This window comes from Flavobacterium bernardetii (genome assembly GCF_011305415.1).
Lineage (GTDB): Bacteria > Bacteroidota > Bacteroidia > Flavobacteriales > Flavobacteriaceae > Flavobacterium > Flavobacterium bernardetii.
Genome location: NZ_JAANOQ010000002.1, coordinates 181,186 through 238,856, shown reverse-complemented (window position 1 = coordinate 238,856; position 57,671 = coordinate 181,186). Strand labels below are relative to the sequence as shown.

52 protein-coding genes, 3 tRNA genes and 1 pseudogene (1 of these 56 running past the window's edge) are annotated in these 57,671 nt (G+C 31.6%); 29 read left to right on the top strand and 27 right to left on the bottom strand.

What is annotated here, in order from left to right; translation table 11 throughout:
• Window positions 1–396, top strand: the 3' end of a protein-coding gene (locus G6N05_RS05995; RefSeq protein WP_166125710.1) for a TolC family protein. The gene continues 990 nt to the left of window position 1, outside the view; 396 of the gene's 1,386 nt are visible here — the last part of the coding sequence; its start codon lies beyond the left edge, outside the window; it ends in the stop codon at window positions 394–396.
• A gap of 35 nt (window positions 397–431) precedes the next feature.
• On the opposite strand, the gene G6N05_RS05990 is transcribed toward G6N05_RS05995, so the two are convergent.
• Window positions 432–1,706, bottom strand: a complete 1,275-nt coding sequence (locus G6N05_RS05990; RefSeq protein ID WP_166125709.1) for an acetyl-CoA hydrolase/transferase family protein — start codon at window positions 1,704–1,706, stop codon at window positions 432–434.
• A 123-nt stretch (window positions 1,707–1,829) separates the two neighbouring features.
• Here G6N05_RS05990 and map point away from each other — a divergent pair, with 123 nt between their 5' ends.
• The 7 genes from map to pruA all read left to right on the top strand — a co-directional run bounded on the left by map (window position 1,830) and on the right by pruA (window position 7,847).
• Window positions 1,830–2,648, top strand: coding sequence for a type I methionyl aminopeptidase (gene map / locus G6N05_RS05985; RefSeq protein ID WP_166125708.1), 819 nt, complete (start codon window positions 1,830–1,832; stop codon window positions 2,646–2,648).
• 47 nt (window positions 2,649–2,695) lie between these two features.
• Window positions 2,696–3,085 (top strand): GxxExxY protein, encoded by a 390-nt coding sequence (locus tag G6N05_RS05980; RefSeq protein ID WP_166125707.1) that lies wholly within the window; start codon window positions 2,696–2,698, stop codon window positions 3,083–3,085.
• A gap of 59 nt (window positions 3,086–3,144) precedes the next feature.
• Complete coding sequence (locus G6N05_RS05975; protein ID WP_166125706.1) at window positions 3,145–3,915, top strand: class I SAM-dependent methyltransferase; 771 nt, start codon at window positions 3,145–3,147, stop codon at window positions 3,913–3,915.
• 49 nt (window positions 3,916–3,964) lie between these two features.
• Complete coding sequence (locus tag G6N05_RS05970; RefSeq protein WP_166125705.1) at window positions 3,965–5,206, top strand: type IX secretion system plug protein; 1,242 nt, start codon at window positions 3,965–3,967, stop codon at window positions 5,204–5,206.
• A 51-nt stretch (window positions 5,207–5,257) separates the two neighbouring features.
• On the top strand, window positions 5,258–5,644 hold the full coding sequence (apaG, locus tag G6N05_RS05965) for a Co2+/Mg2+ efflux protein ApaG (protein WP_166125704.1): 387 nt from the start codon (window positions 5,258–5,260) through the stop codon (window positions 5,642–5,644).
• Window position 5,645: 1 nt separating this feature from the next.
• Complete coding sequence (locus G6N05_RS05960) at window positions 5,646–6,077, top strand: FAM151 family protein (RefSeq protein ID WP_166125703.1); 432 nt, start codon at window positions 5,646–5,648, stop codon at window positions 6,075–6,077.
• A 144-nt stretch (window positions 6,078–6,221) separates the two neighbouring features.
• Entirely contained in the window at window positions 6,222–7,847 is a 1,626-nt protein-coding gene (gene pruA, locus G6N05_RS05955; protein WP_166125702.1) for an L-glutamate gamma-semialdehyde dehydrogenase, read from the top strand.
• Window positions 7,848–7,985: 138 nt separating this feature from the next.
• Here pruA and G6N05_RS05950 read toward each other — a convergent pair whose 3' ends face one another.
• The gene (locus tag G6N05_RS05950; protein ID WP_166125700.1) at window positions 7,986–10,565 is read right to left on the bottom strand and encodes an AsmA-like C-terminal region-containing protein; all 2,580 of its coding nucleotides are present in this window, start codon (window positions 10,563–10,565) and stop codon (window positions 7,986–7,988) included.
• 122 nt (window positions 10,566–10,687) lie between these two features.
• The gene (sppA, locus tag G6N05_RS05945; RefSeq protein WP_166125698.1) at window positions 10,688–12,460 is read right to left on the bottom strand and encodes a signal peptide peptidase SppA; all 1,773 of its coding nucleotides are present in this window, start codon (window positions 12,458–12,460) and stop codon (window positions 10,688–10,690) included.
• 113 nt (window positions 12,461–12,573) lie between these two features.
• Between sppA and folK the strand changes: the two genes are divergently transcribed.
• On the top strand, window positions 12,574–13,710 hold the full coding sequence (folK, locus tag G6N05_RS05940; protein WP_166125696.1) for a 2-amino-4-hydroxy-6-hydroxymethyldihydropteridine diphosphokinase: 1,137 nt from the start codon (window positions 12,574–12,576) through the stop codon (window positions 13,708–13,710).
• A gap of 98 nt (window positions 13,711–13,808) precedes the next feature.
• On the opposite strand, the gene G6N05_RS05935 is transcribed toward folK, so the two are convergent.
• Window positions 13,809–14,336, bottom strand: a complete 528-nt coding sequence (locus tag G6N05_RS05935; protein ID WP_166125694.1) for an RNA methyltransferase — start codon at window positions 14,334–14,336, stop codon at window positions 13,809–13,811.
• Window positions 14,337–14,571: 235 nt separating this feature from the next.
• Between G6N05_RS05935 and mutS the strand changes: the two genes are divergently transcribed.
• The 6 genes from mutS to G6N05_RS05905 all read left to right on the top strand — a co-directional run bounded on the left by mutS (window position 14,572) and on the right by G6N05_RS05905 (window position 19,009).
• Complete coding sequence (gene mutS / locus G6N05_RS05930) at window positions 14,572–17,139, top strand: DNA mismatch repair protein MutS (RefSeq protein WP_166126019.1); 2,568 nt, start codon at window positions 14,572–14,574, stop codon at window positions 17,137–17,139.
• A 154-nt stretch (window positions 17,140–17,293) separates the two neighbouring features.
• Window positions 17,294–17,366 (top strand) — tRNA-Gly (locus tag G6N05_RS05925).
• Window positions 17,367–17,382: 16 nt separating this feature from the next.
• Window positions 17,383–17,468: transfer RNA gene (locus G6N05_RS05920), tRNA-Leu, on the top strand.
• 54 nt (window positions 17,469–17,522) lie between these two features.
• A tRNA-Leu gene (locus G6N05_RS05915) sits at window positions 17,523–17,608 on the top strand.
• A gap of 126 nt (window positions 17,609–17,734) precedes the next feature.
• A complete protein-coding gene (locus tag G6N05_RS05910) occupies window positions 17,735–18,100 on the top strand; it encodes a DUF1508 domain-containing protein (RefSeq protein WP_166125692.1) in 366 nt (121 codons plus the stop codon).
• A 45-nt stretch (window positions 18,101–18,145) separates the two neighbouring features.
• Entirely contained in the window at window positions 18,146–19,009 is an 864-nt protein-coding gene (locus tag G6N05_RS05905) for an SdiA-regulated domain-containing protein (RefSeq protein ID WP_166125690.1), read from the top strand.
• Window positions 19,010–19,111: 102 nt separating this feature from the next.
• Here the strand turns inward: G6N05_RS05905 and G6N05_RS05900 are convergent, their stop codons facing one another.
• The 4 genes from G6N05_RS05900 to G6N05_RS05885 all read right to left on the bottom strand — a co-directional run bounded on the left by G6N05_RS05900 (window position 19,112) and on the right by G6N05_RS05885 (window position 23,825).
• Window positions 19,112–19,342 (bottom strand): hypothetical protein, encoded by a 231-nt coding sequence (locus tag G6N05_RS05900; RefSeq protein ID WP_166125687.1) that lies wholly within the window; start codon window positions 19,340–19,342, stop codon window positions 19,112–19,114.
• A gap of 138 nt (window positions 19,343–19,480) precedes the next feature.
• A complete protein-coding gene (locus tag G6N05_RS05895) occupies window positions 19,481–21,643 on the bottom strand; it encodes a S46 family peptidase (protein ID WP_166125685.1) in 2,163 nt (720 codons plus the stop codon).
• 30 nt (window positions 21,644–21,673) lie between these two features.
• A complete protein-coding gene (locus tag G6N05_RS05890) occupies window positions 21,674–22,501 on the bottom strand; it encodes a hypothetical protein (protein ID WP_166125683.1) in 828 nt (275 codons plus the stop codon).
• A gap of 64 nt (window positions 22,502–22,565) precedes the next feature.
• A complete protein-coding gene (locus G6N05_RS05885; RefSeq protein ID WP_166125681.1) occupies window positions 22,566–23,825 on the bottom strand; it encodes a 3-deoxy-D-manno-octulosonic acid transferase in 1,260 nt (419 codons plus the stop codon).
• A 97-nt stretch (window positions 23,826–23,922) separates the two neighbouring features.
• Between G6N05_RS05885 and G6N05_RS05880 the strand changes: the two genes are divergently transcribed.
• The 3 genes from G6N05_RS05880 to G6N05_RS05870 all read left to right on the top strand — a co-directional run bounded on the left by G6N05_RS05880 (window position 23,923) and on the right by G6N05_RS05870 (window position 27,064).
• On the top strand, window positions 23,923–25,053 hold the full coding sequence (locus G6N05_RS05880; RefSeq protein WP_166125679.1) for a DegT/DnrJ/EryC1/StrS family aminotransferase: 1,131 nt from the start codon (window positions 23,923–23,925) through the stop codon (window positions 25,051–25,053).
• 4 nt (window positions 25,054–25,057) lie between these two features.
• Window positions 25,058–26,071 (top strand): UDP-glucose 4-epimerase GalE, encoded by a 1,014-nt coding sequence (gene galE / locus G6N05_RS05875; protein WP_166125677.1) that lies wholly within the window; start codon window positions 25,058–25,060, stop codon window positions 26,069–26,071.
• A gap of 99 nt (window positions 26,072–26,170) precedes the next feature.
• Complete coding sequence (locus G6N05_RS05870; protein WP_166125675.1) at window positions 26,171–27,064, top strand: DMT family transporter; 894 nt, start codon at window positions 26,171–26,173, stop codon at window positions 27,062–27,064.
• Window positions 27,065–27,126: 62 nt separating this feature from the next.
• Here G6N05_RS05870 and G6N05_RS05865 read toward each other — a convergent pair whose 3' ends face one another.
• The 3 genes from G6N05_RS05865 to G6N05_RS05855 form a co-directional block, all read right to left on the bottom strand.
• Complete coding sequence (locus G6N05_RS05865) at window positions 27,127–27,378, bottom strand: hypothetical protein (RefSeq protein ID WP_166125673.1); 252 nt, start codon at window positions 27,376–27,378, stop codon at window positions 27,127–27,129.
• Window positions 27,379–27,449: 71 nt separating this feature from the next.
• The gene (locus G6N05_RS05860; RefSeq protein WP_166125670.1) at window positions 27,450–28,235 is read right to left on the bottom strand and encodes an anti-sigma factor; all 786 of its coding nucleotides are present in this window, start codon (window positions 28,233–28,235) and stop codon (window positions 27,450–27,452) included.
• Between the two features lie 2 nt (window positions 28,236–28,237).
• Complete coding sequence (locus tag G6N05_RS05855; RefSeq protein WP_166125668.1) at window positions 28,238–28,768, bottom strand: RNA polymerase sigma factor; 531 nt, start codon at window positions 28,766–28,768, stop codon at window positions 28,238–28,240.
• A gap of 205 nt (window positions 28,769–28,973) precedes the next feature.
• Here G6N05_RS05855 and G6N05_RS05850 point away from each other — a divergent pair, with 205 nt between their 5' ends.
• The 5 genes from G6N05_RS05850 (at window position 28,974) to G6N05_RS05830 (ending at window position 35,416) form a co-directional block, all read left to right on the top strand.
• Window positions 28,974–30,428 carry a hypothetical protein gene (locus G6N05_RS05850; RefSeq protein WP_166125665.1) on the top strand — a complete coding sequence of 485 codons (1,455 nt, stop codon included), beginning with the start codon at window positions 28,974–28,976 and terminating at the stop codon, window positions 30,426–30,428.
• Window positions 30,429–30,613: 185 nt separating this feature from the next.
• Window positions 30,614–31,264: a DUF4331 family protein gene (locus tag G6N05_RS05845; RefSeq protein ID WP_166125663.1), complete on the top strand. Its 651-nt coding sequence runs from the start codon at window positions 30,614–30,616 to the stop codon at window positions 31,262–31,264.
• Window positions 31,265–31,286: 22 nt separating this feature from the next.
• The gene (locus G6N05_RS05840) at window positions 31,287–31,835 is read left to right on the top strand and encodes a DUF4331 family protein (RefSeq protein WP_166125661.1); all 549 of its coding nucleotides are present in this window, start codon (window positions 31,287–31,289) and stop codon (window positions 31,833–31,835) included.
• An 81-nt stretch (window positions 31,836–31,916) separates the two neighbouring features.
• Entirely contained in the window at window positions 31,917–33,209 is a 1,293-nt protein-coding gene (locus tag G6N05_RS05835) for a tetratricopeptide repeat protein (RefSeq protein ID WP_166125659.1), read from the top strand.
• Window positions 33,209–35,416, top strand: a complete 2,208-nt coding sequence (locus G6N05_RS05830; RefSeq protein ID WP_166125657.1) for a TonB-dependent receptor — start codon at window positions 33,209–33,211, stop codon at window positions 35,414–35,416. Before G6N05_RS05835 ends, G6N05_RS05830 begins: the two co-directional genes overlap by 1 nt.
• Before the next feature lie 74 nt (window positions 35,417–35,490).
• Here the strand turns inward: G6N05_RS05830 and G6N05_RS05825 are convergent, their stop codons facing one another.
• The 5 genes from G6N05_RS05825 to fabD form a co-directional block, all read right to left on the bottom strand.
• Window positions 35,491–35,748 carry a hypothetical protein gene (locus tag G6N05_RS05825; RefSeq protein ID WP_166125655.1) on the bottom strand — a complete coding sequence of 86 codons (258 nt, stop codon included), beginning with the start codon at window positions 35,746–35,748 and terminating at the stop codon, window positions 35,491–35,493.
• A 49-nt stretch (window positions 35,749–35,797) separates the two neighbouring features.
• The gene (locus tag G6N05_RS05820; protein WP_166125653.1) at window positions 35,798–36,466 is read right to left on the bottom strand and encodes a peptidoglycan DD-metalloendopeptidase family protein; all 669 of its coding nucleotides are present in this window, start codon (window positions 36,464–36,466) and stop codon (window positions 35,798–35,800) included.
• Window positions 36,467–36,480: 14 nt separating this feature from the next.
• Complete coding sequence (locus tag G6N05_RS05815) at window positions 36,481–36,864, bottom strand: DUF3037 domain-containing protein (RefSeq protein ID WP_166125651.1); 384 nt, start codon at window positions 36,862–36,864, stop codon at window positions 36,481–36,483.
• Entirely contained in the window at window positions 36,842–37,630 is a 789-nt protein-coding gene (locus G6N05_RS05810; protein WP_166125649.1) for a HipA family kinase, read from the bottom strand. The genes G6N05_RS05815 and G6N05_RS05810 overlap by 23 nt, the downstream gene beginning before the upstream one ends.
• Before the next feature lie 183 nt (window positions 37,631–37,813).
• The gene (gene fabD, locus G6N05_RS05805; protein WP_166125647.1) at window positions 37,814–38,686 is read right to left on the bottom strand and encodes an ACP S-malonyltransferase; all 873 of its coding nucleotides are present in this window, start codon (window positions 38,684–38,686) and stop codon (window positions 37,814–37,816) included.
• A gap of 230 nt (window positions 38,687–38,916) precedes the next feature.
• Here fabD and G6N05_RS05800 point away from each other — a divergent pair, with 230 nt between their 5' ends.
• Window positions 38,917–40,545, top strand: coding sequence for a hypothetical protein (locus G6N05_RS05800; RefSeq protein WP_166125645.1), 1,629 nt, complete (start codon window positions 38,917–38,919; stop codon window positions 40,543–40,545).
• Between the two features lie 66 nt (window positions 40,546–40,611).
• Here the strand turns inward: G6N05_RS05800 and G6N05_RS05795 are convergent, their stop codons facing one another.
• The 11 genes from G6N05_RS05795 to G6N05_RS05745 all read right to left on the bottom strand — a co-directional run bounded on the left by G6N05_RS05795 (window position 40,612) and on the right by G6N05_RS05745 (window position 51,701).
• Entirely contained in the window at window positions 40,612–42,396 is a 1,785-nt protein-coding gene (locus tag G6N05_RS05795) for a T9SS type A sorting domain-containing protein (RefSeq protein ID WP_166125643.1), read from the bottom strand.
• Window positions 42,397–42,466: 70 nt separating this feature from the next.
• Window positions 42,467–43,015, bottom strand: a complete 549-nt coding sequence (locus tag G6N05_RS05790; RefSeq protein WP_166125641.1) for a hypothetical protein — start codon at window positions 43,013–43,015, stop codon at window positions 42,467–42,469.
• A gap of 6 nt (window positions 43,016–43,021) precedes the next feature.
• Window positions 43,022–43,387 carry a hypothetical protein gene (locus G6N05_RS05785; protein ID WP_166125639.1) on the bottom strand — a complete coding sequence of 122 codons (366 nt, stop codon included), beginning with the start codon at window positions 43,385–43,387 and terminating at the stop codon, window positions 43,022–43,024.
• 225 nt (window positions 43,388–43,612) lie between these two features.
• Window positions 43,613–44,134 carry an NADPH-dependent FMN reductase gene (locus G6N05_RS05780; RefSeq protein ID WP_166125637.1) on the bottom strand — a complete coding sequence of 174 codons (522 nt, stop codon included), beginning with the start codon at window positions 44,132–44,134 and terminating at the stop codon, window positions 43,613–43,615.
• A gap of 93 nt (window positions 44,135–44,227) precedes the next feature.
• Entirely contained in the window at window positions 44,228–44,635 is a 408-nt protein-coding gene (locus G6N05_RS05775) for an AtaL-like protein (RefSeq protein WP_166125635.1), read from the bottom strand.
• Window positions 44,635–44,862, bottom strand: a complete 228-nt coding sequence (locus G6N05_RS05770) for a (4Fe-4S)-binding protein (RefSeq protein WP_166125634.1) — start codon at window positions 44,860–44,862, stop codon at window positions 44,635–44,637. The genes G6N05_RS05775 and G6N05_RS05770 overlap by 1 nt, the downstream gene beginning before the upstream one ends.
• A 2-nt stretch (window positions 44,863–44,864) precedes the next feature.
• Window positions 44,865–45,272 carry an OsmC family protein gene (locus tag G6N05_RS05765; protein WP_166125632.1) on the bottom strand — a complete coding sequence of 136 codons (408 nt, stop codon included), beginning with the start codon at window positions 45,270–45,272 and terminating at the stop codon, window positions 44,865–44,867.
• A gap of 54 nt (window positions 45,273–45,326) precedes the next feature.
• Window positions 45,327–45,611, bottom strand: a complete 285-nt coding sequence (locus tag G6N05_RS05760) for a GNAT family N-acetyltransferase (protein ID WP_166125630.1) — start codon at window positions 45,609–45,611, stop codon at window positions 45,327–45,329.
• Between the two features lie 43 nt (window positions 45,612–45,654).
• Window positions 45,655–46,371 carry a pirin family protein gene (locus G6N05_RS05755; RefSeq protein ID WP_166125628.1) on the bottom strand — a complete coding sequence of 239 codons (717 nt, stop codon included), beginning with the start codon at window positions 46,369–46,371 and terminating at the stop codon, window positions 45,655–45,657.
• 139 nt (window positions 46,372–46,510) lie between these two features.
• On the bottom strand, window positions 46,511–49,528 hold the full coding sequence (locus G6N05_RS05750; protein WP_166125626.1) for an ELWxxDGT repeat protein: 3,018 nt from the start codon (window positions 49,526–49,528) through the stop codon (window positions 46,511–46,513).
• A gap of 301 nt (window positions 49,529–49,829) precedes the next feature.
• Window positions 49,830–51,701 (bottom strand): peptidase U32 family protein, encoded by a 1,872-nt coding sequence (locus G6N05_RS05745; protein WP_166125624.1) that lies wholly within the window; start codon window positions 51,699–51,701, stop codon window positions 49,830–49,832.
• A gap of 744 nt (window positions 51,702–52,445) precedes the next feature.
• On the opposite strand from G6N05_RS05745, the gene G6N05_RS05740 reads away from it, so the two are divergent.
• From G6N05_RS05740 to G6N05_RS05720, 5 genes and pseudogenes are all read left to right on the top strand, one after another.
• Complete coding sequence (locus tag G6N05_RS05740) at window positions 52,446–53,003, top strand: phage tail protein (protein WP_166125623.1); 558 nt, start codon at window positions 52,446–52,448, stop codon at window positions 53,001–53,003.
• Between the two features lie 21 nt (window positions 53,004–53,024).
• Entirely contained in the window at window positions 53,025–53,582 is a 558-nt protein-coding gene (locus G6N05_RS05735) for a phage tail protein (RefSeq protein WP_166125622.1), read from the top strand.
• Between the two features lie 115 nt (window positions 53,583–53,697).
• Complete coding sequence (locus G6N05_RS05730; protein ID WP_166125621.1) at window positions 53,698–54,846, top strand: ABC transporter substrate-binding protein; 1,149 nt, start codon at window positions 53,698–53,700, stop codon at window positions 54,844–54,846.
• A complete protein-coding gene (locus tag G6N05_RS05725; protein WP_166125620.1) occupies window positions 54,847–55,779 on the top strand; it encodes a methionyl-tRNA formyltransferase in 933 nt (310 codons plus the stop codon). It begins immediately after the preceding gene.
• A gap of 32 nt (window positions 55,780–55,811) precedes the next feature.
• Window positions 55,812–57,671, top strand: a pseudogene (locus G6N05_RS05720) (SprB repeat-containing protein); the annotation flags it as partial.

Sequence of the window (57,671 nt, the reverse complement as noted above, 5' to 3'; positions counted from 1 at the left end):
TTTCGATTTCAAGATTATAAATTCGGAGTCAACTTTGCTTTTCCTTTATTTTTACGAAAAGAAAGAGGAAGTTTGAAATTGACCAAACAAAAAATTGAAGCCGAACAATTTGCAGTAAGTTTCGAAAAAGAACAGTTAAACAACAAAATAGAATCTCAAAAAGCAGAAATCGTATCGCTAAAAAAACAAGAAGATATTATTTCTGAATTAGTTCAAGATAATTCAACCTTATTAAATTCGGAAGAACGTCTTTTTGAAATGGGAGAAGGTTCTTTGTTCTTAATCAATACGCGAGAAAACAACTTGGTTTTAGCGCAATTGTCAAAAATTTTGATAGAAAACAGGTTTTATATTTCCAATGCTGATTTATTCAAAACTATTGCTAATCCAAATTAAAAAAAAATCTCCCAACTCAATTGGGAGATTTTTTTTTATGAATTAATTACCATTTCAAAATAGGCTTTTTCCACTGCTTCTTGATGATTGGGATGGGCAATTTTCACCATTTCTTTCACACGCTGTTTTAGTGTTTTTCCATATAAATTGGCAATTCCGTATTCTGTAATAATATATTGAACGTGAGAACGTGTAGTCACAACTCCAGCGCCTTGTTTTAAATACGGAACTATTCTGCTTTCACCTCTTTTGGTAATAGATGGTAACGCAATAATCGCTTTTCCGCCATAACTTAAAGAAGCACCACGAATAAAATCCATTTGTCCGCCCACTCCAGAATACATTTTTCCACCTATTGAATCGGCACAAACTTGACCTGTAACATCCACTTCTATCGCAGAATTTATCGCAACCATTTTTGGGTTTTTTCTAATAATTGCGGTATCATTTACTAGAGAAGATTCTTTCATTTCAATAAACGGATTATCATTTACAAAATCGTACAATCTTTTCGAACCAATTAAAAAAGTAGCTAAAGCTCTACCTCTTAACGTACCTTTATAATTGCAATTAATTACATCGTTTTCAATTAAATCAATCACTCCGTCGGAAAACATTTCGGTATGTAAACCTAAATCTTTATGATTTTTCAACTTACTCAAAGCCGCATTTGGAATTGAACCAATTCCCATTTGCAACGTACTTTTATTCTCTATTAAAGAAGCGACATATTCCCCAATTTTTTCTTCTTCCGCTGAAAATAACGTTACTTCATGAGCAAAAATAGGCACATCGACTTCCACCAAATAATTTATTTCTGAAACGTGTAAAATACCATCACCAAAAGTTCTTGGCATATTTTTATTGACTTGTGCGATTACAATTTTAGCATTTTCAATCGCCGCAATACTCGCTTCAACAGAAACACCTAAAGAACAATAGCCATGACTATCAGGCGGCGAAACATGAATAAAAACCACATCTAACAACACCACTTTTTTTCGAAACAACAATGGCAATTCACTTAAGAAAACGGGTGTATAAGAACCATTTCCAGATTTTAATGTGTGGCGTACATTCGCACCAATAAAAAAAGAATTCACGTGAAAACTTGCCGCTAATTCTGGATTCGCATACGGAGCATCACCTTCTGTGTGCAAATGACAAATTTCTACATCTCTTAATTCGCTTGCTCTTTCCGCTAAAGCTTTGGTTAAAACAGTTGGCGTTGCAGCCGCTGCTTGAACATATACTCTATCACCCGACTTCACTACTTGTACAGCTTCTGCTGCAGTAACATATAAACTCATACCTAATTTTTATGCAAAATTACTAGCCAAATTACACCTAAAATATGACAAAACTCATACTTCTTCATAAAGATAAAAATTATTAAAAGAATATTGTATTTTTGCATTCTCAATTTCAAGAAGATGATTATAATAAAAACCGCAGAAGAAATAGAATTGATGCGCGAAAGTGCCTTAATCGTTTCTAAAACTTTAGGAATGATTGCGAAGGAAATTAAACCAGGAGTTACTACATTATATTTAGATAAATTAGCAGAAGAATTCATTCGTGATCATGGTGCTGAACCTGCATTTTTGGGCATGTATGGTTTTCCTAATTCGTTATGTATGAGTCCGAACACGCAAGTGGTTCACGGTATTCCTAACAACACACCTTTGCAAGATGGTGATATCATTTCTGTAGATTGTGGAACTTTAAAAAATGGTTTTTACGGAGATCACGCCTATACTTTTGAAGTGGGTGAAGTAGCAGAAGCGACTAAAAAATTACTTCAAATTACGAAAGAATCTTTATACGTTGGAATTCGAGAAACTAAAGTGGGTAATCGCGTGGAAGATATTGGATATGCGATTCAAACGTTTTGCGAAAGTCATGGTTATGGTGTTGTTCGTGAATTATGTGGACATGGTTTAGGAAGAAAAATGCATGAAGATCCAGAAGTTGCGAATTACGGAAAACGCGGTAGAGGAAAAAAATTGGTTAACGGAATGGTAATTGCCATTGAACCTATGATTAATTTAGGAACCAAAAACATCATTCAACATAAAGATGGCTGGACGATTACAACAGCCGACAACAAACCATCAGCTCACTTTGAACACGATGTAGCTATTGTAAACGGTAAACCAGAATTACTTTCAACTTTCGCTTATATTTATGAAGCTTTAGGAATTGTGAGTAACGAAGAAGATGGATTGAGAGAGAAACCTTTGGTTTTATAATTTCACAGAGATACACAAAGTTCCACAGAGATACACAAAGAAATAAAATGACTGAGTTAAGTGAAAATTTAAATGACTTATCTTATAAAATAATAGGTTGCGCAATTGAGGTTCACAAAATTCTTGGACCTGGCTTGTTAGAATCAGCTTATCAAAAATGCTTAATATTTGAGCATGAAAAAGCTGGGCTTTTTGTAAAAAAAGAAGTTTCTTTACCAATTCTTTATAAAGATATTGAATTAGATCACGGCTATAGAATTGACTTACTAATAAATAATAAAATTGTAATTGAATTAAAGACAGTCGAAGCATTTACAGATGTTCATACAGCTCAAGTTTTGACATATTTAAAATTAGGTAAATTTCCGTTAGGCCTTTTAATTAATTTTCATTCTAAAATTTTAAAAAATAATATAAAACGATTTATAAACACATAAAAAACAAAATTTCGCGAATCTCTGCGATTTCTCTGCGAAACTCTGTGTAACAAAATACTATGAAGAAAATTTTCAAATTTATACTAAATACAATCCCACGTCCTATCTTAATTAGATTGAGTATTGTGGCCCGACCAATTATTGCTTTTTTATTAAAAGGAAATAAATTCACGGATCCAATTGATGGAAATAGTTTCCGAATGTTTTTACCTTACGGATACGGAACGCAACGAAACAACGTGTTGTCACCAAGTACTTTATCTTTAGAAAGACACCGTTTATTATGGTTGTATCTTCAAGAAAAAACGAACTTTTTCACTTCAACAGAAAAAATAAAAGTCTTGCATTTTGCTCCAGAACAAGAGTTTTACAAACGTTTTAAAAAGCAAGCGAATTTAGAGTACACAACAACAGATTTATTGTCGCCTTTAGCTGATGTAAAAGCAGATATTTGTAATTTACCTTTTCAAGATAATTCGTACGATATGATTTTGTGTAATCACGTTTTAGAACACATTCCAGATGATACGAAAGCGATGCAAGAATTATATCGTGTCATGAAACCTGGCGGAATGGGGATTTTCCAAATTCCACAAGATTTAAAAAGAGACGTTACTTTTTCAGATGATTCTATCACAGATCAGAAAGAACGAGCTAAAATTTTCGGTCAATATGATCACGTTCGTGTATATGGAAGAGATTATTTTAATAAACTAAGAAGCATCGGTTTCCGAGTTGAAGAAGTAGACTATACGAATACCATTCCTGCAGATTTAGTAGAAAAATATTGTTTAGCTAAAGGAGAAATTATTCCAGTGGTTTATAAGTAGTTGTTTTTGGCATAGTTTTTATATCTTTATAAAATAGAAAACTTAATTTATGAAGAATTTATTTCGAATCTTTACACTATTATTTACCACACTTGTCTTTTCACAAGAAAAAGAAGTAATTCCACCATATAACATTAAAACGATTTCCTTTTCGCAAAATGTAAATAACACTATCCCTTTTTTTAGATTAGGTGAAAACTTCGATTTACAATTTGACGATCTATATGGAAACGAAGCCGATTATTATTATACGATAGAACAATACAATTACGATTGGACACCAAGTCAATTACTTAAAAATGAATATCTAAACGGTTTAGACAATCAACGTATTCAAAACTATCAGAACTCGTTAAATTGTTTACAAATTTATTCGCATTATACCTTAAGCTTCCCAAATAAGTTCAATCAAATTATAAAAAGCGGAAATTATATCGTGAAAATTTTCGATGAAGATCAGGAAATTGTTTTCTCTAAAAAACTCATTCTTTACGAAGACGATACCACGATTGGCATTACAATCAGACGTCCTCGCGATATGGAAACCATCAATAAAAAGCAAAACATTGAATTTTTTATTGATTATAAAGATAAACCATTACAAAATCCAAAGGAAAATATTAAAGTTTCTATTTATCAAAATGGTAAATTCAGCAATGCCATTCATAATATAAAACCACAGTATACCATTGGCACACAACTAATTTACAGATACAATAAAGAAACACAATTTTGGGCTGGAAATGAGTTTTTAAATTTCGAAAATAAAAACATTCGTGGTAGCTCCAATTCTGTTTTTAAAGTCACAACTGGTGACATTTACAATACTTTTTTATACACCAACGAAGCTCGTAAAAATAAAATTTACACTTATTTTCCAGACATTAATGGAAACTTCTTTGTCATCAATTTAAACACAACTCAAAATACCATTGAAGCAGATTATTCTTGGGTATATTTCAGCTTACTTTCCGATGTAAATCCACTTGAGAAATCGGTTTATGTTACTGGAATGTTTAATAATTATCAGATTTCAGACGAATTTAAAATGGAATACAATGTTGACACTAAAACATTTGAAAAACCAATATTATTAAAACAAGGATTTAACAATTACCAATATACTTTAGTTGATAAAAACGGTAAAATTGACGAACAAAATGCCGTTGACGGAAACTTTTATCAAACTGAAAACGAATACATTGTTTTAGTGTATTACAGAGGTGGCGCAGAACGTTACGACAGAATTATTGGAATTGGAAGAGCAAATAGCACGGAGATAAAAAATTAACATTTAGTTATATTTATTTTTCAGTAACTTTGATTTAACTAAAAACACAATATGGTTACTCAAATCACCAGCGGTATAAAAATTTCGGTCGCCACTCGTTTCGAAGGCAATTATTATAAAGAGCATACTGTTCTTTATGCTTTTTCATATGAAATTACCATTGAAAATTTAAGTTCTGATATTGTACAATTACAAGCGCGTCATTGGGAAATTTTCGATTCTCTAAATTTTACTGAAATGGTAGATGGTGAAGGCGTAGTTGGTCAAACTCCAATTATTATTCCTGGTGACAAATATGTGTATTCTTCTGGTTGTATGTTACATTCAACTATTGGTGCAATGAATGGTTTTTACACGATGCTAAATTTCACTACTTCTGAAAGCTTTGAAGTTCAAATTCCGACTTTTAAATTGAATGTTCCTTTTGCGATAAATTAAAATGACAAGAGATGAATTTATACTTCATTTAAGAGAATCAAGTTTAATTGCTCTTAAATTTGCAGAACATTTCGTAAAAGACAAACTCACTACAGATTTTAAATACAATGTAATTTTAAACGCTTCAAATGATGATTTAAATTTTAATCAATTTGATTTTTATCAAGAAGATAACGGAATTATAAAATTAAATTTAATCGACATTGAAGTAATCGATTTACTTTATCGAAAAAATAAAGTTCCAGTTTGGATTAATATTAATGTACTTAAATCAAGTAGAAAAAGCACAACATTTAATCTATTGTGCGCTGGAAGATTTACTGATAACAAAGAGGAATTTTATTATAATAACAAAATAGGCTCTACTCCATTTGGAATAAAAAGCCCTGAATTGCCAATTGACTATTCTCAAGGAAAAAAATTCAGTTTATAATTGAGTAAATCATTACTATCCGTTCAATCCGTGTACCCAATAATTTATTTCCAAATTCAATTTATCCTTTGTACTTTTACATCAAATTACGACAAACTAAAAATTGTCTAATCGTCTTATTGTCTAATTGTCAAATTAAATACAATGTTAAAAGGATTTTTTAATATACCAAAAGCGGTAAACGAGCCAGTTAAAGGTTACGCACCAAATTCTCCAGAAAAAACAAGAGTTTTAGAAGCTTACAAAGCGATGTGGAATTCGAAAATTGATGTGCCTTTATATATTGGTTCTGAAGAAATTTTCACTGGAAACACTAAAAACATGTCGGCGCCACATGATCACCAACACGTTGTTGGAACGTATCATTTAGCTGAAAAATCACATGTAGAAAAAGCCATTGCTAATGCGTTAGAAAGCAGAACAAAATGGGCTAACATGGCTTGGGAACAACGTGCCGCTATCTTTTTAAAAGCCGCTGAATTAATCGCTGGTCCGTACAGAGCAAAAATAAATGCTGCAACAATGATCGCGCAATCTAAAACAATTCATCAAGCAGAAATTGATGCGTCTTGTGAATTAATCGACTTTTTACGTTTCAACGTAGAATTCATGACACAAATTTACGCAGACCAACCAGCATCAAACTCAGACATGTGGAACAGAGTGGAATACAGACCTTTAGAAGGTTTTGTTTACGCTGTAACTCCTTTCAACTTTACGGCAATTGCGGCTAATTTACCTGCAAGTGCGGCATTAATGGGTAACGTTGTGGTTTGGAAACCAAGTGATAGTCAAGTTTTTTCTGCAAAAATTATTATTGATGTTTTCAAAGAAGCTGGAGTTCCAGATGGTGTAATTAATGTTGTTTTTGGTGATCCAGTTATGATTACAGATACGGTTTTAGCTTCACCAGATTTTGCTGGAATTCACTATACAGGTTCGACTTTTATCTTCAAAGAAATTTGGAAAAAAATCGGAGAAAACATTCACAATTACAAAACTTACCCAAGAATTGTAGGTGAAACTGGAGGAAAAGATTTCATTATCGCTCATCCATCGGCAAACGTAAAACAAGTTACTACAGCAATTACTCGTGGTGCTTTTGAATTTCAAGGACAGAAATGTTCTGCAGCTTCAAGAGCTTATATTCCACAATCTATGTGGCCAGCTGTTAAAGAACAATTAATTGCAGATGTTGCTTCAATGAAAATGGGATCGCCAGAAGATTTTTCAAACTTTATCACAGCAGTAATTCACGAAGGTTCATTTAATAAATTAGCGAGTTTTATCGATCAAGCTAAGAAAGATGCTGATGCAGAAGTTATTATTGGTGGAAACTACGATAAATCTAAAGGTTACTTTATTGAGCCAACAGTTATCGTAACTACAAATCCGAAATATGCAACAATGGAAACAGAACTTTTCGGACCAGTTATTACAATTTATGTATATGAAGATGCGAAATGGGCTGAAACATTAACTTTAGTAGATCAAACTTCTGAATATGCTTTAACTGGTGCTGTTTTAAGTACATGTCGTTACGCTATTGAAGAAGCAACTGTAGCTTTACAAAACGCAGCCGGAAACTTCTATATCAACGACAAACCGACTGGTGCTGTTGTAGGAATGCAACCATTTGGTGGAGCAAGAGCTTCTGGAACAAATGACAAAGCTGGTTCTGCACAAAACTTATTGCGTTGGGTTTCTCCAAGAACAATTAAGGAAACTTTCGTTACACCAGAACATTATAGCTATCCGTTTTTAGGATAATCTTTAAGTATCAGATATAAAAAATGCCAAGTTTTCACTTGGCATTTTTTGTTTGTTTATTTGTCAAGCTGAACTTGTTTCAGCTTCTCTTTGATTCTATTTTGATTTAGATTCTGAAACAAGTTCAGAATGACAAAGCTATTCCTTTTTCTTCTTACCAAACAAACCTTTTAAACCATCTTTAATAGCACCACCAACTTGTTCTTTTGGTGTGGTTGTAGTTTTTGTAGAGTCTGTTGGTTTTTTCCCTCCTAAAATATTTGATAATGCGCCAGTTCCTTGTTGCACCAATTTATCTTTTTGCATTTTCACTAATTGAGACGCTACGTTTTTTGTCGCACTTTGTAAATCTGTTGTGATTTTTGGCGATTTAAAACTACCATTCATTATGGCGTTTACAGGAACATTTTCTAACTTTTTAGCATCAGCTGGTGTTAATTTCGCAATTAAATTATTGACATCTTTACCTAAATATTTAGCTGGAACATCAAATTTTAAGTCGTAATTCATATTCTGATCAAAACCATGAGAACCTGCAATTTGAACCGAAATATCTTTATGTTTTAATGTAAATGGTTTTACAGAAACCTTACCTTTATCAAATGACAAAGCTGCTTTTACATCTTTTAAATTTATATCTTTCAAATCTAAAAACGTAGCTTTACTGCTTAACTCTGTTAATAAAGTCGATTTGCTTTTATTTAACGAACCTTGTAAAATAGTTCCTAATAAATCCCCAGAAATACTTTTAATATCTGGCATCATAGCTTGTGTTAAATTTCCGTTTAACTTAATTGTCGAATTCATTTTACCACTAATAACATCTGCAATTGGAGTGATTGTTTTCAATGTATTTAACATCGAAAAAGTTTGACTAATATCTACAGAAGACAATCCTAAATCCATATCGAAAGTTGGAACCTTATTTTTTGTTGAAACTAAACCGTTTAAACCAATTTTCCCGCCAAAAATATCCATTGTTAAACCTTTCAAGTTCACAGCTTGATCGCGAATGATTAACGTTCCAGCGACATTTTTCAGATTTAAATTATCATATATAACTGTTGCTGCTTTAGCATTTAAGGTACAATCTAAGAAACTTGGAATTTTTACTTGTTCTGTAGTTTTCTTTCCTTCATCATTCGTTGTTGTAGTTGGCGCCATGAAATCGGAAACCGCAAAAAGAGATGAATTTAAGTTGAAATTCCCTTTTAAGATTTGGTTTTTAAACAAGAATCCGTAAAAATTATCTAAACTTCCTGATACATTAATATCTGATTTTCCTGTTTTAGCCGCTAACTTATTCAAGTTAATTTTGGTTGGATTAAATGATACATCGGCAACGGCTACACTTACTGGTTTTGCCATTTCTGGACCAGCATAATTGAAACCTGTTAAGTTTATATTTCCAGAATTCTTAATATTTTGATATTGACTCGTTTCTACCGATTTCATATCAAAAGCTGTTTTTACATCTGCTCTTAAAATTCCATTTAATGGTTTTTCTAATTTTACAGGATACGCCTTTGAAACATTCGCTAAATTAATTACTCCTTTTAAAGCCGCATCAATATTTGGGTTTTCGGTCAGGTTTTTAATATGAGCACTGGCATTGAAAACGTCTTGATCAATTGCGAATGATAACTTATCTAAATCTACGAAAGTGTCGTTCATTAAACCTGTTTCGTTGACAATATGTGTGTCAATTGAAATATTTTTTACCGATTTTGGTAAATCTTTATATTTGAAAGAAGCGTTATTAGATAACATTTCAATATTAAACTTTGGAACTGTTGTGTCTGTTAAATCACCTTTTACTTTTCCTTTTACTTCAAATTTTCCTGTTGTTTCAACTCCATCTAAACTTCCAGCATATGCTGCAGGAATTAAGCCTAAAAAGTTTTTAAAATCTGATGATGGAGTATTGAAAGATAGATCGTACACTTGACCTTTTTCCACCATTTGAATAAATCCGTTAAAATTTAAAGGCAATTGATTGATTAACGCTTTATTTTCTTTGAACGTGTATTTACTGTTTTTTAAATCGATTCCTAAAACAGCATCTAATGAAATTTTTACGTTACGCATAAAATTACTTTTATCCATATCGAAAGTTAAGTTGGCTGTTGTTTTTGTATCTAAATCTAAAACATCTTGCTCAAAATTTCCAGTTCCTTCATGGTTGATACTATCTAAAACCATTTTCATTTTAGAAGCTTCATCTTTATAAGTGAATCTTAAATTTTCCACTTCATAATTCTGAATGCTTAACGCGAATGGCTTTTCTTCTTTTGCAGCTTCTTTTTCGTCTTTCTTTAAAGCGATATCATAATTACCAATTCCATCTTTATTAAAAAGGATATTTAATTTTGTGTTTTCTGTACTGATAGATTCAATTTTCATCGGTTCATCTTCACCATTGAACAGTTCCATCATACTCATTTTTAAGTTGATTTTATCGGAATATACTAAGGTATCACCAGCAAAAGGTGCGTTGTTAATTACACTCATTTTGTCAAGTGTTACATTCGCTTTAGGAAAACTTTTAAATAAATTTAAACTCACGTCTTCTAATGCAACCTTAGCGTTTACATTTTCATTAATCGTTGTTAAAATCTTTGCTTTAATTTTATCTTTAAACAAAAAAGGCACAGCAGCTAAAACAATTACAAGTAAAAGCACTGAAATTCCCGACCATTTTAAAACTTTTTTCAACATAAGACTGATTTTTTGAAGATTTTTTTAATTGACTACAAAGTTAATACCAAAGTATAAAATTTAACTAAATTATTGTTAAAAAAAAACGCCAAACTTGTAAGAATGGCGTTTTTTTATTTGTATTACAAACTCAAATCGAAAGGCATAAGCATTTGCACCCCTTTTCTGTTTTGCATTACTTTTAATTTTTTAAGCAAATTATAATTTTCTTCCCCTAATTCTTCTTTCATCATGGTTTCTTTAGATTTGTAGATACTCGCACCTGCTAATCCTTCTAAAAACTCATTGAAATTTTTCTTGTATTCTGGGTAATTTTCTGTTCTGTAGCTTTTCGTTTTTCCTAAACCTGCTGCATGAGCAATAGCCGCATCTAAATTTCCTAATTTATCTACTAAACCATTTTTTATTGCATCGGAACCTGTCCAAACTCTACCTTGTGCAATCGCGTCAACTTGGTCGAAAGTCATTTTTCTTCCTACCGCTACTCTATTCACAAACGTTTTATAAATTTGATCCACACCTTCTAAAGCGAATGTTTTATATTCTTCAGAAATTGGTTCGAAAACACTGTAACCGATAGCGTTTTTATGGGTTTGAACTTGTTCTGCATTTACTCCATATTTAGTAGCAAATCCGTGCGCATTAGGCAACATTCCGAACACACCAATAGAACCTGTAATAGTTGTTGGTTCAGCAAAAATGGTATTCGCATTACAAGCAATATAATATCCACCAGAAGCAGCTAAATTACCCATTGAAACAACAACAGGTTTTACTTTTTTAGTCAATTCAATTTCTCTCCAAATTAATTCAGAAACCAAAGCACTTCCACCTGGACTATCTACACGAAGTACGATAGCTTTCACATCTTCATCTTCTCTCGCTTCTTTAAGTGAACGATTAATAGAACCTTCTCCAATATAATCTACATCACCTTCTCCACCATTAATTTGTCCCTGTGCATAAATGACTGCAATGATATCATCTTTCGTATAATCTTCCGATTTTGCTGAAGCATTATTTACATAATCAGTAATAGAAATTGATTCTACATCTTCCTCTTTTTCAACTTTTAATTTTGATTTCAACATGTCATTGAACTCATCTTCATAAGCCACTTTATCCACCAATTTTTGTTGTAAAGCCATTTGTGGAGTTCTTGCTAATAAACCATCAGCAATCGTATTTAATTGCGCAACAGAAATATTTCTATTTTTAGCAATATCTGTCACGATGGTTTTCCATACTGATTGTAATAAAACCGTAACTTGTTCTCTGTTTTCTGGACTAATTTCTTGAGCTAAATAAGGTTCCACCGCACTTTTGAATTTTCCGTGACGGATAATTTCCATCTTTAAACCCGTTTGATCTTGGAAATTTTTAAAGAATAACATTTCTGTTCCTAAACCTTTAAAATCAACTTCTCCAGCTGGATTCAAATATACTTGATCCGCAATAGAACTGATATAATATTCTTTTTGAGAAAAAATATTCGCATACGCATAAACAAACTTTTTCGATTTTTTAAAATCTTCTAATTTGTCTCTTAATTCTTTACTTTGTGCTAATCCTAAACCAGATTGGTTGTTAACTATCGTAATTCCTTTGATTTTATCGTCTGTTTTTGCAGCATCAATCGCTTTTAAAACTTCAATAAAACCTACTTTATCTTTCGACATCATTAAAGAACTGAACGGACTATCCGATTCATATTTCCCTGCATAATCGAAATTAATTTTCGCTAAATCTAGCTGAATAACCGAATTATCTTTCAATTTTACTTTATCCTCTCCACTTCCTAATAATGCTCCAAGTCCAATCAATAAGAAAAAACTAAGCAACATAAATAAAAATATTCCTACAACAGTAGCAAATACACTCTTAAAAAAATTCATAATTATTGTTTTATATACTGATAAGTAGCCTTTTGAACGAATTTGTTACATGTTCATAAAAAAATATTTTTTGTAAAGTATAAGTGTAAAATTGTTTGTTAATTTGTTGACAGATGAAGACACAAAATACAATTACACTTTCTTTAGGCACAAACATGGGGCACAAATTGGAAAATTTGATAACCTGTATTGATGCTATTCACCATACTATTGCTACCATAATTCAGGTTTCAAAAGTATATGAAACACCTGCTTGGGGTTTTGAAGGTGAAGCTTTTTATAATTGTGTGGTTATGATTCATACGCATAAATCGGCGCCAAAAATATTGAGTCAGATTTTAAAATTAGAAAAAGAGTTAGGTCGAATTAGAAGTCATTCTGGAAATTACGAATCAAGAAAAATTGATATTGATATTATTTCTTTTAACGATGATAGTATTGAAACGGAAAATCTAATTGTTCCACATATTCATTTACAGAACAGAAAATTTGTTTTGTTTCCTTTGCGAGATGTGGCTCCAAAATGGCAGCATCCAAAACTAAACAAATCTATTTCAGAATTGATTCTTTCTTGTGAAGACACTTCTGAAATTACAGAAATAGGACACTTAAAAAATCCAATAGAAAATTTAGATTTCCAACAACTGAATTATATCGCCATCGAAGGAAATATTGGCGCTGGAAAAACCACTTTAGCAACAAAAATTGCGGAAGATTGTAATGCTAAAACCGTTTTAGAACGTTTTGCAGATAATCCGTTTTTACCTAAATTTTATAAAGACCAAAGTCGATATGCGTTTCCTTTAGAAATGTCTTTTTTAGCAGATCGCTACCAACAATTATCGGATGATTTGGCACAATTTGATTTGTTTAAAGATTTTGTGGTGGCCGATTATCATATTTTTAAATCGATCATTTTCGCCAAAGTTACATTACAAGAAGACGAATTTCGTTTATACAAAACGATGTTTGACATCATGTACAAAGACATGCCAAAACCTGATTTATATGTGTATTTGTATCAAAACACCGAGCGTTTATTAGCCAATATCAAAAAACGTGGTAGAACTTACGAACAAGAAATTCCAGCTGAATATTTAGAAAAAATCAATCGTGGCTATTTAGATTACATCAAATCACAAGCCGATTTAAACGTATTAATTATTGATATTTCCGATTTAGATTTCGTAAAAAAACAACAAGATTTTGTTTTTATTTTGAATGAGATTCATAAGAAAATAGAAAATTAGTTCTCGAATTGTCAAACTGAACTTGTTTCAGTTTCTAAAATCAGATTAGATGCTGAATCAAGTTCAGCATGACAAAAAAATCTGTAAAATCTGTGTACCTATTTCAATTTCTGAAACAAATCCCAAATAACAATTCCAGCACTAACAGAAATATTCAACGAATGCTTACTTCCTAATTGCGGAATTTCAATCACGCCATCCGATAAATTAATCGCTTCTTGAGAAACACCTTTGACTTCATTACCAAAAATTAACGCATATTTGGTTTCCTTTTCAGGTTGAAAATTATCCAACATAATCGCATTTTCCGTTTGTTCAATCGAATAAATTTTAACGTTTTCTGCTTTCAATTTCGCCACTACTTCCAATACCTCTTTCGCGTATTCCCAAGTCACGGTTTCCGTAGCACCCAAAGCTGTTTTATGAATTTCCTTATTTGGCGGAACAGCCGTAATACCACATAAATAGATTTTTTCAATCAAAAAAGCATCTGAAGTTCTAAACACAGAACCAATATTATGCAAACTTCTAATATCATCTAACACAATAATAATAGGTGTTTTTTTTGCATCTGCAAATTCTTCTTTACTAATACGATTTAATTCGGCGTTGGCTAATTTTCTCATGTGGCAAAAGTAAGATAAATATGTAAATATTTTAAAACACAGATTTAAGAAATTTCCATAATTTTTATAATTCCTCCAATCTGTGTTCCCAACTTTTCAACTTAAAATTGAATTTCAACATTGTAATTGGTATTGAATTTTGAAATTACTAACTTCGCCAGCACTAAAATTTTACATTGTGGCTAAAAAATCAGCATCCGAAATCAAAGAGTCGACTCCAAAAGTATCGCCGTTAATGCAGCAATATAACACCATTAAGGCGAAATATCCTGATGCGTGTTTGTTGTTTCGAGTTGGCGATTTTTATGAAACTTTCGGAGAAGATGCCATTCGTGCTTCAAGAATTTTAGGCATTACTTTAACCAAACGTGGTAATGGAAGTGAAAGTGAAACAGCTTTGGCAGGATTTCCACATCATTCTATCAATACGTATTTACCAAAATTAGTCAAAGCCGGACTTCGGGTAGCCATTTGTGATCAATTAGAAGATCCAAAAATGACTAAAACCATTGTCAAACGTGGTGTTACGGAATTAGTGACTCCAGGAGTTTCTTTTAACGATGACATTTTACAATCAAAATCCAATAACTTTTTAGCAGCTGTATTTTTAGGTAAAAAAACCAACGGAATTACTTTTTTAGATGTTTCAACAGGTGAGTTTTTAACTGCCGAAGGAAACGAAGAATACATTGACAAGTTGTTGCAAAATTTCAGACCAAGTGAAGTATTGGTTTCGAAACAACAAAAAGCCGATTTCAAACACCATTTCGGAGAAGATTTTCATGTTTTCTATTTGGAAGATTGGATTTACAAAGAAGATTATGCTTTTGAAAGTTTAACCAAACATTTTCAAACTAATTCGTTAAAAGGTTTTGGTGTAGATGATTTCAACGAAGCGATTATTTCTTCTGGTGCGATTTTATATTATTTATCGGAAACACAACATAATAAAATTCAACACATTACTAACATTCAACGTATTGCAGAAGATGCTTATGTCTGGATGGACCGATTTACGATTCGAAATTTAGAATTATATCACAGCTACAATCCTAATGCGGTGACTTTAATTGATGTGATTGACAAAACGCTTTCGCCAATGGGTTCACGTTTGCTGAAACGTTGGTTGGCTTTACCTTTGAAAGACATCAATAAAATCAGAGGTCGTCATGAAGTAGTGGCGTATTTAAAAGAAAATTCGGAAGAGTTAAACCAAATTCAATATCAAATTAAACAAATTTCCGATTTGGAACGTTTGATTTCGAAAGTGGCGACTGGGAAAGTTTCTCCAAGAGAAGTGATTCATTTAAAAGATTCGTTGGATGCGATTATTCCAATCAAAACATTGGCTTTACAATCGAAAAACGAAGCCTTAAAAACCATTGGTGATAGTTTGCATGCTTGTGAATTGTTACGAGAAAAAATTGGTTCGACATTAAATCCAGATGCTCCAGTTGCGATTAACAAAGGAAATGCAATTGCAGTTGGCGTGAATGCAGAATTGGATGATTTAAGAACTATTTCTTCTACGGGAAAAGGGTATTTAGCGGAAATGGAAAAACGAGAAAGCGAAAGCACAGGAATTCCATCGCTAAAAATATCATTTAATAATGTTTTCGGTTATTATATTGAAATTCGAAACACACATAAAGATAAAGTTCCAACAGAATGGATTAGAAAGCAGACTCTAGTCAACGCTGAAAGATATATTACAGAAGAATTAAAAGAATACGAATCGAAAATTTTAGGAGCAGAAGATAAAATTTCGCAACTAGAAAGCATGTTGTACGAACAATTAGTAAATTGGATGGCAACTTACATAAAACCGGTTCAATTAAATGCCAATTTAATAGCACAAATCGACTGCTTGCAAAGTTTTGCCCAAATGGCCATCGAAAATAAATACGTGCAACCAGAAATTGATGACACTTTCGATTTAGAGATAAAAGAAGGGCGACACCCAGTTATTGAAAAGCAATTACCTGTTGGAACTCCATATATTTCTAACGATGTTTTTTTAGATAGAGAAACCCAACAATTAATTATGATTACCGGACCGAACATGTCTGGTAAATCAGCTATTTTGCGACAAACTGCCTTAATTGTATTGTTAGCGCAAATGGGAAGTTTTGTTCCTGCTGAAAATGTAAGAATGGGCGTGGTAGATAAAATATTTACTCGTGTTGGCGCAAGTGATAACATTTCTATGGGTGAATCGACCTTTATGGTAGAAATGAACGAAACCGCCTCTATTTTGAATAATATTTCCGATAGAAGTTTGGTGTTGTTAGATGAAATTGGAAGAGGAACCTCAACGTACGACGGAATTTCGATTGCTTGGGCTATTGCCGAATATTTACACGAGCATCCGAGTAAAGCCAAAACACTTTTTGCTACACATTACCACGAATTAAATGAAATGGAAGCTATTTTTGATCGCGTACAGAATTTTAATGTTTCGGTAAAAGAATTAAAAGACACCGTTTTATTCATTAGAAAATTGGTCAAGGGTGGAAGCGAACACAGTTTTGGTATTCACGTAGCAAAAATGGCTGGAATGCCGCAATTGGTAATTCAAAAAGCAGAAAAAATATTAAAAAAGTTAGAAAAAGACCATTCTGGAGAAGCTTTAAACGGAATTAAGGCCGAAAAAGACGAGATGCAATTGAGTTTTTTCAATTTAGATGACCCCTTATTGGAAGATATTAAGCAAGAAATTATGAATATCGACATCAATACTTTGACTCCAGTAGAAGCTTTGATGAAATTGAACGAAATAAAAAGAATGATTAGTAAAAAATAATTTGTTATAACATTTTCAATTTCAAAAGATTAAAGAAAAGGTTAAAAAAAGATTATATTTTTTTTTAAAAAAAGCACTTGTGATAATAAAAATATATTCTATATTTGCACTCGCAATAAGAAACTATTGCAAATGTTCATACAAATAAAGAAACGCGAAAATAGCTCAGCTGGTAGAGCGCGACCTTGCCAAGGTCGAGGTCGCGGGTTCGAGCCCCGTTTTTCGCTCTATAAATAAAATTTTGCTTGAGTGGTGGAATTGGTAGACACGCTGGACTTAAAATCCAGTGAGCAGTAATGCTCGTGCGGGTTCAAGTCCCGCCTTGAGTACTAATACTTTCCTTGGAAAGTACATCAAAATTTTAAATATATTACCAATAAGTTGCTTGAGTGGTGGAATTGGTAGACACGCTGGACTTAAAATCCAGTGGGTAGTAATGCCCGTGCGGGTTCAAGTCCCGCCTTGAGTACTAAAAGCTTCAAACTATGTTTGGAGCTTTTTTTTGTTTATATAAGTTTGAGAAGCTCTTCTCAAAGTTTCAAATTAAAATTTCGCAATTAAAATACTATATTGCATCAAAATACAATCACAACAAATGGCAACCTTTGTAATCAGTAAAAAACTTAGCGGACATTACAAATACGAACTAAATACTCGTAGAGGAAAAACCATATTTATTAGCAACGCTTTTGAATTGCGTTTTGAATGTGAAGACGAAATCGAATTACTTAAAAAATCAATTGATAAATTATTTTTTATGCGTTTTCGTTCGCCAGCTGGGAAATTCTACTTTAAAATCCTTTTAAATGACAAGGAATTAGCTGTTAGCCGAAAATACTCCACACAATTAATGCTTGAAAAAGGAATAACCGAAATTTTAAAGTATGGTGCTAAAGCCGAATATTTAGATTTCTCTAAATCTGAAGATATTTTTCCGCCAGCAGAAGATGTTTTTGGCTGAAAATTAAAAACGTTTTACTATATTTAGTTTTCAAAAACTCACATAATGAAACAATTACTTTCCATTTCCGCTTTAGTATTAGTTTTTTCTTGTAAAGAAACCAAACCTATTAATAAACTAGAAGAGCAATTTAGTTTTCCGAATAACTTAAAAGAAGTTTCTGGAATTTATTACAACTCCAATTCGAAATTAATCTGGTCCATTGAAGATAGTGGCAATGAAAACGAAATTTATGCTTTAGATTCTATCGGAAACATTATCAAATCAATTCAAATAACAGACATAAAAAATATTGATTGGGAAGACATCACTCAAGACAAAACAGGCAATATTTATATTGGTGATTTTGGAAACAACGATAATGAACGAAAAGATTTAGCTATTTATCAAATTTTAAGTTCAGATTGCAACAAAAACAAAGTAGAAACTTCTAAGAAAATTAGTTTCCATTATCCTGAACAAACTAGCTTTCCTCCAAAAAAGAAAGATTTAGTTTATGATTGCGAAGGTTTTTTTGAACACAACAACCACTTTTATTTATTTACCAAAAACCGTAGTAAAGATTTTGATGGCACCACTTCATTATATAAAATCCCGAATGAAGCTGGAAACCACGAAGCAAAGTTAATTGGAAAATTTATTACGTGTAATGAAGATAAAGTTTGTGCTATTACAAGTGTTGCCATTAGTCCAGACGAGAAAAAAATAGCCCTACTTACACACAAAAAAATTTGGATTTTATCTGATTTTACTTCTGATAATTTTACTTTAGGAAAATCAACAGAAATCGACTTAAAGCACCAATCTCAAAAGGAAGCTTTAACCTTTAAAACAAACAATACTTTATTAATTGCTGACGAAAAAGTAAAAAAAGCAGGAGGCAATTTGTACAAATTTGAATTGAAGTGATTTACCTAAAAACACGTTTCAACAGTTTAAAAATAAATTTTGAGCAAAAAAAAATCCCGATTTACATCGGGATTGATTTCTTTTCGAAAAGAAGGTCAAATATTAGTGTTTAACTTCTTCTTTAACTTCTTTAGCAGCACCTTCAACTTTTGCAGCAGCAGAATCAACTACAGTAGCAGCAGAATCAACAACAGCAGCAGCAGAATCAACAACAGCAGCAGCAGAATCAACTACAGCAGCAGTAGAGTCAGCGTTTACAGCCTCATCAGCTTTTTTGTTACAAGAAACTAATACTGCAGCAACGAATGCAATGCTTAAAACAACTTTTTTCATCTTAATTTTATTATAAAGGTTAATTATTTATGGAGCAAAGATATAAAAAAATTTAAATGACAAACAATTTTATTGCTTTTTTTTAAATTATTTTTTCTTTGTTGTCCGAATTGGTTTTTACAACTACCGTGCCAAAGATTATTTTTTAGCTTTTTTCGGTGTATTTGGCTGATTATAAATGATTTTCATTTCATCAATTAGATTTTTCGCCCCTGCAAACTTATCAATGATAAATAAAATATAGCGTGAATCAACCATAATATTCCTACAAATATCTGGAGAATAATACACGTCACTCATCGTTCCTTCCCACACTCTATCAAAGTTTAAACCAATCAGATTTCCGCTAGCATCTAAAGCCGGACTTCCAGAGTTTCCACCAGTAGTATGATTCGTCGCAATGAAAGCTACTGGCATCTTACCGTTTTCAGCATATTTACCGTAATCTTTCGCATTATATAGATCAATTAACTTTTGTGGAACATCAAACTCATAATCACCAGGAACGTATTTTTCCATTACACCATCTAAATAAGTAAACGGCGCATAAACTACTGCATCACTTGGTTTGTAACCTTTCACTTTTCCGTAAGTGACACGTAAAGTTGAATTCGCATCTGGGAAAATTCGAGCAGATTTTGGACTTAACTCTAAAATCGCTTTCATGTACGTACGTTGTGTCGCCACATTTTTTAAATTGATTTCATCATATTTTGGTGCTACATTTTTATTATAAGCTTCAGCAATTGTTTTCACAAATGCAAAACCTTTATCTTGATTTAATTTTTCTAAAACCGTTTTTGTATCGCCAGATAACAATTCTTTTAACCCATTATATGACGTTAGTTTTGAAGATTTAAAAATATCAGTAGCAACTTGCGTCGCATTAACTCCTTTTACACTTTCTGGCAAAAATTGTTGTGGCGATTTTTTACTGTAAATATCAATTAGTTTTTCGAACACTTTTTCATCTACTTGCGCATTGAAATCTTTATATAATGGCTCAAAACTCTCCATTAAATTCTTTTTTCTATCATTGAAAGCTTGTTCTCCTTTTGAATTATAAACTTGCTCCAATTGAAACAACTTGTACCCAAAAGATAAAATTTCTGTATTTCTTAAAACCACTTCTGTATAATAATCTCTTGCAATAGCATATTCTTTAATTTCAGCATAGTTTTTAGCAAAATCCGACAACAAAGTTCCGTATTCAGCTTGTTTACCCGCTTTTGCAATTTTATCTGTTAAATCTTTTTCAAATTTTTGCTTTGCTCCTACTGCATTCGCTTTTATTAAACCTTTACGTTCCCCAATCCATTTTTTCCAATAATTAGCAACTCCAGCATATTTTGAAGCATATTGAATTTTAATCGCTTGATCTTTTCTCATGAAACCATCTTGTACTTTCAAAGCCGCATCACGTACTTCTATACGAGCTGGATTTAAATCGTTGACCATTTGTTCTACAGCATAAGAAGGCAAATATTCTGTAGTTCTTCCTGGATAACCTAAAACCATTGTAAAATCATTTTCCTTAATTCCTTTTGCAGAAACTGGAAAAAAGTGTTTCGGTGTATAAGGCACATTATCTTTTGAATATTCTGCCGGACGATTATTTTTATCTGCATAGACTCTAAACAAAGAGAAATCTCCTGTATGACGAGGCCAAACCCAGTTATCTGTATCTGAACCAAATTTTCCAATTGAACTTGGCGGCGCACCTACTAAACGAACATCTTTAAAATTTTCTGTTACGAATAACAAATACTGATTTCCATCGTAAAAAGAACGAACTAAAACATCTTGCCAAGCTTCTTTTTTAAAAGTTTTAGAAATTTCCGCAATGTTTTGTTGAATTTTTTTCTGTTTATCCGCTTCTACTAACGATTCGGTTCCTGATAAAATTGTAGTCGTCACATCATTAATACTCACAATAAAAGTCACTACCACACCTGGATTTGGTAATTCTTCTTCCATTTTATAAGCCCAAAATCCGTTAGCTAAATAATCGTGTTCTACAGTTGAGTGACTTTGAATATTATCGTAACCACAGTGGTGATTGGTCAACAACAATCCTTTTGAAGAAATCATTTCAGCTGTACAACCTCCATCAAATTGAGGAACGGCATCTTTTAATGAAGAATGGTTAATCGAGTAAATTTGTTCTGCTGTAAGTTTTGAACCTAAAGCTTTCATTTCGTTTTCGTTCATTCCTTTCAACAAAGAAGGAATCCACATTCCGCCTTGTTGCGCATTGACTTGAACAATAAATAGTAGTAAGAATAATTTTAAGAATTTCATAATTGTATATATAAAGTTAAATTGTATTTTTTAATAATATTCATAATGATATTCATATACCACTCCTTGTTTTGATAATTTCACCAATAATCCTTGTAAATTATACTCTAATTTATACTTATAAATAATGGGTTCTAATTTTTCATTTTTATAATACGAATCATGTACCTGGTTAATCTCTTTGATAAACACATTATTCTCATCAAAAACATATTCAAATTTCTCCACATGCTTTTGAAATGATTTTTCATATTCGTAAGACGCTATCAAATGTTGATAAGTATTTTTTGGTAGATAATTACAAACAAAATTTGACGGGTATTTATCTTTATCAAAAAAAACATGATTCAATCCATTGTTTTTGTAGGTTGATTCGGTAATAATTTTACCATTTTCGTTTTTACGAGCCACTTTTGAAATAGTATCCTCTGAATAAAATAATTCATAAGTAACAATTTGTTGCTTCGGTTTAAGATTGAAAACAGCTTCTAACTCTTTATCTCCAAAAACAAAATTTTTGTAATACTTACTATCCTTGTTTTTTACATATACATCTTTAACCTGAGTTACTTTGCCCAAAGAATCATATGAAAAACCTGTTGTTAATGCATATATTGTTTCCGTTGGAAAAGATATCGCTTTAGTTTTACCGTCTTTGTAAAATTCAAATTTATTTTTCCATCTATTTTCTCCATAACTTATAAAATATGTTGTTCTAGATTTTACTTTATTAGTTACATATATACTATCAGATTGTTGCAAAAAAATAAAACTATCATCGTCAAATCTTTCTCTAAATTGAGCAACAATTGTTTGTGAAACACACAAAATAAAAATAATTAATCTAATTTTAACCATAATGAAAAAATAAAGTTTGTAAGTTACGTTTTTAATAAAATAGTGTAAAAATTTTAAGTTTTTGTTAAGAAATATATTTTAAAATACTATTTGTTGCGCCTTTATTCATTTGAACAAATGTGCTACAAATATGACCTTTTTCATAACGTTCGTCTTCATTTTGAAGCAATAAGCTTAACGCTTCATTTAATTCTGTTTGATTTTTTATAGAAATACAACCTTCCAAACCAACCAAAGCAGTTGCTTCTGCAAAATGAGAATAATTCGAACCAATTACAATCGGAATTCCAAAAGTAGCAGGTTCTAAAATATTATGAACTCCCGGATTTCCAAAACCACCACCAACGTAGGCAATGTCAGCATATGAATATATTTTGGTTAAAATTCCGATGGTGTCGATGATGAAAACGTTATACGTATCTAATGAAATACTTTTGTCATTCTGAACTTGTTTCAGAATCTCGTCTTTCTCAGAATATAATACTGCTTTCTTCGTAATGGATTGTTGCAAATTCTGAATTTGTTCCGATTTAATATTATGTGGTGCAATAATAAATTTTACGTTATCCGCAGCTTGGTTAATAAAGTTCACCAATAGTTCTTCATCTTTCGGCCAGCTACTTCCAATTACAATTGTAGTTTGATTGTTTTTAAATTGTTCGATAAAATCTAAAGTATTGTCTTTTTCTAATATCGCCACTACTCTATCAAAACGTGTATCGCCTGAGACTTTTACATTCGTAAAACCGATAGATTGCAATAAAATTTTAGATTTCTCATTCTGTACAAAAAAGTAATCGAAGGTCTTTAAAGCGTTTCTGTAAAATCCGCCATACCATTTAAAAAAGACTTGCTTTTCGCGGAAAATTCCAGAAATTAAATAAGTTGAAATAGTTCTTTGTTTTAATTCGTTCAGATAATTTGGCCAAAATTCGTACTTAATAAAAAATACTTTTTCTGGATGAATTAAATCTAAAAATTGCTTCGCATTGGCTTTTGAATCTAATGGTAAATATACCGTAACATCAGCAATGGCATTATTTTTTCGAACCTCATAACCTGAAGGCGAAAAAAAAGTAACTACAATTTTATGATGTGGAAATTGTTCTTTTACTTTTTCAATCACAGGCAAACCTTGTTCATATTCTCCTAAAGACGCAGCATGAAACCAAAACACCTTATCTTCTGGATGAATTTTATCTTTTAAAGTTGGAAAAACCGACTTTCTACCTTCTACAAATAATTTCATTTTCGGGCTAAAAATCGCCAAAAGTTTTAAAATTTGAGCCGCAAAAAGCACAACAAGGTTATAAATAAATAGCATATAAATATTTTATGAGGCTAAATTACGTTTCTTTTATGTAACACAAAAAATGTAAGCAGAATTTCTTACTTTTGCTACACTTAATTATATTAGGATTATGAAAAAACTACAAATGGTTGACTTAAAAAGTCAATACGAAAAAATAAAAGAAGAAGTTAATGCTTCTATTCAAGACGTTTTAGAAAACAATACTTATATAAACGGACCTTTAGTACATCAGTTTCAAGCTGATTTAGAAAAATACTTAGGTGCAAAACACGTTATTCCTTGTGCAAACGGAACTGACGCGCTTCAAATTGCGATGATGGGATTAGGTTTACAGCCAGGCGATGAAGTAATTACTGCCGATTTCACGTTCGCGGCAACAGTTGAAGTAATTGCTTTATTGCAATTGACACCAGTTTTAGTGGATGTTAACATGAACAACATGAATATTTCGCTTGAAGGAATCAGAAAAGCGATTACTCCAAAAACAAAAGCTATTGTTCCTGTACATTTATTTGGTCGTGCTGCGAATATGGATGCGATTATGGAAATTGCCAACGAACATAATTTATATGTAATTGAAGATAACGCTCAAGCGATTGGCTCGAATTATACCGATAAAAATGGTAAAAAATCTAAAGTTGGAACTATCGGACAAGTTGCGGCAACATCCTTTTTTCCATCTAAAAACTTAGGTTGTTATGGAGATGGTGGTGCAATTTTTACTAACGATGATAATTTAGCTCACATTATTAGAGGAATTGTAAATCACGGAATGTACGAAAGATATCATCATGATGTTGTAGGTGTAAATTCACGATTAGATAGTATTCAGGCTGGAGTTTTAAAAGCCAAATTACCAAATTTAGACGCTTACAATTTAGCTAGAAAAACAGCTGCAAAAAAATACAACGAAGCACTTTCTGTAAATAGCAATATTGTTGTTCCAAGTTTTGATTTTAATGGTGACGATCACGTATTTCACCAATATGTAATTAGAATTACGAATGGAAAACGTGATGCTTTATTAGCACATTTACAAGAGAAAGGAATTCCTTGTGCGATTTATTACCCAATTCCATTACACAGTCAGAAAGCGTATGCAGATATTCGTTATAAAGAAGAAGATTTCCCAGTAACTAACCAATTATGTAAAGAAGTAATTGCTTTACCAATGCATACCGAATTAGACGACGAACAAATTAAATTTATTACCGATACGGTTTTAGAATTTTTAAAATAAGAAAATGAAAATAGTAGTAACAGGAGGTTTAGGTTTTATTGGTTCGCACACCGTTGTTGAATTACAAAATAAAGGTTTCGAAGTGATTGCGATTGACAATTTATCCAATTCTTCCATTGAAGTTTTAGATGGAATTGAGCGCATTACAGGTAAAAAACCAACTTTCGAAAACATTGATTTAAGAGAAAAAGCTGCTGTTCAAAATTTCTTTAAAAAACATACAGATATTTCTGGAGTAATTCATTTTGCTGCTAGTAAAGCAGTTGGCGAAAGTGTTGAAAATCCGTTATTATATTACGAAAACAACATTAATGCTTTGGTTTATGTGTTGCAAGAAATTACGCAATTAGAAAACTCGAATTTCATTTTTAGTTCTTCTTGTACGGTTTACGGTCAAGCCGAAGTGATGCCGATTACTGAAAACGCTTCAGTGCAACCAGCCATGTCACCTTACGGAAATACAAAGCAAATTGGAGAAGAAATTATTACAGATGTCGCAAAAGTTACGAAAATGAATTCGATACTTTTAAGATATTTCAATCCAATTGGCGCACATGCATCGGGTGAAATTGGCGAATTACCATTAGGCGTTCCACAAAATTTAGTGCCTTTTATTACGCAAACTGCTTTTGGTTTACGAAAAGAACTTTCGGTTTACGGAAATGATTATCCAACATCAGATGGAACTGCAGTTCGTGATTATATTCATGTGGTCGATTTAGCCAAAGCACACGTTATTGCAATGCAACGTTTGTTGAATAATAAAAATATCGATAAAGTTGAAACTTTCAATTTAGGAACAGGAACTGGAAGTTCGGTTTTAGAAGTAATTCACTCTTTTGAAAAAGTTTCTGGACAAAAATTAAATTATAAAATTGTGGGAAGACGTGAAGGTGACATTACTGAAGCTTACGCCAACACTGATAAAGCCAACACCATTTTAGGATGGAAAGCCAATTTAAGTTTAGATGAAAGTTTAGCTAGTGCTTGGAAATGGGAACAGAAGATTAGGAGTTAGTTTTCAGTCTCAGTTTTCAGTCTCAGTCTCAGTCTCAGTTTTCAGTTTTCAGTTTTCAGTTTTCAGTTTTAAAAAAAAATACTTAAATAAAAATAATAAATGCCTAAAAATTTAGATGTCAAACTAATACTTTCCATGATTATTGTGGGGTTAGTTTGGGGAACCACCTTTTTAGGTATTTCTGTAGCTGTTGAAACCATTCCGCCGTGGTATTCCACTACCATAAGAAATTTTATTGCAGCTTCTATTATCTTTATCATCCTTCTTTTTCAAAAAGAATTCAAATGGATTGGTTGGAAATCTTTAAAACAACAACTTATTTTATCTGTTTTAATGTTAGTGTTCGCTAATGGTTTTACTACAGTTGCCGAACAAACCTTACCTTCTGGATTAACTTCTATTATTAGCGCCATTAATCCGGTAATTATCTTTTTATTGAGTATTGGATTTCAATTACAAAAACCAACAATAAAAGGTTTTTTAGGTGTTTTATTAGGTTTTTCAGGTGTGCTTTTTATTTTTAAAGATGGCTTGGGCGATATTTTAAATCCAAATTATAAAACTGGCGTGTTATTTTTAAGCATTGCTATTTTGAGTTGGGGTTTTGGTACTATTTATTCTAAAAAAATTAGCAGTCAACCCAATAATTTGATGCTCAATTTATTTTATCAATTTATACTAGCTGCTGCCATTCAAATTGTGATATCACTTATACTTTATCCTAATTCTGAAATTGAAACTTGGTCGATAAAAAGTATGGCAGCCGTAATCTATTTAGCTGTATTTGGATCTGTAGTTGCCATGTTTAGTTACCAATATGCATTGCAGAGAGTTACTCCTATTCAGGTTTCTATTTTAACTTATGTAAACACAATAATTGCGGTTTTCTTAGGTTGGTATTTAAATCATGAAGTAGTAACCAAAGATTTTATTATTGCCGTGATTCTAATTATAATTGGCGTTTTCGTGATTAATTATAAAGGTAAAAAGTAACAAAAACCTTTATTTATACAAACAAAAAAATCCCAACTTTCATTGGGATTCCATTCAAAGAATTACTTTTTAGAAGCTTCTTTCAATTTTTCTGCAGCTTCATCTAATTTCTCAGCACCTTTCTCAAGAGCTTCTCCAGCTTTTGCTTGAGTAGAATCAACAGCTTTGTCTAATTTTGCGGCAGCCGTGTCAATCACTTCTTCCGTTTTAACTTCCAAAGAGTCTACTTTGTTTTCTAATTCTTTTTTGTTTTTGTCCTCGCAAGAAACTAAAACTGCAGCAACGAATGCTAAACCTAAAATTGCTTTTTTCATTTTGGTTGTGATTTAATAAGTTATTATTTTTTGAACTTATAAATCGATATTCAAATTGCGTGCCAAAAAATTTAAACTTTTCCTAAAGTATATAATTGTTCCATAGTTGGTGTTTTACTTCCGCCTGCTGGCTCTAAAGTAATACCGAAAGCTTCCGCTCCAACTGTTCCATCAACTTCAATTAAATATTTCATTTTATCTTCCGCATTGTCAATTAAACCAATACTTGTTGGTGTTAATGTTGGCGCTAATTTTAGTGACCAAACTTGGTATACCATTCCGTCTGGCGGGGTTGGCAAACTAGATGCGTCAATAAAAACTTTATTTGTTTTATTGTTCCAATATACTTTTGCAGAAGATGTTGGTGAAATCGCTTGACCTGCTAATTTTACAACCACATTATTTTCATCTTTTAGCACTGAATAGGAAGTGTTAATTTGATTGTTTAATTTTTCCTTTGTTGAAACTGTTTGTTCTAACGTGTTTTTTTCGTTTAACAAATTGTCAATTTCGCTTACGTTATTTTGTTGTAAATTAAACAAATAGCCACAACTCAATAAGAAAACTGCAGCAGCTGTCCAACCAATATATTGACTTAAATTCGATTTTGGTTTTAACGGAACAACTTTCGTATCAATATCTAATTTCTGCTTGATTTTATTATAATTTTCTGCAGATAATGTTGGCGCAAAACTAGAAGACAAAGCAATAACAGATTTCTCTATAGAAATGATTTCGTTTTGAACAGCAGCATCTTGAGTAGCAATTTTAGAAATTTCAGTCGTTTCTGATTCAGACAATAATCCGAATACATACAACTCTAAATTACCAGATTCTATTAATTCTTTATTTTTCATATCTATACTTGTAAATAAGTTCTTAAATCGTTTATACAAGTTCTATTTAAAGTTTTTACTGTACCTAATGGTATTTCAAGTTCCTCAGAAGTTTCCGCCTGAGTATATCCTTTAAAAAATAATAAATCTATAATTTGAATACATTTTGGTTTTAGTTTTTTAATAAACTCACTAACACCAATAATATCAATTTTATTCATAAACTTATTCTCGTTATCTATAATACCTACGAAATTATCTAACTCTTGGTTTTTTAACGACTTATTATATCCTTTAGAACGCATTTTATCTATGGTTGTGTTTCTTGTGATGTTTAACATCCAAGTATACAACCTTCCTTTGTCGCTATTATAAGAATCAATATTCGACCAAATTTTCACAAATACATCTTGTAAAACGTCTTCTGCTTCTTCTCTATTTTTTATTAAATTAGTAATAACAGCAAACAAACTCTTTGAATACATATTATACAAATACGTATAAGCCTTGCCATCTTTCTTTTCAATTAGACTTAAAACTTCTTCTTGACTCATTAGATTATTTTTTATGTTTTTACAAATCTATATAAAATTATTCTAAATAAACCCTAGTTTTAAATATTAACAAATTTTATACTCTGTTTTACCTTGTTAAAAATAATACTATTTAAGTATCCGAAAAAAAAATAAAAGATTTTAAAACCAAGGAATTCTTTTTCTCGTACATGAGTAAAATGAAATCTTAAAAATAAAAAGCGATATGAAAAATTTACTATTTACAATCACCCTATTAACCATGAATTTTATGAGTGCGCAAGTTGGAATTGGCACAACTGTTATTCAAAATGGTGTTGAATTACAAATTGAAAGTAACAATAAAGGTTTACTTATACCAAGAGTAGCTTTAACAACAACTTTACTTGCAGCACCAGTTGGCCCAGCACCAATTGCAACAGGAATTTTAGTATACAATACTGCTACTTCTGGAATAGGAATTACAGGTGTTACTCCAGGTTTTTATTATTGGTCGGGTACAGAATGGACAGCTTTAAAATCAACTGCAGGACAAAACTGGAGTTTGACAGGAAATGCAGGAACTTCTCCTGGCACACAATATTTGGGAACTTCTGACAATCAGAATTTACAAATCAGAACTAATTCTGCTCTAAGAATGACTGTAGAAAATGACGGCCAAGTAATTGTCGGAACAGGAACAGCACAAACTAATACGCTAACAACTATAAATGCTGGAGCGGCACAAATTGGATTGTTTGTAAACAGTTCTAATTCTGCAAGAACAATACGTGCATTAAACGCAACTAATACTATGTTTGTTATTGATGGTGGAAATTTAGATGCTAACGGCGGAAGAGGCGTTATTGGTATTAGTGCTAATCCAGCAGCAAATGCAACTTCAACAGTAATGGGCGTACTTGGTGTAGGTGGTAGAACCACATTTACAGAATTACCAGGAGAATCAATAGGAACTTCTGGACAAGGAACAACTGGAATTTTTGCAAGAGGAGTTGGAAAAGGAGCTGGTGTAGATTATACTGCTGGATATTTTGAATACGATCAAGATGACAATTTAACTACAAGCAATGGCCCTTTTGCCAGAATTGCAGGTAAAGATGTGAATTATTTTACCGGTGGTTCAGCTGCAGCTAGAGATGTAACTTATGGTGGTTATTTTGATGCCAATACCTCTACAACAGATTTTGTTTTTGTTGGAGCAAAAAATAATGGAACTTCTTATAAAGTTTTAGGTGGTGGTTCTGTATCAACTATGGTGAAAGATGACGAAGGAAATAACAGAATTTTACACGCAACAGAAACACCAGAAATATTATTTGAAGATTTTGGAACTGGAAAATTAGTAAATGGTGAAGCCTATATTTCAATTGACAAATTATTAAGCAAACACATTTATGTAGATGAAAAACACCCCATGAAAGTTTTTATTCAATTAGAAGGAGATTGCAATGGCGTATTTGTAACGGAAAAAACAACAAACGGTTTTAAAGTAAAAGAATTAGGCAAAGGAAAATCAAACGTATCCTTTTCATGGAATTTAGTTGCTAACAGAGCAGATGTATTAGATACTAACGGAAAATTAGAATCCAAACATGTTGATGTTCGTTTCCCAATAGGACCAAACAAATTAAACACAGAAAAACAAGTAGAAAGAAAATACGAAGTTAAAGACCGAGAATAATTAATATAGTATTAGTCAAATAACAATCCCAATTATGCAAATAGTTGGGATTTTTTTATTTCATCACGTTAAAAAAAACTTCATAAAGTCTTTAAAAACAATACTTCGTAAAATAATTTACTTTTTTTAAAACCAAGAACAAACTTTTTCCGTAAGTGTATATATAATCATTAAACTTAAACAAAATGAAAAAATCAAAATTGTACATAAGCCTTTCGTTAGTAGCGATAACAGGTTTATTATTAGTAGCGGCAGATCATATTGATTCGCCAGGTGTTTCAAACACAGGAAACGACATTACAGATGTGTATGCGTTTCAAGGTGCTGACACAAACAACTTAGTATTTGTTGTAAATACGCAAGGATTACTTACACCTGGAACAACAGGAGCAGCAACATTTAAAGAAAATGTACTTACAGAAATTAACATTGACAACAATGGTGATAATGTAGAAGACTTAGTAATTCAAGCTATTAAAAGAGGAAACAAAATGCACTTTTTCGGACCAGTTGCTCCAGGAACTCCAGGAACAAGCAGTACGATTAAAACTTCAAACGCTGCGGGTTCTGTAGAAATTTCTACATATGGAAACGCTGCAATGACTTCAACTTCTGGTGGAATGAAATTTTTCGCTGGACCAAGAGATGATCCATTCTTTTTTGATTTAGGTCGATTCCAAGCCATTTTAGGAGGGTCTGCACCAGGATTTAACAACCCAGGAACTGACACTTTCGCAGGAACAAATGTATTATCAACTGTTATTGAAGTACCAAAATCAATGTTAGGATCAAGTAGTTCAATTAACGTTTGGGCTGAAACTAAAGAAAAACAATAATTAATTTTTAAATCGAAATAAAATGAAAATAAATGCTATAAAATTTCTGACTTTATCAATTCTTACAGCTACTACATTTGTAAGTTGTAATAATGATGACACAATGGTTGCTGAAGAACAAACGGATTTCTCAGGAACTTACGTACAAAAAGATCAAATGGCTCGTCCTGCAATTAACACAGTTTTTATTGCTTCAGGAGCTCCAAAAGATGCTTTTAACACAACTACTCCTTCTGCAATGGGAGCCAATTATCAATCGGTATTTCAATCGAGATTATTAGCTTTAAATTCTGGTTATACCACTAACGCTTTAGGACAAACTGCAACTCAATTAACAACTTTATTAGCTACTGACGTATTAGGCGTATCTAAAACTGGAACAACAACATTTTTTGATGGAACTAATGTTTTAACAGGAAGAGCTTTAGCAGATGATGTTATTGACACGGAATTATTACTAATTTTTGGTGGACCAACGGGTGGATCAAATCCAGGTTTAACTTCAGATAATGTTGGTGCAAACGACAAAGCATTTTTAACTTCATTCCCATACCTAGCAGCTGCTTGGTAAAATATTTAAAAGCGTGCATAAGTAAAATTGTGCACGCTATTTTTTTCAAAAAACTAAACTAAAAAACTAAAAACCACAACAATGAAAATATCTAATCTTCTAAAAATTATAGTTTTTACAATTAGTATATCTAGTTGTACAAACGAAAAATCTAAAGTAACAAAAGCATCAGATTACAATACTTACTTAAAAACTTCTGAAAATAAAAACATACAACTAGCCCATACAGAAATTGATTTTTGGCAAAAAAAATATGATATTGATCCAAATCAAACTAGTTATTTAGTTCAATTATCAGGTTACTATACTTCTTTATTTGAAGCTACTTTTGAAGTCAATGATCTATACAAAGCAGAAGAATTATTAGTAAAAGTTAATTCCGATTTAAAATATACCGAAGTTGGACCAATTCGTGCTTTAGCAAAAAATTATATCACACAACATCGCTTTAGAGAAGCTTTAACTTTAGCAAACAAAGCTTTAAAAATTGGTGAAGGTTTCAAGGAAACTCAAAAACTTCTTTTTGATGTGAATATGGAATTAGGAAATTATACAGACGCCAAAAAAAACTTATCCAAATTTTACAATACAGAAGATTTCGATTATTTAATCAGAATGGCAAAATGGAACGATCACATTGGTGATTTACCAACGGCAATTACTTTAATGGAAAAAGCGACAAAAAAAGCCGAATTAAACGACAACAAAACTTTAAAAATTTGGTCGTATTCTAATTTAGGAGATATGTATGGTCATGCTGGAAGAATTTCTGATAGTTATAATTATTATTTGAAAACACTTAAAGAAGACGAAAATAATTATTACGCTTTAAAAGGAATTGCTTGGATTGCCTTTTCACACGAAAAAAACACGAAAGAAGCCAACCGAATTATTGATATTATTGCTAAAAAACACAATTCACCAGATTTTAAATTATTTAAAGCTGAACTAGCAGAATTCAACAAAAACGAACAAGAAAAAAACAAACATATACTAGATTATTTCGAATCCTTAAAAAACAGAAATTATGGAGTAATGTATAACAAATACAATGCTATTTTATTAGCTGATAATAAGAAAGATGCTGTAAAAGCCTTAGAAATTGCCTACCAAGAAATTAAAAACCGACCAACCCCAGAATCATACGATTTATTAGCTTGGGCGAATTTTAACTTAGGAAATACGAAAAAAGCGTTAGATATTTGTGAAAAACATATTATAAACAAATCATTTGAACCAGAAATAAATTACCATTTGGCAGAAATTTACAAAGCCAATAAAATGACTGATAAAATCAAACCATTTAAGGAAGATTTATTATCAAGCATTTATGAGTTAGGTCCAAATATGAAAGAAAAAATTGAAAAATTATAATGAAAAACGTATTTCAAATAGTTGTATTATTACTAAGTACGATTGCTTTTTCTCAACAAAAAGAAGGTGTAGTTACTGATACGTTAGGCAACACAATTGAAAATGCTTACGTATATAACGAAACCACAAAGTCACACGCGCATACCAATGAAAACGGTCAATTCATTTTAGATAAAACTTCAGATAATGACGTATTAACTATTACTGCTTTAGGTTTTAAGAAGAAAACGCAATTGGTAAATGGTTCAGAAAAAACTATTATTTTAACCAGTTCTTCTTTTAATATTGAAGAAATAGTTATTTCGAAAAAGAACAATGCCATTTCACAAATTATGAAGTTGGATTTGCAAAATTCACCTGTAAATTCTTCGCAAGAAATATTGCGAAAAGTACCAGGTTTATTTATCGGACAACACGGTGGTGGCGGAAAAGCAGAACAAATATTTTTACGTGGATTTGATATTGACCACGGAACAGACATTGCACTTTCTGTAGACGGAATGCCCGTAAATATGGTTTCTCACGCGCACGGACAAGGTTATGCAGATTTGCATTTTGTAATACCAGAAACGTTAGATAAAATTGATTTTGGTAAAGGAAGTTATTATGCCAATAAAGGTGATTTTGCCACAGCAGGTTACGTAGCTTTCAAAACAAAAGAAAAAATTGACAACAACTCCATTAGTTTAGAAGTTGGAAAATTCAACACAATCAGAACACTTGGAATGTTTAATTTATTACCAAACAACAACAAACAAAGTGCATTTATTGCTAGTGAATACATCACTTTTGATGGACCCTATGTATCAAGTCAGAATTTTAAAAGAATGAATTTATTCGGAAAATTTACAAATGTTTTAGAAGATAAAAGTAAGTTTTCAGTTACTGCTTCCCAATTTTCAAGTGAATGGACGGCATCAGGACAAATCCCTCAAAGATTAATAGATGCTGGAATTATATCAAGATTTGGAGCTGTTGATGACACAGAAGGCGGAAAAACTTCCAGAAGTAATTTGAATGTGGAATATTATAAACCAATTTCTGAAAACTTGTTTTTTAAAGGAAATACCTTTTATAATAATTACCAATTTGAGTTGTATTCGAATTTTACATTTTTCTTAGAAAACCCAATTGATGGTGATCAAATCAAACAAAAAGAAAACCGAACTATTTATGGTTTCAATGGTGAATTCAATAAAAAAATGGATAACTCTAAAAGCAGTTATCAAGTTGGATTTGGTTTAAGAACAGATGAAACCAAAGATTCAGAATTATCAAATACGAAAAACAGAACGACAACAATCAACCAATTAAAGTTGGGAAATATTAGTCAGAAAAATTATTTCAGTTATATTAATTCTGATATTGAATTAGGTAATTTCACTATTAATCCAGCGGTTAGATTCGATTATTTTCAGTTTTCTTATTTAGATAAATTATCGCCAACATTTCAAATTGACAATGAAGAAAAAGTGAAAATTTCGCCTAAACTAAACTTCCTTTTTGCTCCAAATAATAAGGTACAATATTTTTTAAAATCTGGTTTAGGTTTTCACTCGAACGACACTAGAGTTATTGTTTCACAAACAGATAAGAAAACGTTGCCAACCTCAGCTGGAGCCGATTTAGGAACCATTTTTAAACCTATGAATAATTTAATTATTAATAGTGCGTTGTGGTTTTTACAATTAGAACAAGAATTTGTGTATGTTGGCGATGCTGGAATTGTAGAACCAAGCGGCAAAACAAGAAGAATGGGAATTGATTTTGGATTTAGATATCAAATCTCAAAATTCATTAATTTGAATTCTGATATTAATTACACGTATGCCAGAAGTACTGAAGAACCTAAAGGACAAAATTACATTCCATTAGCACCAGATTTAACTTCAACAGGTGGAATTAGCGTTACGAATTACAAAGGATTTTCGTCAAGCTTAAATTACAGATATTTGAAATCACGACCAGCAAAGGAAGACAATTCAATTGTAGCAAAAGGTTATTTCGTGTCCGATTTTAATATGAATTACCAATACAAAAAAATAAATTATGGAATTGTAATTGAAAACCTTTTCAACACCAAATGGAATGAAACCCAATTTGCAACCGAATCACAATTACAAAATGAAACACAATCCGTTGAAGAAATACATTTTACACCAGGAACTCCCTTTTTTATAAAAGGAAAAATAACGTATACTTTTTAATTTATTATAATTGTTGTTGTTTTTTTTAGTTTGAAATCTCGTCTTGTTAACTTGACGAGATTTCTTTTTTAAAACTATTTCTTATCTGCTGATTCTTTTACTTTTTTCGCACCATTTTCAATCGCTTCGGCACCTTTTACGATAATTTTATTTGCTTTTTGTTTCACTTTAGCCGTGTCGATATATTTACCCACTTTGGCTTTGGTTTTTTGAGCTGCAGTTTTTACTTCTGCGCCTACTGCTTTACTTGCGTCTTTAACCTTTGCACGTGTTTCTTCTTTACAAGAAATTAAAGTTGCTACTACTAAAACTGAAAATAGTATTTTTTTCATCTTTTTGTCTTTGCGAGGAACGAAGCAATCTATTTCCTCTGATTTATATTTATTTTATTTTTAACAACCAATTGGGATCAGGACAATTTTCTTTATAAAAAGGAAGAGTTTTTTCACTACAAACTCCTGGATAATCTCCAAATTTTCCTTCCATATCGATAATAATTTGAAAGTGTAAATGTGGTGCATAATCGCCGTTAATTGGTGGTAAACCTAAAGTCGCAATTTGTTGTCCTTTTTGAATGGCATCTCCCACTTTTTTGCCTTCTAAACTTACTTCACTTAAATGTCCGTATAACGTATGAAACTTAACATCAGCTATTTGATGTTCTAAAATTATAGTCGGACCATAATCTCCTAAAGCGGTATTGTTTTGAAAACTATGAATTTTTCCATCCAAAGCAGCGAAAATTGGGGCTTGTTCGTTAATCCACAAATCTAAACCAATATGAATGTTTCTTTCTTCTATGTCTGGATTTTTAAAAACCGTACTTCTTTTATATAAATTTCGATTTTCTATATAACCACCAAACATAATTTTTCCCTCCTTCTTATCTAACTGATTTTGAATAAAAACTTCGTAATCTTGAGCCGTTTCTAATTTATGATTTTGTAATTCTGAATTCGTAACTGATAAATCTAATGCTACATATTCAGAATACTCAATTTCAGGAGAAATGACTTTCGCAGCTTCGATATTTTTAAAAAAGTGTTCCATTTTTCGTTATAAATTTATAAAACTAATTCTGCATATAATTTTTCGAATGTCGCATCCAAATCGGAACTAAATCCAGAATGTGGTCGAGACGTTTGAATACTTGAACTTTTTACAGCGGTTAGCCATCTGAAACGTTCTTCAATTGGAAATTGTCCAATGGGTCCGCCGTCCGATTTTCCCTTGCAAATTTTCACGAAAGAATCTACATTGATTTGTACTTGTTCGATATCAAATTCGGAACAAAACGCCATGATTTTTTCTATTGGAATTTGATATTCAATTCGCAAATATTTCTGACGCTTGCATAAAAGCATCAAACCCACATTGACAAATTCTTCGCGCTCTACTTTTGGTACGACACGAAGTACAGCATAATCATATAAGTGTTTTTCGTGCATCTTGCGCTTCTTTTAAAAATAATTCTGAGTTCGCTAATCGAATCGATAAAAATTGAAAATAAACTTCTTTAATTTCATCTGGAGTAATGGCGCCATCTTCCCAAAGCAACCAATCTTCTGGAATTTGGTTGACAATTTCTCTTAAAATCGTATCGTTTAATTTTGCAGTAAATTCTTGATGTGCTTCTTGTAAAAGGCTAGCTTTTGGTAATAAAACGTGATCCTTTATTAATGAAAAAGGAGTCAACGCACTTTTTTCCCAATTCGTCCAAGAATGATGAAAATAGAAGGAAGCGCCATTATCAATTAGCCATAATTCTTTCTTCCAAATTAGTAAATTGGTATTTTTAAACGTTCTGTCAACATTCGTAATAAAAGCATCAAACCAAACTATCTTAGAAGCTAACAAAGGATCGCAATCATTAACCGCAGCATCGTAAGTAATCGAACCCGACAAATAATGCAAGCCTAAATTTAAACCTTGACTGAATTTTAATAAATCCTGAATTTCTTCATCGCCTTCCGTTCTTCCAAAAGCTTCATCTAAATGGGCAAAAACCAATTCTGGAATCGGCAGCCCTAAATATTTGGCAATTTGACCGCCTAAAAATTCTGAAATCAATGCTTTCACTCCATGACCGGCGCCACGAAATTTTAAAACATATTTAAAATCGTCATCCGCTTCCGCCAAAGCAGGTAAAGAACCACCTTCGCGAAGTGGCGTAATATATCGAGTAACGTTTACCGTTCGTAAATTTAAGTTCATAAAACTGTAATTCTTTTACCAAAGATAGCAAAAAAAGGTAGTCGAAAAAGCCTGAAAACTTGTCATTCTGAATTTATTTCAGAATCTAAAACAATTAGTTTTCAATATTATTAAGAATCTGAAACAAGTTCAGATTGACAAAATAATTACTTTTTAGACAACCTTTTTTGTGAAATTGTATTCTTATGCCGAAATCGTTTCGACTTCTTTATTAATTTTATTCACCAATCCAACCAATACTTTTCCTGGTCCAACTTCTGTAAAACTTGTCGCACCATCCGCAATCATTTGATTTACCGATTGTGTCCATCTTACTGGAGCAGTTAATTGGATAATTAAATTTTTCTTAATCTCATTTGCATCAGAAACTGCACTTGCTGTTACATTTTGATATACTGGACAAATTGGTTGTGAGAAAGTTGTAGCTTCAATCGCCGCTGCTAATTCTTCACGAGCTGGTTCCATCATTGGCGAGTGGAAAGCACCACCAACTGGTAAAATTAAAGCACGTTTTGCACCAGCTTCTTTCATTTTTTCGCAAGCTAATTCAACGGCTTTGTATTCTCCAGAAATTACTAATTGTCCAGGACAGTTGTAATTCGCAGCTACTACTACTCCATCAATTGAAGCACAAATATCTTCTACAATTTTATCGTCTAAATTTAAAACAGCAGCCATAGTTGAAGGTGTAATTTCACAGGCTTTTTGCATGGCTAAAGCTCTTTTAGAAACTAACAATAAAGCATCTTCGAAAGATAAAGCACCGTTTGCTACTAAAGCAGAAAATTCACCTAATGAATGTCCGGCAACCATTTCTGGTTTAAAGTTTTCTAATGTTTTGGCTAAAATTACCGAATGTAAAAAAACCGCTGGTTGTGTTACTTTCGTTTCTTTTAATTCTTCTGCTGTTCCTTCGAACATAATATCTGTAATTCGGAAACCTAAAATCTCATTAGCTTTTTCGAAAAGTTCTTTAGCTACTGCTGAATTTTCATATAAATCTTTACCCATTCCGGTAAATTGAGCGCCTTGTCCAGGAAAAACGTATGCTTTCATAGTATTTTGTTTCAAGTTTAATGTGCTATGTAAAACACATAGGCACATAGTTTATAATTTAAGTTTAAATATAATATAAAAACACATAGCTATGATTTCTTTATAAATTTAGAAGCTAATACTTTTAAAATCTATATTCCTATGTGTTTAAATTAAAAAACAAAAATACTTATTTTGTAACAAACTATGCAAACAATTGACTTATATGTATAAAATCTAAACCATTTAAAATGAAAAAAATTCTTCCAATAGTATTTGTATTACTAATTACGGTATTTTATTTTTATGTTTCATTACCGGTATTAAGTTACGGTTTTGCTGGCATAACTATATTATTACTTATTATTGCGGCTTTATTATTTTTCTCTTTTTCAAAGTTTACGATTAGTTCAGATGGAAAAAGTTACAATCCTGTAACTGTATTTTGGAAACTTCCAGCTTTATTAATTGGTGTTGCGATTTTATATGCTTTTGTATTGCCTTTTTTTACCTCGCATCCTATTTTCAGAAATCAGGATTATAGAAATTTAATTGGAAAAGTGGCTAATGGAGACAAATTAACCAATCATATTGCGCCCATTTCAATGAATGAAATTAGAGTGGTTGATGAGAGTTTAGCCTATTTATTAGGAGAAAAAATATTAGGTTCGCAACCAGCTTTGGGAAGTCAGGCACATTTAGGGGAATTTTTTATTCAGAAAGTCAACGGAAAATTATATTGGATTGCACCTTTAGAACATTCTGGTTTTTTTAAATGGCTAAACAACAAACAAGGTACAACAGGTTATGTAATGGTTTCAGCAACTAATGAACGAGATGTAAAATTAGTCCAAGAAGTGAATGGAAAACCTATATTTTTAAAATACCAAAGAGAAGCCTATTTCGGAAGTAATTTACATAGATATTTATATTTTAATGGATTTAACACCGTTGGTTTAACCGATTTTTCTTTTGAAATTGACGATGCAGGAACACCATATTGGGTAGTGACCAAGTACAAAAAACAAGTTGGTTTTTCTGGTAATGATGCTACTGGAGTTGTGGTTGTAAATGCACAAAGTGGCGAAATAAAAGAATATAATATTAAAAATACGCCAACTTGGGTAGATAGAATTCAACCGATTTCATTTATTAAAAACCAATTGAACGATTGGGGTGAATATGTAAAAGGATATTGGAATTTCTCTCACGAAAATAAACTTCAAATTACAGAAGATTTGACTTTAGTGTATGGCGAAGACAATAAATCGTATTGGTATACTGGGATTACATCTGTAGGAAAAGACGAATCGGCAGTTGGTTTTGTTTTGGTGGATACACGAACTAAGGAAACTACTTTCTACAAGCAAAGTGGGGCTACAGAATATGCAGCACAAAGTTCGGCGCAAGGAAAAGTACAAGAAAAAGGTTTTGTAGCATCTTTACCAATTCCATACAACATTAACAACATTCCAACTTACGTAATGACATTAAAAGACAAAGGCGGATTGGTTAAAATGTACGCGATGGTTTCTATTGCTGATTATACGATTGTTGGTACTGGAAATACAATGCGTGAAGCATTAACTGCTTATAAAACGGCTTTTAATTCTTCTGGAAATAAAATAAATCCAGATAGTAAATCGGCGAAAAAAGTAATTGAATCGGTTGTGGTGCGAATTCAGAATGATGTTAAAAACGGAAATAGTTTTTATTATTTCACTGTGAAAGATTACCCAAGTATTTTTGTGGGTTCATCACAAATATCTAATCAATTACCAATTACGTCAGTTGGTGATAATGTAAAAATTTCTTTCGATTTAGATAATGAAGAAATTATTGATGTTTCTACGTTTGAAAATGTGAGTTTGAAAAAGTAAAATAAAAAAAGGGAAGTTTCTAAATCAGAACTTCCCTTTTTCTTTTAAATTATTGAAATACAATTTCTATTTAATAATTAATTTTTCTGTTTGTTTCAAATTTGATTCTTCAGATTGTAGCGTAATAAAATACACACCTTTACTTAAATGACTTAGATTAATAGTATACTCATTAAACAAAGCCATATTTTTATTATAAACTTGCTGACCTAATTCGTTATAAATAGTCAATTGATGTTTTTCTTTACTTAAATTACCTCCAGAAATAGTTACTATACCATTTGAAGGATTTGGATAAATTTGTATTGTGTTTTCAGCAAAACTATCTGAACTTAAAACCACGGGAGAAAATTTCGCGATGTAACCATTCCATTTATCAACAAAAGGAACATTTAGAACAGGATGAATATTCATAGTTTCCTGATGACAACCCGTTGTTGTCATAGTACTTGTACTTGTTGTTCTACCACAAATATAAAAAGACTCATTAGATGTAGGCACTATTTTACTATTAAAATTTTCATGTCCTAAACCGCCATAATAACTACCCCAAACTAAAGCACCATCTGTAGAAAATTTCATAATAAAATTATCATCATTACCTTGCTTTGTTGCTGAATATGGGTTTGGTGAAAAAATAAAATTATTACCACTATCGGTGTTTGCACTTAAATATAAATAACCGTCTTTATACTCAAGCCAATTTAAATAATCATTTGGATATTCAAAACCACTACCTCCAATGTAGGTTGCCCATTGTAATTGAAAATTTGAGTTGTATTTGGCTAAATACAAATCATATCCTAATCCTCCGTTTGCTGATTGATAGGCATTTAATGACATTTTATCATTAGAAGATATTAGATTTAATACATAAAAATTACTACCATCTGTAACAGTATCTCCTCCTATAAAAACATTAGAAGGAATATATTTACTAAAAATTCGTTGGCCTGTGTTAGGATCAAATTTAGTAAAAACATATTCTGTAGCCGTAACATCACAATTCGTTTCAGTACAATAATAATTATTATAAGCTGGCAAATTTTCGTTTCTAATACCTGTAATCACTAATTCACTATTTGTAATTAACACATCATTCACTGACATTAAACCCAAAAAAGTAGCCCATTGTTGTTGCCCTAGATTGTTCAACTTACACAAATATCCATTAGGAATAATATGATTATTAACATCATATTCCAAAATAAAATTAGGCTGGAAAGTAATAGGAGTAGTTAAGTTAGGAAAGCTAGTATCAGAATAGTTTGTGAACAAATAAATATTATGATTGTCATCTAAATAAAAATCATCAAAAGAACTTGTATTTGAAGTATTCGGTATATAAGAAAGCCAATCAGTGGTAAAATCTTCTAACAATTGTGTAATAATTGGATATGAATAACCTGTCGCAATAGCTGATGGATTGGCAAGCCATGTGCCTACTGTGCCTATGTTTGTTTGTTTTGTATTTCCTCTAATTACCCATTTATTTTGTTTGTTTTGTTGAATCTCTACTATTCCATAAGGCAAATATGTAGCAAACAACAAATCACCATCAGGTGAAAATTTTGCTACAAAAGATTGATAACCACCATCCATTCCCGTTTGATATGACAAACCTGTAGCTGTTTTAAATTGATTATAATAGTTTACATCATTTGTAATAGCTGTATTACCACTCGTGGAAACAATAGCTGTTACTACCAAATTACCAAATCTATCAGTAAGTGCATCTGAAAGATCAAAATCACTACCACCAAAATAAGTTGCCCAAGTTCTATTGTAATTGTTTTGCGAGAATAAAACGCAACTAAACAATAATAGCACTATTAAATATGTTTTTTTCATAGATTTTGACTTTTAGTTCTGTAAAGATAAAAAAACTGCTAACCTTTTTTAGTTAGCAGTTTTATTTTTTTTATAAATCGCTTACTACAAAATAGCGTTCACCACCAATTGTGTAAGTGGTATAAGCTTCTGTGTAAGTATGACTAACATATTCATTATATCCACTAAACCAAGATGCAAAATCGTCAAAACGCATCCACGAACCTTCTGTACTTGTAGCGTTTTGTACTTTATAAATAAAACCCGCCCATTCCATATTTAAAGAACCATAAGGAGAAGCTAAACAATACATATTTAAACTACCAACATTAGTACTTGTTGTACTACTAGTAGCACTAGTTTGTTTTATGAAATTTAAACCTGTTGATCCATATAAGGTATTCAATTCGCTAAAAGAGCTAAAAGACAAAGAGTAACCAGCACCTAATGTTAAATAATTATAAGAACCAGTTACTTTGCTAGCAGAAATTATTGGGTAGCCATTTGTTTTACTTGCTAATTTTACATTATAGTATAAAGTGTGTTCAGTAGTTGCATTAATAACATTTACAATACTTGGTACTGCAAACATATTACTTGTAAAAAGTAAAAAAACCGAAATTTTTATAAATTTTTTCATAATAAATTATTTAGTTGATTGATGAGCTGTTTGCGAAACATAAATTTTAAACGCTTTGTTTAAAATATCATTTGTTGTTTCTTTACTTAATTCTGCTTCTGTTACTCCAGTTGCAATAATTAAATCTTTTGCAGGTTGCAATAAAACTTGTTTTCTTTCATCAGAAAGTTCTGAACCATATTTTTCAATATGCTCTTTTGTAGGCGCATACTGTGGTTTGTTAATTTCTGTAATAGCTTTTTTGAAGTTTTCCACTTGGTCTGCTCTACGCATTACCTTTGAAGTTGTTGTGTTTTCTGTTTTTACTTCTTCAGTGTTTTGGCAAGCAAATAAAGTTAGTAATACACTTGCTGTTAAAATGATTTTTCTCATAATTATTAATGCTTGTTTTTGTGTGTAATCAAATCTAACTTATGTAGTTTTATTAACTTTACGGATTATCCGTAATCTTTGTTAAAATTTTAAAATAAATCCTAACAGTTAAAACAAAACCAACAAATAATAATTGCTTTACTATTATTTAAATACTTAAATATTTTTCAAAAAAAAAGGGAAGTTTCTAAATCAGAACTTCCCTTTTTTTTATATATTTTAAAACTAAATCGCTTTTATAATTTCTAATAATTGCTTTTTCAAGTCTTCATTTGTTATTCCTTTTTCGGTATCAAAATTATCGTTGAAACTTGGCAAAGAAAAACTTCCTTTTACAATTCCGCCTTGAAATGGAAATCTCTTAGTGGCAATGTCTAAAACCGAACTTCCACCACGAGCACCAGGTGAAGTAGCTAATAATAACATTTCTTTTTCCTGAAAGGTTTTGGCGTTAATTCTTGACGTCCAATCTAAAACATTTTTGAAAGCTGTTGAGTAATTTCCGTTATGTTCTGCAAACGAAATGACAATTAAATCGGCGCTTCCTAATTTCGCATAGAAATCAGTTGCTAATTTATGAATTCCGTTTTCTTTTTCTTTATCTACGGAATAAATAGGCATTTCGTAATCAATTAAATCTAACACTTCCACAGAAGCATTTTCAAATTGGTTGGCAGCATAGGTTGCCAATTGTTTGTTTATGGATGTCTTACTTGACGAACCAGCAAAAGCGATGATTTTTTTCATATGTTTAAATTTTATTTTTAAGCGGTAACATATGCAATCGCATTTTGGTTATAGGTGTTTGCTTACACAAACTTTTTGTTATTAGCGATTTCATTAGTTATTTTCTATAAAAGTTTTCGTTTTTAATACAGCGTTTTTCACCATTTCTTGAGTATCAAATTCTGATTGTGTGGTTTTATCTTTCCAATTTATCGTGAAAGTCATTTCTGTTTCATTTTCTGAAATTGGCTTGATATCATTATCTACATAACCTTCAAACTTCGGATGCTCTAGTAGCAAAAACCTCACTTTATAAGGAATGAAAGTAATTTTTTCGACTAAAGTAGTCGCATTTCCTTCCACAGTAATGGTCATTTTTCTGGTTACGAAGTCTTCGTTTTTCTCCAAAATAATTACATCACTTACGCCTGGAACAAAGTTTTCTGGCTTTTCAATTTTAAGAATTAAATGTTGCCACACTTTTTCCAAAGAAGCGTTTACAATTGTTGTGTACTGAACCATTATTTATCGTTTAAATAAAATGATAAAGCGCCAGATGGACACTTTTTCACAGTTTCAATAATTTTATCAGTAGTCGAATTTTCTGGTGTAATCCAAGGTTGTTCTTTTGGTTTAAACACATCTGGATTATTTCTTACACAATTTCCAGAATGCGTACACTTTCCAGATTGCCATACAATGGTTACTTCACCATTTGTATATTCTTTTTTAATATTTTTTGGATCCATGATTATATCGTTGTGTGGATTAAAATGTTGTTTTTTAGAATTTTAGAAACAGGACATTTTTCGGCAATGATTAACAACCTGTTTTTTATATCTTCTTCAATTGTGTTTGAAAAAGTAATGGTTCTTGATATCGTTGTAGTTAATTCTGGAATATTTTCTTGAGATAAATTTAAAGAAATATTAATCTCTGGAATGTCCCAACCTTTTCTATCGATATACATTCGTAATGTCGACAACGTACAACCAGCTAAAGAAGCCAAAAGTGTAGAATAGGGATCTGGACCCAAGTCTTTTCCTTCAATACTTTCGGGTTCATCCATTACGAAAGTTCCGTTTCGCCAAGAAATGGTGCACAAATATTTCTGTGCTCCAATTTTTCCTGTGATGTTATTTTCTAGTAAATTTACCATGATTTTTTATATAAATACCTACAAGGTTTTGGAAACCTTGCAGGATAATCTTATTTACAAAACGTCTCTAAATTCTAGCGTTTTATCAAAAACACTTTTCACAAACGGACAAAGTGGAATAATTTTAATTCCTTTTTCTCTGGCAAATTCAACAGCTTTCGCAACCATTTTTTTACCAAAACCTTTTCCGTTATTACCTGGATTGACTTCCGTATGATCAATAATTATTTTATCATCGCCAGCAAAAACGAATGTCATTAATGCTTCTTGTTTTCCGTCAATTTCAATGAAAAAAGCTCCGTTTTTATCATTGCTTTTTAGTTGTACTTCTTCGTTCATAATTTTCTTTTTACTGAGACTGAATACTGCGACTGCTCACTAATTAGTGTTCCATTGGAATTTCCATTAATAAAAATTTCGCATCGGAAGTCGCTTTAATCTCTAACGTTTCAAAATCGGTAATTCCTAATCCATCACGCGTTTCTAATTCTTGTCCGTCTACGGTAATTGTTCCTGAAATTACGAAAACATACATTCCGTTTCCTTCTTTTTTCAATTCGTAGGTTTTAGAAAAATCTTTGTCGAAATCTGCTAAATGAAACCACGCATCTTGGTGAATCCAAACTCCAGCATCCTCAGCATTTGGAGATAAAATTTGTGCGAAGTTATTTTTTTGTTCCGTTACATCTAAAGTAATTTGTTGGTAACGAGGTTCCACATTTCTAACTCTAGGAAACAACCAAATTTGGAATAATTTTGTGTGTTGATCAGCATTCGGATTAAACTCACTGTGTTGAATTCCAGTTCCAGCACTCATGACTTGTACATCGCCCGTTTTTATGGTAGATTCATTTCCCATACTGTCTTTATGCGCCAAATCACCTTCCAAAGGAATCGTGATAATCTCCATATTATCGTGTGGATGCGTTCCGAAACCCATTCCAGCTGCAACGGCATCATCATTTAAAACTCTCAACGTTCCAAACTGCACTCTTTCTGGATTGTACCAACTTGCGAAACTGAAACTATGGTAGGCATTTAACCAACCGTGATTGGCATGACCTCTTGTATTTGCTTTGTGTAAAACTGTATTGTTCATCATATATAAATTTAGTGATTATTATGATACAAATTTACGATGTGGTCAAAAGAAAAACACTTAACCTAGATTAAGAAAACAAAAAACCGATGACTTTATAGTAAAGCATCGGTTTTTGTTTACAACTTAAATTATAAAATTATTCTATAATTATTTTTTTTGTTTCAGAATAGTTTTCAGTTGTTATTTTAATCAGATATATGCCTTTATTCAATTTACTTAAATCGTATGAATCTAGGCTTACTGGCAGCAAAGATTTCATAACATTTTCTCCTAAAAAATTATAAACAGAAACATCAACAATCTTTGAATTATCCTTAATAAATACGTTAATTTTTCCATTTGAAGGATTTGGATACATTATTATTTTACTAGATTTAAAATTATCTGAATCAAAATTTTCTACATTTAAAACATTTGAGATATTTGAAAAGTAAAGTTCATTTCCAGATAATTGAGTAGTACCTTCTAATAACAAATTATTATTAAAGTTATGTATATCAGTGATTCCATAATTATTAGAAAAATCATTTGAATTTAAAACATTAATTTGATAGTTGTTTGGAGTTGTTAAATTATCATTGATATACCAAACTTCATCTGAATTAAAATGTTTTAGAAAGAATAAATTATTTTGTATACAAGTACAATCTGCAAAATAATCAAGTCCTCCTGTAGGTATCTCTTCAACAAGAGTAGTTCCAATATTTGTTCCATCTGTTTTCCAAAGTTGAACACCTACAGATTGCCCACTTAGACCAGTTGTGAAATAAACAAAATTCCCACAAGATTTTAGTGAATTAAAAGTCTCATGATTTGTGAAATTTGGATTTGTTACCATAACAGTTCCATTAAACGTACCATCAGATTTCATCAAAGCAATTCCATTTTCAGTATTTAAAGTAAAATATAATTCATTATTAAAGACAATATTTTTTCTAAAGTGTGCAGAGCCACTCATCAACCATGAGCCTAAAAACACTGTTCCTGATTGTGTTCCATCTGTAGACCACAAACTATTATTCCCATAACTAGAATTATTAATATTTGTTTTAAAAAAAACTTTCCCATTAGCTGAATTAATTATCTCTGGTCTGTAATTGTAACTTCCACTTGAAGGTAGTGAAACAACTTTTATAGTACCGTTAGTCGTACCATCTGTTCTCCAAATTCCATATTCTAAGTTATCTCTACCTATAAAATACAGGTATCCATTTAATATTGCATAGCAATTTTCATTTGTAATATTATAATGATTATAAAATAAATTAGAACTAGTAACTCCATTTCCTGTTCCTGGGTTAATATCTTTTAGAAGATATGTACCTAAATCAGTCCCATCACTTCTCCATAATTCTTCTCCATGAATTTGGTCATTTGCTTTAAAAAAAACAATGTCATTTAGATTCATAAATAGCGTAAAATCTCCAATACTACTAGTATTACCTGGCACAACATCTTTTACCAGAGATGTCCCTGATTCTGTTCCATCTGTTTTAAAAAGTTCAAAGCCTGACAATCCATTAGTGCCTCTAAAATAAACGTTACTACCAGCTTTTGTAAAAGAAGGTCTATAATCATAATCATTATAAATTGAATAACTGTTTGGATTTAAATCTTTTATCATTTTAGTACCATTTATAGTACCATCTGTTATAAAAGGTTCAGTTCCATGGACTCCATCTGTACCTGCAAAAATCATTTTGTTATTAAACTCAATAAAATCCCTATTACCAAAACTGCCATATTTGTGAAAAACATCACTAACTACAAATGTGTTATTTAATGTCCCATCTGATTTCCATAATTCTATTCCATTAAGGCTATTATTTCCACCTTGAAAATATATTTGATTATTTAGTTCAATAAATGACAATTCTGTACCACTTGTTTGTGATAAATCTATATTTTTTACTTGAGAAGTTCCACTCAATGTGCCATCACTTTTCCATAAACTTTTATAACTAGTTGAATTGTCTGTTGCAGAAAAAACAATAAAATTACTTGTAGGAGTTAATTTTGAAACATCACTAGAATTAATGCCTACAAAAATATCTTTAACAATTTGAGTTCCTATAGCCGAACCGTCTGTAACCCATAATTCATAACCATTTAAATCATTATTAGCTGTGAAATATACTTTACCATTAAATGTAACAAATTCTGAATCATTGTTTATACCGTCCCATGTTGAATTTATATCTTTTAAAAGTAAAGTTCCAGTAGACGTTCCGTCACTTTTCCATAATTCATTTCCGTTTGTAGAATTTTTTGCTCCAAAAACGAAATAATTACTTGTTGAACTACCAATCATTGTATAAGAAGAACTATTTGTTCCAATAAATATATCTTTTAATAATTGAGTTCCAATAGTTGTTCCATCACTTTTCCATAACTCAAATCCAGTAGTACCATTATTTGCAAAAAAGTAAAAATTATTATTGAAAAAAATAAAATTATTTCCAATAAAAATACTCATATTAGTACTTGGATTTATATCTTTTAATATAGTGGTTCCAAAATTAGTACCATCACTTTTCCATAATTCAAGTCCGTTAATTCCATTGTCACATAAAAAAAACAAATTATTATTGAAAACGAAAAAATCTGTTGGATTACTTGAATTATTTCCAAAATTAATATCTTTCAAAAGTGTCGTCCCATTTGTTGTTCCATCACTAATCCACAATTCCTGACCATTAACATTGTCATTTGCACTAAAAAAAATATTACCATTTAAAACTTTTAATTTACTAATTGAGCTATCCCCATTATTGTTGATGTTTTTAATTAAAAAAGTTCCTGTTTCTGTCCCATCACTAGTCCATAATTCAACCCCATTTACGCCATCATTTGCGGTAAAATATAATTGATCATTAATTGTCACAAAGTTAGAATCTTCCAAACCACTTTGATTGTTAACATATATGTCTTTAACCAAACTGGTTGTATTAGTAATAGAATTATAAACCCATAATTCTCTACCATGCATACCATCATTAGCTGAAAAATATATTTTAGTACTTCCTTTAGTTATGTTTTTTGGATTACTATCACCTGCAAAATTTGTTTCTAACAAAGTAGCGTCAATTGTTTGTGCTCTTAAATTAATTGAAAAAAGGGTAGAAAATAAAATTGTTTTTAAAATTGTTTTCATTTTTAGTATTGTGTTTTTAAATTTGTTCTCGTAATTATTCGTTTTATTTTAAAACTTGTTCATATATGTAATAAATTTTGTTTTTAATTTTAACATGAAGAGTATCTTAAAAAAACACTGCAAAAATAACTAAAAAAATTCTCACAAAAGCACGTAGAATTACCTGTTTTTCAATTATTTTTAGATTAATGATTTAGATTCTGAAACAAGTTCAGAATGACAAAACAGGAAAGAATGGCAAAAAAATACTATTAAGAAATAAAAAACCGATGTCTTTTCAATAAAGCATCGGTTTATATATTTAATGAATATGATCTTCTTCAATTTCAAATTCGGCATCTTTTTCCCAAATTTCCATTTCACAAGGTTTACAATTGAATTTTAGTTTGTATTCCAATTCGCCTTGTTTTAGTACTAAGGGTTCTTTTAACTTTTTGTCCATGTTTTCACGATGGTATTTCGGACAACGTTCTAATTCGTATTTGATACAATATTTGGTTGTCATTACACGAGATTTTCCTGGATCCCATTGTAATTCGAAAGCTTTTTCAATTTCAGTTACACCATGACGTTCGTAAAATTTACGAGCCGTTTTGTTGGCTACATTGTACATAAAATCCAGTTTTGTTTCTGGATAAGGATGCGATGTTTTCACCATTTGGTGTTCTTTGCGAACATAATTTTGTAAACGAATTTCTGATAATTGTTCGAAAACGGTTCTTCTCATTTCATTGATTTTTGAAATAGGTAAAAACCAGTTTTGAGAAAATTCAATCGTAATTTCATCAGCTGTATAAGGTGTAAAACCTGTTTTCGCTAAATTAATTTTAAAGTTTTCTGCTATAGATTCGTTATTTTTGGTTTGTTCTTTTGGATGAACTAAATTCGTAACACTTACATTTCCATCTTCATCTGTTGCGATTAATTCGAAACCTGTTTCGTTTTCTTTTAATACTAAAGTCGTACTAATTTTACGAACCGCACTATCTTCTCTTTCTACAATTTTGATGAAAGCCGCGTCGTTATTTCTGTAAATAAAAGTTCCGTCAGCAATTTCCTTAAGAACATTTGGATATACGATTCCGTTCTCCGCTTTGTTCACGTAAATTCCTTCTGCTTCATTATCAGAATTAATAAAACAAAGTCCATCACCATTATTTAGTAATTCTCCATTTTCAATATGGTACGAATTTCCAACCGTTTTAATTAGTTTTCCAATATATTGTCCTTTCGATTTTGGACTTTCCCAAGAACCAATCGCTTGATGTCTTTCGTTTACAAAATAATCGGTATACCCACGATTGAAACTTCTATCTAAAGAAGAATCGAATAGAAAAGTACATGTTCCAGAAGAAGCTTTTTTATATTTTTCAGGGTTTTCAGCTAAAAAAGCATCTAATTTCTGACGTAAATACGACACGTTATTTTTTACGTATACGATATCTTTTAAACGCCCTTCAATTTTGAAAGAAACAATTCCAGCTTCTACTAAATTTGGAATTTGGTTCGAAACATCAAAATCTTTAATCGAAAGTAAGTGACTATTTTTGATTAACGTTTCGCCATTTCTATCAATTAAATTATAAGGTAAACGACAGTTTTGAGCACAAGAACCACGGTTTGCAGAACGTTCTCCGTTGGCCACACTCATATAACAATTTCCACTGAACGAAACACATAAAGCGCCCGTTACGAAGAATTCTAATTCTACATCTGAAGCTTCGCTGATTTCTTTAATTTGGTGTAAGTTTAACTCACGAGCTAAAACCACACGTTTCATTCCAGCATCAGCCAAAAATTTAATTTTATCTGCATCACGGTTATTAGCTTGAGTACTAGCATGTAAAACGATTGGAGGCAATTCCATTTCCATGATTGCCATATCTTGAACAATCAAGGCATCCACACCAATATGGTATAATTTCCAAATCATTTGTCGACACGATTCTAATTCATTATCATACAAAATCGTATTGATAACCACAAAAACCTGAGCATTAAACAAGTGTGCATATTTTACTAACTCAGCAACATCTTCAATAGAATTGGTAGCATTAGATCTTGCACCATATAGAGGCGCACCAATATAAACGGCATCTGCACCAGAATTAATGGCAGCAATTCCTTGTATTAAATCTTTTGCCGGAGCTAAAATTTCAATCTTCTTCTTCATTTTTAAAACTTTAATCCTTCGGATATTACCGAAAAAAGTATGCAAAGTTCTTATAAAAAATCCAAGTTTTCTAATTCTAATTCGATTTTTTTGAAATGATTAGAACAATTCATCAAATAAACAATACCAATGGATTGCCTCATTATGGATGTATAAACAAAATATTGTCCGTATAATTAAGTATACAACAAATCTCTAGATCTATACCTCTTTTATTGAATAGTAAATTCTAGACATTTTAACTATATAACAAAATTTACGGGAAACACGTAACGATACAAAAAAATATCTTAATATACTTGTAAAACATAAAATGATCTGTAGAATAATTACAAAAATGTTGCTCAACTTAAACACAATTTATATTAATACATATTGTGGATTAAGTAATAATTATCAAAGCACAGTAAATTAAGCATCAATAAAAAATAATTAACATAATTTAATTTGAATAATATTGCTCTTATTTACTCCATTTATTACTTTATGACACTAATTATCTATTTCGTAACATTTAATTTTATAAACTCAAGTTTAATATGATAAATTTGAATAAAAAAATTTGAAGCTAAAATGTTTATTTCCAAACAAATGTGATTATTTGAAATAATTATCTTTCTTTTAAAAATTTAAAATATTAAAATATTAAATGATTTCACTTTTTTATTTAAAAAAAAGAACCCTTAGTAATCAGAATTATAATGCATTTCTATAAAACAATTATTAACCAAAAAAATTAAAACTATGTCAACAGAACCATTTATTGGAGAAATTAAAATTTTAGCATTCGACTGGGCTCCTAGAAATCATTTGCTTTGTGCAGGTCAGTTATTGGCTATCAACACAAATACTGCTTTGTTCTCGTTACTAGGGACATTTTATGGAGGGAATGGCACAACGACTTTTGGTATACCCGATTTGAGAGGGCGTATGGCTGTAGGTCAAGGCTCAGGACCAGGATTGTCACCAACTTCTATGGGAGAAAAGGCGGGTGCAACAAATGTAACAATACAAAGTATGAATATGCCTGCGCACAGTCATACTTTAAATGCAATGCAGGTTAAATTAAAAGCATCTAGTGCTAATGCAGATGAGTCTGCTGCTGATGGTAATTTTCCAGCAATAGCGTCAAGTTCTATTTATAGTGGTAATGGAGCTACTGCTAATACTTTTACAGGAGGGGTTCAGGTTTCAGGAACTACTGATATTTCAGGGTCAAATATGCCGTTAGAGATTATGAATCCTTATTTGGTGATGAATTATTCTATCGCTATTTATGGTATTTTTCCAAGTCGTAATTAATAATTTTTATACAAAAAAACTATGTCTACAGAACCATTTATAGGAGAAGTTAAAATTTTTGGATTTAATTTTTCGCCAATTAGTTATGATTTTTGTAACGGACAATCATATTCAATAGCCCAAAATACAGCCCTGTTTTCATTAATAGGAACTATCTACGGAGGTAATGGGCAGACTACTTTTAACTTACCTGATTTAAGAGGGCGTTTAATAGTAGGTCAAGGTCAAAGTCAAGGATTACCATCATATACTATTGGAGAAAAGTCAGGAAATCAATCTGTCAGTATGTTAGCTACAAATTTGCCAGCACATGTGCATACATTAAATAATGTGTCTATAAAGCAAAAAGCATCTAGTGCTAATGCAGATGAGTCTGCTGCTGACGGAAATTATCCCGCAACAACCTCAAGTGCTGTTTATAGTGGTAATGGAGCTACTCCAAATGTTTTTACAGGAGGAGTACAAGTTACAGGGTCTACTGATTCTGCGGGATCTGGAACTCCAGTAAATATTATGAATCCTTATTTAGTGCTTAATTATTGTATAGCAACAGAAGGAATTTTCCCAAGTAGAAATTAAATAACGAAGTGTTACAAATTAAATTTTTAATTTAAAATAGAGTTGTAAGTCAAATGATAGAAGTAATATATTATTATAAGACTATGTCATTTGACTTTAACTTATTAGATGAGATATGAATAAAATAGGGTTTTTATTGCCTAGGTCTACTTTTTATGATACTATTGGATTTGATTTATTTGAAGGACTTAAATTGGGTTTGCAACAATTAGGAAGAGATGATGTAAAGATTGTAACTGAAAATATAGGTTTTGGTGCAGACAAACAACAATGTTATCGTTCTGCAGAGAAATTATTACTTGAAGAAAATGTAAATTTAGTTATTGCTTATATAGGACATCGAACAGCTGAATTATTAAGGCCTCTTTTTCTGGCAGCAAATAAAATGCTAATTGTTTTAGATTCAGGTGCTAGTCTTGCTAGCGAATGGCCAAGTTGTCCTAATATTTTTTACCTTTCATTACACAATGCATTAGGAGCTTGGATGTCTGCAAAAAATGCAACAAAAGAGGGTTATAAAAGCGGTGGTATGGTAAGTGGTTATTATGATGGAGGGTATTTGCATACTTATAGTATCTCTAAAAGTTTTGAAGCCACAGGTGGAAATATTAATTTCAATCAAGTTACAGGATACAAAGAAGATGATTTTACAATGTCACCATTAAAAAATCATTTAATGCAATATCCAAATAGTGCTCTTTTAAGTCTCTTTAGTGGCGATTTTGTACAATGGTACTTTAGAGAAATTAAGAAAGAATTCGAAGGAGAAAATCTTCCTATATACCTATCTCCATTTGGTTTAGAAGAAACAATGCTTCAAAATGCGGTTTATCCTAGTAATAAAATAAAAGGAGTCACTTCATGGTCTACAAAAATTGAGAACGAAAAGAATAAATTATTCTTAACAACTCTTGAGTCATTAGGGAAAAAATCAAATTTCTTCTCTTTATTGGGATGGGAAAGTGCTCAGCTTGCAATTGAAATTATAGAGTTATCATTTAAGCATTCCCATAAAATTATTTCAATAGCAAACGAACTTCAATTATTTGAATTTGAAACCCCTAGAGGAAAAATTTATTTTGATTCAAAAACAAATACTTCAATTTCTCCTTTGTATGAAGTTACTGTAATAGAAAGTAATGGAATGTGTGAGTTGAAATTGGACAATCAAATTCAAAACATTAAAGAAGAATTTGAAAAAATGTGTGCATTGCCATTGGATAATGTAACTTCAGCTTGGTATAACAGTTATACCTGTATATAAATGGAAGAGAACAAAAAAATATTAATACTTTGTGGAGGTAAATTTGCTTTTAAAACATTACAATTGTTAGCCCATGAAAAATTTTTATATGCAATAGGTATTGGTAAAGGTAGTGAAATGATTGTTGATGCATTAGAAAGAGAAGCAGAAGATAATAACATGGCATTTCAATCTTTTCCAAATAAGAAAAGCATGTCTGAAATGAAAAAGTGGATTTATTCAATTCAACCAGATTATATATTTTCCATTTCATTTCCTTTTCTATTATCAGAAGAGGTTTTATCTTATGGACATGAAAAATTTATTAATTTTCATCCAGGACCATTACCAGAATACCGTGGAGTCATGCCTATTTTTGAAGTGTTGAAGAATCAAGAATCTCAAACAGCTATCTGTGCTCATTTTATGAACGACCATTTCGATAAAGGGAATATTATTTTTAATGATCCTGTTGTTATAGATGAAGGTGATACATATGGTAAATTGACGGTAAAATTGAGCAAAAGAATGTCTCACGTTGTTTTGAATGTGGCAAATATGATTCAATTTGGAAGTAAAATTCCAAGTGCAATTCAAGATGAATCAGTAGCGTATTATTATGAAAAACCTCAATTTTCAGACACCTACATAAATTGGAAAAAAATGAATGCGAGTGAAATAGTATCACTTGTAAATGCTTGTAATCCATGGAATATTGGAGCAGATGCTTCGCTAATGGGAGAGCAAGTAAAAATTATTAGAGCAACAGTGCATAGTGTATCTCATTATAACACGGCTGTAGGAACAATTATTGAAATAAATGAAGATAGTATTAATGTAGCTTGTTTAGATAACGAACAAATAGCTATTGAAATTATGAGTACAGATGAAGGTATAATGACAATTAAACATTGGAATATTAAAGAAAATTTAATAGGGAAAATTTTTAATTAAATAAATTTTATAAAGTAATAAATAAACTAAATATGAAACAAAAAATTACGTTATTAGTAATACTGTGTCTTTTTTGCATAAATGGACAAGCACAAACACTGTTTTGGAGCGATACTTTTGAAGACACAGGAGCTCCACTTACAGGAACAAGAACGCCGTCAATAACAGAGTTCTCATGTGGTGGACCTCCAGCAACAGCCTATTTTTTTAGAACAGCTACATCTGGAGTAGCAACTCAAAACGGTACTTATTCTGGTTTTCAAGGCTTTAAAGTTTGGGCAGTAGAAGATATTGATAAAGCATTGGGTTGTGCTAATAATTCTATTTCAGCGAATCAGCAAGTCACTTGGAATAATATTAACATAGCAGGAAAATCTGGACTGTCATTTAAAGGTCTTTTTGCTGCAAATAATGTTGGTTCTTGGCAAGGAATTAATTTCGGAACTACTGCTCAAGATTTTCTAGCTGTTGAGTATCAGATCGATGGTGGGGCATGGACAAAAGCTATTGCTTTTTACAGTAATGTTCCTATAAGTTCAGCTGCATCTAGTAACACTCTTGATCTTGATACAAATGGCGATATGGTTGGAGATGGTGCTGGTTTAAATTATGTTTTTACAGAATATACAGCAAATATTCCTGGAACAGGTAACACATTAAATTTACGTTTTAATTGCTTTGCAAATGCAGCTTCAGCTCAGGAATTATCAATTGATAATTTTCGCTTATTCGAAGCAGCTTGTACTGCTCCAACTATTACTACTAACCCACCTAATAGAACTATTTGCGCGGCAAACAATACAACATTCTCAGTTGCTGCAACTGGAGCAACTAGCTATCAATGGCAAGTAAATACTGGAAGTGGTTTTACTGACTTAACAAATGGAGGTGTATATTCCGGAGTAACAAGTACCACATTAACAATTACTGGCGCAACTGCAGGAATGTCAGGGTATTTATATAGAGCAGTAGCCATAAACGGAGTAGCAACCTGCTTTACAAACTCTAATTCTGGAACCTTAACAGTTTCAAATATTACATCTACAGGAAGTTCAACTAGTGTTTCTTGTAACGGTGGCAGTAACGGTGCTGCTACTGTATCTGTTAGTGGAGGAATTGCTCCTTATACATACTCTTGGTCACCATCTGGTGGAACAGGGGCTACTGCTTCTGGCTTAAGTCCTGGATCATACACAGTAACAATAACAGATGCTAACAGTTGTACTGCAACCCGTAACTTTACAATTACTCAGCCAACTGCTATCAGTACTGCTACTGCTGCACAAACTAATGTTTCTTGTAATGGTGGTTCGAATGGTTCGGCTTCGGTTACTCCTTCTGGAGGAACTCCGGGTTATACTTATTCTTGGTCGCCTTCTGGTGGAACAGCTGCTACTGCAACTGGACTTTCTGCAGGAACTTATACGGTAACAGTTACTGATGCTAACAGCTGTACTGCAACTCGTAACTTTACAATCACTCAACCAACGTCTATCAGTACTGCTACTGCTTCGCAAACTAATGTTTCTTGTAATGGTGGCTCGAATGGTTCGGCTTCAGTTACTCCTTCTGGAGGAACTCCGGGTTATACTTATTCTTGGTCGCCTTCTGGTGGAACAGCTGCTACTGCAACTGGACTTTCTGCAGGAACTTATACGGTAACAGTTACTGATGCTAACAGTTGTACTGCAACTCGTAACTTTACAATCACACAACCAACTTCTATCAGTACGGCAACTGCTGCACAAACTAATGTTTCTTGTAATGGTGGTTCGAATGGTTCCGCTTCGGTTACACCTTCTGGCGGAGCTGGTGGATATACTTATTCTTGGTCACCTTCTGGAGGAACAGCTGCTACAGCAACTGGACTTTCTGCTGGAACTTACACGGTA

What these genes read in the sequence shown, in the direction of transcription:
- G6N05_RS05775 (WP_166125635.1), bottom strand. Translation starts at nt 44,635, where the DNA reads ATGGTTCAGTACACAACAATTGTAAACGCTTCTTTGGAAAAAGTGTGG.
- sppA (WP_166125698.1), bottom strand. Translation starts at nt 12,460, where the DNA reads ATGAATTTTTTTAAGAGTGTATTTGCTACTGTTGTAGGAATATTTTTA.
- G6N05_RS05725 (WP_166125620.1), top strand. Translation starts at nt 54,847, where the DNA reads ATGGAAGAGAACAAAAAAATATTAATACTTTGTGGAGGTAAATTTGCT.
- G6N05_RS05840 (WP_166125661.1), top strand. Translation starts at nt 31,287, where the DNA reads ATGAAAATAAATGCTATAAAATTTCTGACTTTATCAATTCTTACAGCT.
- G6N05_RS05810 (WP_166125649.1), bottom strand. Translation starts at nt 37,630, where the DNA reads ATGAACTTAAATTTACGAACGGTAAACGTTACTCGATATATTACGCCA.
- G6N05_RS05830 (WP_166125657.1), top strand. Translation starts at nt 33,209, where the DNA reads ATGAAAAACGTATTTCAAATAGTTGTATTATTACTAAGTACGATTGCT.
- G6N05_RS05740 (WP_166125623.1), top strand. Translation starts at nt 52,446, where the DNA reads ATGTCAACAGAACCATTTATTGGAGAAATTAAAATTTTAGCATTCGAC.
- G6N05_RS05950 (WP_166125700.1), bottom strand. Translation starts at nt 10,565, where the DNA reads ATGTTGAAAAAAGTTTTAAAATGGTCGGGAATTTCAGTGCTTTTACTT.
- G6N05_RS05795 (WP_166125643.1), bottom strand. Translation starts at nt 42,396, where the DNA reads ATGAAAAAAACATATTTAATAGTGCTATTATTGTTTAGTTGCGTTTTA.
- mutS (WP_166126019.1), top strand. Translation starts at nt 14,572, where the DNA reads ATGCAGCAATATAACACCATTAAGGCGAAATATCCTGATGCGTGTTTG.
- G6N05_RS05905 (WP_166125690.1), top strand. Translation starts at nt 18,146, where the DNA reads ATGAAACAATTACTTTCCATTTCCGCTTTAGTATTAGTTTTTTCTTGT.
- G6N05_RS05790 (WP_166125641.1), bottom strand. Translation starts at nt 43,015, where the DNA reads ATGAAAAAATTTATAAAAATTTCGGTTTTTTTACTTTTTACAAGTAAT.
- fabD (WP_166125647.1), bottom strand. Translation starts at nt 38,686, where the DNA reads ATGAAAGCATACGTTTTTCCTGGACAAGGCGCTCAATTTACCGGAATG.
- G6N05_RS05895 (WP_166125685.1), bottom strand. Translation starts at nt 21,643, where the DNA reads ATGAAATTCTTAAAATTATTCTTACTACTATTTATTGTTCAAGTCAAT.
- G6N05_RS05800 (WP_166125645.1), top strand. Translation starts at nt 38,917, where the DNA reads ATGAAAAAAATTCTTCCAATAGTATTTGTATTACTAATTACGGTATTT.
- G6N05_RS05910 (WP_166125692.1), top strand. Translation starts at nt 17,735, where the DNA reads ATGGCAACCTTTGTAATCAGTAAAAAACTTAGCGGACATTACAAATAC.
- G6N05_RS05935 (WP_166125694.1), bottom strand. Translation starts at nt 14,336, where the DNA reads ATGAGAAAATTAGCCAACGCCGAATTAAATCGTATTAGTAAAGAAGAA.
- G6N05_RS05880 (WP_166125679.1), top strand. Translation starts at nt 23,923, where the DNA reads ATGAAAAAACTACAAATGGTTGACTTAAAAAGTCAATACGAAAAAATA.
- G6N05_RS05970 (WP_166125705.1), top strand. Translation starts at nt 3,965, where the DNA reads ATGAAGAATTTATTTCGAATCTTTACACTATTATTTACCACACTTGTC.
- G6N05_RS05865 (WP_166125673.1), bottom strand. Translation starts at nt 27,378, where the DNA reads ATGAAAAAAGCAATTTTAGGTTTAGCATTCGTTGCTGCAGTTTTAGTT.
- G6N05_RS05760 (WP_166125630.1), bottom strand. Translation starts at nt 45,611, where the DNA reads ATGAACGAAGAAGTACAACTAAAAAGCAATGATAAAAACGGAGCTTTT.
- G6N05_RS05815 (WP_166125651.1), bottom strand. Translation starts at nt 36,864, where the DNA reads ATGCACGAAAAACACTTATATGATTATGCTGTACTTCGTGTCGTACCA.
- G6N05_RS05735 (WP_166125622.1), top strand. Translation starts at nt 53,025, where the DNA reads ATGTCTACAGAACCATTTATAGGAGAAGTTAAAATTTTTGGATTTAAT.
- G6N05_RS05745 (WP_166125624.1), bottom strand. Translation starts at nt 51,701, where the DNA reads ATGAAGAAGAAGATTGAAATTTTAGCTCCGGCAAAAGATTTAATACAA.
- G6N05_RS05990 (WP_166125709.1), bottom strand. Translation starts at nt 1,706, where the DNA reads ATGAGTTTATATGTTACTGCAGCAGAAGCTGTACAAGTAGTGAAGTCG.
- G6N05_RS05845 (WP_166125663.1), top strand. Translation starts at nt 30,614, where the DNA reads ATGAAAAAATCAAAATTGTACATAAGCCTTTCGTTAGTAGCGATAACA.
- G6N05_RS05825 (WP_166125655.1), bottom strand. Translation starts at nt 35,748, where the DNA reads ATGAAAAAAATACTATTTTCAGTTTTAGTAGTAGCAACTTTAATTTCT.
- map (WP_166125708.1), top strand. Translation starts at nt 1,830, where the DNA reads ATGATTATAATAAAAACCGCAGAAGAAATAGAATTGATGCGCGAAAGT.
- G6N05_RS05870 (WP_166125675.1), top strand. Translation starts at nt 26,171, where the DNA reads ATGCCTAAAAATTTAGATGTCAAACTAATACTTTCCATGATTATTGTG.
- G6N05_RS05890 (WP_166125683.1), bottom strand. Translation starts at nt 22,501, where the DNA reads ATGGTTAAAATTAGATTAATTATTTTTATTTTGTGTGTTTCACAAACA.
- G6N05_RS05900 (WP_166125687.1), bottom strand. Translation starts at nt 19,342, where the DNA reads ATGAAAAAAGTTGTTTTAAGCATTGCATTCGTTGCTGCAGTATTAGTT.
- G6N05_RS05835 (WP_166125659.1), top strand. Translation starts at nt 31,917, where the DNA reads ATGAAAATATCTAATCTTCTAAAAATTATAGTTTTTACAATTAGTATA.
- G6N05_RS05855 (WP_166125668.1), bottom strand. Translation starts at nt 28,768, where the DNA reads ATGAGTCAAGAAGAAGTTTTAAGTCTAATTGAAAAGAAAGATGGCAAG.
- G6N05_RS05975 (WP_166125706.1), top strand. Translation starts at nt 3,145, where the DNA reads ATGAAGAAAATTTTCAAATTTATACTAAATACAATCCCACGTCCTATC.
- G6N05_RS05750 (WP_166125626.1), bottom strand. Translation starts at nt 49,528, where the DNA reads ATGAAAACAATTTTAAAAACAATTTTATTTTCTACCCTTTTTTCAATT.
- G6N05_RS05730 (WP_166125621.1), top strand. Translation starts at nt 53,698, where the DNA reads ATGAATAAAATAGGGTTTTTATTGCCTAGGTCTACTTTTTATGATACT.
- G6N05_RS05820 (WP_166125653.1), bottom strand. Translation starts at nt 36,466, where the DNA reads ATGGAACACTTTTTTAAAAATATCGAAGCTGCGAAAGTCATTTCTCCT.
- G6N05_RS05860 (WP_166125670.1), bottom strand. Translation starts at nt 28,235, where the DNA reads ATGAAAAATAAAGAATTAATAGAATCTGGTAATTTAGAGTTGTATGTA.
- G6N05_RS05765 (WP_166125632.1), bottom strand. Translation starts at nt 45,272, where the DNA reads ATGGTAAATTTACTAGAAAATAACATCACAGGAAAAATTGGAGCACAG.
- pruA (WP_166125702.1), top strand. Translation starts at nt 6,222, where the DNA reads ATGTTAAAAGGATTTTTTAATATACCAAAAGCGGTAAACGAGCCAGTT.
- G6N05_RS05770 (WP_166125634.1), bottom strand. Translation starts at nt 44,862, where the DNA reads ATGGATCCAAAAAATATTAAAAAAGAATATACAAATGGTGAAGTAACC.
- G6N05_RS05755 (WP_166125628.1), bottom strand. Translation starts at nt 46,371, where the DNA reads ATGAACAATACAGTTTTACACAAAGCAAATACAAGAGGTCATGCCAAT.
- G6N05_RS05885 (WP_166125681.1), bottom strand. Translation starts at nt 23,825, where the DNA reads ATGCTATTTATTTATAACCTTGTTGTGCTTTTTGCGGCTCAAATTTTA.
- G6N05_RS05980 (WP_166125707.1), top strand. Translation starts at nt 2,696, where the DNA reads ATGACTGAGTTAAGTGAAAATTTAAATGACTTATCTTATAAAATAATA.
- G6N05_RS05780 (WP_166125637.1), bottom strand. Translation starts at nt 44,134, where the DNA reads ATGAAAAAAATCATCGCTTTTGCTGGTTCGTCAAGTAAGACATCCATA.
- G6N05_RS05850 (WP_166125665.1), top strand. Translation starts at nt 28,974, where the DNA reads ATGAAAAATTTACTATTTACAATCACCCTATTAACCATGAATTTTATG.
- folK (WP_166125696.1), top strand. Translation starts at nt 12,574, where the DNA reads ATGAAGACACAAAATACAATTACACTTTCTTTAGGCACAAACATGGGG.
- G6N05_RS05785 (WP_166125639.1), bottom strand. Translation starts at nt 43,387, where the DNA reads ATGAGAAAAATCATTTTAACAGCAAGTGTATTACTAACTTTATTTGCT.
- apaG (WP_166125704.1), top strand. Translation starts at nt 5,258, where the DNA reads ATGGTTACTCAAATCACCAGCGGTATAAAAATTTCGGTCGCCACTCGT.
- galE (WP_166125677.1), top strand. Translation starts at nt 25,058, where the DNA reads ATGAAAATAGTAGTAACAGGAGGTTTAGGTTTTATTGGTTCGCACACC.
- G6N05_RS05960 (WP_166125703.1), top strand. Translation starts at nt 5,646, where the DNA reads ATGACAAGAGATGAATTTATACTTCATTTAAGAGAATCAAGTTTAATT.